Source organism: Parabacteroides sp. An277 (assembly GCF_002159645.1).
Taxonomy (GTDB): domain Bacteria; phylum Bacteroidota; class Bacteroidia; order Bacteroidales; family Tannerellaceae; genus Parabacteroides.
In genome coordinates, this window is sequence record NZ_NFJB01000019.1 from 1 (window position 1) to 57,671 (window position 57,671).

General features: G+C 42.1%; 48 protein-coding genes, 3 tRNA genes and 1 pseudogene (1 of these 52 running past the window's edge). 46 read left to right on the forward strand and 6 right to left on the reverse strand.

Features of this window, described 5'->3' with window-relative positions:
• Nucleotides 1-42: 42 nt before the first annotated feature.
• Nucleotides 43-3,219: a TonB-dependent receptor gene (locus B5F77_RS09000; protein ID WP_239446031.1), complete on the forward strand. Its 3,177-nt coding sequence runs from the start codon at nt 43-45 to the stop codon at nt 3,217-3,219.
• 21 nt (nt 3,220-3,240) lie between these two features.
• A complete protein-coding gene (locus tag B5F77_RS09005; RefSeq protein WP_087329984.1) occupies nt 3,241-4,821 on the forward strand; it encodes a RagB/SusD family nutrient uptake outer membrane protein in 1,581 nt (526 codons plus the stop codon).
• 103 nt (nt 4,822-4,924) lie between these two features.
• Here B5F77_RS09005 and B5F77_RS15585 read toward each other — a convergent pair whose 3' ends face one another.
• Nucleotides 4,925-5,155, reverse strand: a complete 231-nt coding sequence (locus B5F77_RS15585) for a hypothetical protein (RefSeq protein ID WP_140392858.1) — start codon at nt 5,153-5,155, stop codon at nt 4,925-4,927.
• 86 nt (nt 5,156-5,241) lie between these two features.
• Here B5F77_RS15585 and B5F77_RS09010 point away from each other — a divergent pair, with 86 nt between their 5' ends.
• From B5F77_RS09010 to rny, 11 genes are all read left to right on the forward strand, one after another.
• On the forward strand, nt 5,242-6,354 hold the full coding sequence (locus B5F77_RS09010) for a DUF6261 family protein (RefSeq protein WP_204244957.1): 1,113 nt from the start codon (nt 5,242-5,244) through the stop codon (nt 6,352-6,354).
• Nucleotides 6,355-6,749: 395 nt separating this feature from the next.
• Entirely contained in the window at nt 6,750-6,947 is a 198-nt protein-coding gene (locus B5F77_RS09015) for a transcriptional regulator (RefSeq protein ID WP_087329986.1), read from the forward strand.
• A gap of 471 nt (nt 6,948-7,418) precedes the next feature.
• Nucleotides 7,419-7,955 carry a phosphoribosyltransferase family protein gene (locus tag B5F77_RS09025; protein ID WP_087329988.1) on the forward strand — a complete coding sequence of 179 codons (537 nt, stop codon included), beginning with the start codon at nt 7,419-7,421 and terminating at the stop codon, nt 7,953-7,955.
• 114 nt (nt 7,956-8,069) lie between these two features.
• Nucleotides 8,070-8,642: an adenylate kinase gene (locus B5F77_RS09030; protein ID WP_087329990.1), complete on the forward strand. Its 573-nt coding sequence runs from the start codon at nt 8,070-8,072 to the stop codon at nt 8,640-8,642.
• Between the two features lie 75 nt (nt 8,643-8,717).
• Nucleotides 8,718-9,902, forward strand: coding sequence for a GTPase ObgE (gene obgE / locus B5F77_RS09035; RefSeq protein ID WP_087329992.1), 1,185 nt, complete (start codon nt 8,718-8,720; stop codon nt 9,900-9,902).
• The gene (gene pgeF, locus B5F77_RS09040; RefSeq protein ID WP_087329994.1) at nt 9,877-10,710 is read left to right on the forward strand and encodes a peptidoglycan editing factor PgeF; all 834 of its coding nucleotides are present in this window, start codon (nt 9,877-9,879) and stop codon (nt 10,708-10,710) included. Before obgE ends, pgeF begins: the two co-directional genes overlap by 26 nt.
• A gap of 103 nt (nt 10,711-10,813) precedes the next feature.
• Nucleotides 10,814-11,506: a phenylalanine--tRNA ligase beta subunit-related protein gene (locus B5F77_RS09045; RefSeq protein ID WP_087329996.1), complete on the forward strand. Its 693-nt coding sequence runs from the start codon at nt 10,814-10,816 to the stop codon at nt 11,504-11,506.
• 76 nt (nt 11,507-11,582) lie between these two features.
• Nucleotides 11,583-11,786 carry a winged helix-turn-helix domain-containing protein gene (locus B5F77_RS09050; protein ID WP_087329998.1) on the forward strand — a complete coding sequence of 68 codons (204 nt, stop codon included), beginning with the start codon at nt 11,583-11,585 and terminating at the stop codon, nt 11,784-11,786.
• A 148-nt stretch (nt 11,787-11,934) separates the two neighbouring features.
• Nucleotides 11,935-12,228 carry a hypothetical protein gene (locus B5F77_RS09055; protein WP_087329999.1) on the forward strand — a complete coding sequence of 98 codons (294 nt, stop codon included), beginning with the start codon at nt 11,935-11,937 and terminating at the stop codon, nt 12,226-12,228.
• A gap of 4 nt (nt 12,229-12,232) precedes the next feature.
• On the forward strand, nt 12,233-12,532 hold the full coding sequence (locus B5F77_RS09060) for a cell division protein ZapA (protein WP_162607977.1): 300 nt from the start codon (nt 12,233-12,235) through the stop codon (nt 12,530-12,532).
• Between the two features lie 121 nt (nt 12,533-12,653).
• Nucleotides 12,654-14,189 (forward strand): ribonuclease Y, encoded by a 1,536-nt coding sequence (gene rny / locus B5F77_RS09065; RefSeq protein WP_087330003.1) that lies wholly within the window; start codon nt 12,654-12,656, stop codon nt 14,187-14,189.
• A 72-nt stretch (nt 14,190-14,261) separates the two neighbouring features.
• Here the strand turns inward: rny and kdsB are convergent, their stop codons facing one another.
• On the reverse strand, nt 14,262-15,017 hold the full coding sequence (kdsB, locus tag B5F77_RS09070; RefSeq protein WP_087330005.1) for a 3-deoxy-manno-octulosonate cytidylyltransferase: 756 nt from the start codon (nt 15,015-15,017) through the stop codon (nt 14,262-14,264).
• Nucleotides 15,018-15,512: 495 nt separating this feature from the next.
• On the opposite strand from kdsB, the gene B5F77_RS09075 reads away from it, so the two are divergent.
• The 10 genes from B5F77_RS09075 to B5F77_RS09120 all read left to right on the forward strand — a co-directional run bounded on the left by B5F77_RS09075 (nt 15,513) and on the right by B5F77_RS09120 (nt 24,746).
• Nucleotides 15,513-17,030, forward strand: coding sequence for an NAD(P)H-hydrate dehydratase (locus tag B5F77_RS09075; protein ID WP_087330007.1), 1,518 nt, complete (start codon nt 15,513-15,515; stop codon nt 17,028-17,030).
• 235 nt (nt 17,031-17,265) lie between these two features.
• Nucleotides 17,266-17,339, forward strand: a tRNA-Thr gene (locus B5F77_RS09080).
• 81 nt (nt 17,340-17,420) lie between these two features.
• Nucleotides 17,421-18,041: a flavodoxin family protein gene (locus B5F77_RS09085; protein ID WP_087330009.1), complete on the forward strand. Its 621-nt coding sequence runs from the start codon at nt 17,421-17,423 to the stop codon at nt 18,039-18,041.
• Nucleotides 18,042-18,110: 69 nt separating this feature from the next.
• The gene (locus tag B5F77_RS09090) at nt 18,111-19,163 is read left to right on the forward strand and encodes a DUF6340 family protein (RefSeq protein ID WP_239446050.1); all 1,053 of its coding nucleotides are present in this window, start codon (nt 18,111-18,113) and stop codon (nt 19,161-19,163) included.
• Nucleotides 19,164-19,206: 43 nt separating this feature from the next.
• Nucleotides 19,207-19,668, forward strand: coding sequence for a hypothetical protein (locus B5F77_RS09095; RefSeq protein WP_087330011.1), 462 nt, complete (start codon nt 19,207-19,209; stop codon nt 19,666-19,668).
• A 37-nt stretch (nt 19,669-19,705) separates the two neighbouring features.
• A tRNA-Thr gene (locus B5F77_RS09100) sits at nt 19,706-19,778 on the forward strand.
• Nucleotides 19,779-19,881: 103 nt separating this feature from the next.
• The gene (locus B5F77_RS09105) at nt 19,882-21,081 is read left to right on the forward strand and encodes a site-specific integrase (protein WP_087330013.1); all 1,200 of its coding nucleotides are present in this window, start codon (nt 19,882-19,884) and stop codon (nt 21,079-21,081) included.
• 108 nt (nt 21,082-21,189) lie between these two features.
• Nucleotides 21,190-22,095 (forward strand): hypothetical protein, encoded by a 906-nt coding sequence (locus B5F77_RS09110; RefSeq protein WP_140392859.1) that lies wholly within the window; start codon nt 21,190-21,192, stop codon nt 22,093-22,095.
• 9 nt (nt 22,096-22,104) lie between these two features.
• Nucleotides 22,105-22,875, forward strand: a complete 771-nt coding sequence (locus B5F77_RS09115; protein ID WP_087330017.1) for a hypothetical protein — start codon at nt 22,105-22,107, stop codon at nt 22,873-22,875.
• Between the two features lie 77 nt (nt 22,876-22,952).
• Nucleotides 22,953-24,746 (forward strand): hypothetical protein, encoded by a 1,794-nt coding sequence (locus B5F77_RS09120; protein WP_087330019.1) that lies wholly within the window; start codon nt 22,953-22,955, stop codon nt 24,744-24,746.
• Between the two features lie 34 nt (nt 24,747-24,780).
• On the opposite strand, the gene B5F77_RS09125 is transcribed toward B5F77_RS09120, so the two are convergent.
• Complete coding sequence (locus tag B5F77_RS09125; protein ID WP_087330021.1) at nt 24,781-25,632, reverse strand: hypothetical protein; 852 nt, start codon at nt 25,630-25,632, stop codon at nt 24,781-24,783.
• An 876-nt stretch (nt 25,633-26,508) separates the two neighbouring features.
• Here B5F77_RS09125 and B5F77_RS09130 point away from each other — a divergent pair.
• The 13 genes and pseudogenes from B5F77_RS09130 (at nt 26,509) to B5F77_RS09185 (ending at nt 38,192) form a co-directional block, all read left to right on the forward strand.
• Nucleotides 26,509-26,967: a JAB domain-containing protein gene (locus tag B5F77_RS09130; RefSeq protein WP_087330023.1), complete on the forward strand. Its 459-nt coding sequence runs from the start codon at nt 26,509-26,511 to the stop codon at nt 26,965-26,967.
• Between the two features lie 522 nt (nt 26,968-27,489).
• Nucleotides 27,490-28,212, forward strand: coding sequence for an abortive infection system antitoxin AbiGi family protein (locus tag B5F77_RS09135; protein ID WP_087330025.1), 723 nt, complete (start codon nt 27,490-27,492; stop codon nt 28,210-28,212).
• 24 nt (nt 28,213-28,236) lie between these two features.
• A complete protein-coding gene (locus B5F77_RS09140) occupies nt 28,237-29,526 on the forward strand; it encodes a serine/threonine-protein kinase (protein WP_087330027.1) in 1,290 nt (429 codons plus the stop codon).
• A gap of 17 nt (nt 29,527-29,543) precedes the next feature.
• Entirely contained in the window at nt 29,544-30,254 is a 711-nt protein-coding gene (locus B5F77_RS09145; RefSeq protein ID WP_087330029.1) for a VWA domain-containing protein, read from the forward strand.
• The gene (locus tag B5F77_RS09150; protein WP_087330031.1) at nt 30,241-31,095 is read left to right on the forward strand and encodes a PP2C family serine/threonine-protein phosphatase; all 855 of its coding nucleotides are present in this window, start codon (nt 30,241-30,243) and stop codon (nt 31,093-31,095) included. The genes B5F77_RS09145 and B5F77_RS09150 overlap by 14 nt, the downstream gene beginning before the upstream one ends.
• Nucleotides 31,096-31,099: 4 nt before the next feature.
• Nucleotides 31,100-32,896 (forward strand): leucine-rich repeat domain-containing protein, encoded by a 1,797-nt coding sequence (locus tag B5F77_RS09155; protein WP_087330033.1) that lies wholly within the window; start codon nt 31,100-31,102, stop codon nt 32,894-32,896.
• Nucleotides 32,893-33,057 (forward strand): hypothetical protein, encoded by a 165-nt coding sequence (locus B5F77_RS15850; protein WP_204244958.1) that lies wholly within the window; start codon nt 32,893-32,895, stop codon nt 33,055-33,057. The genes B5F77_RS09155 and B5F77_RS15850 overlap by 4 nt, the downstream gene beginning before the upstream one ends.
• A gap of 21 nt (nt 33,058-33,078) precedes the next feature.
• The gene (locus B5F77_RS09160; RefSeq protein WP_087330035.1) at nt 33,079-33,906 is read left to right on the forward strand and encodes a penicillin-binding transpeptidase domain-containing protein; all 828 of its coding nucleotides are present in this window, start codon (nt 33,079-33,081) and stop codon (nt 33,904-33,906) included.
• A complete protein-coding gene (locus B5F77_RS09165; RefSeq protein ID WP_087330037.1) occupies nt 33,903-34,340 on the forward strand; it encodes a hypothetical protein in 438 nt (145 codons plus the stop codon). The genes B5F77_RS09160 and B5F77_RS09165 overlap by 4 nt, the downstream gene beginning before the upstream one ends.
• Before the next feature lie 314 nt (nt 34,341-34,654).
• Nucleotides 34,655-35,362: pseudogene (locus B5F77_RS15985) on the forward strand (Sir2 family NAD-dependent protein deacetylase); the annotation flags it as partial.
• A 630-nt stretch (nt 35,363-35,992) separates the two neighbouring features.
• Nucleotides 35,993-36,787 carry a hypothetical protein gene (locus B5F77_RS09175; protein ID WP_140392860.1) on the forward strand — a complete coding sequence of 265 codons (795 nt, stop codon included), beginning with the start codon at nt 35,993-35,995 and terminating at the stop codon, nt 36,785-36,787.
• An 11-nt stretch (nt 36,788-36,798) separates the two neighbouring features.
• On the forward strand, nt 36,799-37,872 hold the full coding sequence (locus B5F77_RS09180) for a hypothetical protein (protein ID WP_087330043.1): 1,074 nt from the start codon (nt 36,799-36,801) through the stop codon (nt 37,870-37,872).
• A 247-nt stretch (nt 37,873-38,119) separates the two neighbouring features.
• Nucleotides 38,120-38,192, forward strand: a tRNA-Thr gene (locus B5F77_RS09185).
• Nucleotides 38,193-38,492: 300 nt separating this feature from the next.
• Here the strand turns inward: B5F77_RS09185 and B5F77_RS09190 are convergent.
• On the reverse strand, nt 38,493-40,703 hold the full coding sequence (locus B5F77_RS09190; RefSeq protein ID WP_087330045.1) for a RelA/SpoT family protein: 2,211 nt from the start codon (nt 40,701-40,703) through the stop codon (nt 38,493-38,495).
• Nucleotides 40,704-40,849: 146 nt separating this feature from the next.
• Here B5F77_RS09190 and B5F77_RS09195 point away from each other — a divergent pair, with 146 nt between their 5' ends.
• Entirely contained in the window at nt 40,850-42,376 is a 1,527-nt protein-coding gene (locus B5F77_RS09195; RefSeq protein ID WP_087330047.1) for a DUF4301 family protein, read from the forward strand.
• A gap of 1,025 nt (nt 42,377-43,401) precedes the next feature.
• Here B5F77_RS09195 and B5F77_RS09205 read toward each other — a convergent pair.
• Complete coding sequence (locus tag B5F77_RS09205) at nt 43,402-44,991, reverse strand: sulfatase (protein WP_087330051.1); 1,590 nt, start codon at nt 44,989-44,991, stop codon at nt 43,402-43,404.
• A 172-nt stretch (nt 44,992-45,163) separates the two neighbouring features.
• On the opposite strand from B5F77_RS09205, the gene B5F77_RS09210 reads away from it, so the two are divergent.
• From B5F77_RS09210 to B5F77_RS09240, 8 genes are all read left to right on the forward strand, one after another.
• Nucleotides 45,164-46,885 carry an alpha-amylase family glycosyl hydrolase gene (locus B5F77_RS09210; RefSeq protein WP_239446060.1) on the forward strand — a complete coding sequence of 574 codons (1,722 nt, stop codon included), beginning with the start codon at nt 45,164-45,166 and terminating at the stop codon, nt 46,883-46,885.
• Between the two features lie 83 nt (nt 46,886-46,968).
• Nucleotides 46,969-47,910: a ribose-phosphate pyrophosphokinase gene (locus B5F77_RS09215; RefSeq protein ID WP_087330055.1), complete on the forward strand. Its 942-nt coding sequence runs from the start codon at nt 46,969-46,971 to the stop codon at nt 47,908-47,910.
• Nucleotides 47,911-48,008: 98 nt separating this feature from the next.
• Nucleotides 48,009-49,139 carry a radical SAM family heme chaperone HemW gene (hemW, locus tag B5F77_RS09220; protein WP_087330058.1) on the forward strand — a complete coding sequence of 377 codons (1,131 nt, stop codon included), beginning with the start codon at nt 48,009-48,011 and terminating at the stop codon, nt 49,137-49,139.
• A gap of 142 nt (nt 49,140-49,281) precedes the next feature.
• Nucleotides 49,282-49,857, forward strand: a complete 576-nt coding sequence (locus B5F77_RS09225) for a zeta toxin family protein (protein WP_087330060.1) — start codon at nt 49,282-49,284, stop codon at nt 49,855-49,857.
• Entirely contained in the window at nt 49,850-50,020 is a 171-nt protein-coding gene (locus B5F77_RS15855) for a hypothetical protein (protein WP_204244959.1), read from the forward strand. Before B5F77_RS09225 ends, B5F77_RS15855 begins: the two co-directional genes overlap by 8 nt.
• A 361-nt stretch (nt 50,021-50,381) precedes the next feature.
• Nucleotides 50,382-51,587 (forward strand): ROK family transcriptional regulator, encoded by a 1,206-nt coding sequence (locus tag B5F77_RS09230; protein WP_087330062.1) that lies wholly within the window; start codon nt 50,382-50,384, stop codon nt 51,585-51,587.
• A 20-nt stretch (nt 51,588-51,607) separates the two neighbouring features.
• The gene (locus tag B5F77_RS09235; RefSeq protein ID WP_087330064.1) at nt 51,608-52,786 is read left to right on the forward strand and encodes an AGE family epimerase/isomerase; all 1,179 of its coding nucleotides are present in this window, start codon (nt 51,608-51,610) and stop codon (nt 52,784-52,786) included.
• Nucleotides 52,787-52,789: 3 nt separating this feature from the next.
• Nucleotides 52,790-54,124 carry an MATE family efflux transporter gene (locus B5F77_RS09240; RefSeq protein ID WP_087330066.1) on the forward strand — a complete coding sequence of 445 codons (1,335 nt, stop codon included), beginning with the start codon at nt 52,790-52,792 and terminating at the stop codon, nt 54,122-54,124.
• Here the strand turns inward: B5F77_RS09240 and B5F77_RS09245 are convergent.
• The gene (locus tag B5F77_RS09245) at nt 54,119-55,336 is read right to left on the reverse strand and encodes an S-adenosylmethionine:tRNA ribosyltransferase-isomerase (RefSeq protein WP_204244960.1); all 1,218 of its coding nucleotides are present in this window, start codon (nt 55,334-55,336) and stop codon (nt 54,119-54,121) included. The two genes, B5F77_RS09240 and B5F77_RS09245, sit on opposite strands and share 6 nt — an antisense overlap.
• Before the next feature lie 567 nt (nt 55,337-55,903).
• Here B5F77_RS09245 and B5F77_RS09250 point away from each other — a divergent pair.
• On the forward strand, nt 55,904-57,671 hold the 5' portion of the coding sequence (locus B5F77_RS09250) for a TonB-dependent receptor (RefSeq protein ID WP_087330068.1). It continues 1,265 nt past the right edge of the window; 1,768 of the gene's 3,033 nt are visible here — the first part of the coding sequence; it begins with the start codon at nt 55,904-55,906; its stop codon lies off the right edge, out of view.

Below are 57,671 nucleotides of genomic sequence, written 5' to 3' on the forward strand. Positions count from 1 at the left end.
ACTTGAGACAGAGTATAAATGTTTACTAAATAAGTGTGTTTTATGAAGAAAAGGTTTACAATGGTAGCGGCTTGCTTGCTGATGGGAATGTCGGCAGCGTGGGCCCAGAGCACGAAAGTGACCGGTCATGTCGTTGACGAGAACGGCGAGCCGGTAATCGGTGCTTCGGTAGTCGTAAAAGGTACCACAATCGGTACGGTTACGGACTTTGACGGAAACTTCGTATTGGAAGTACCGGAGGAGCACAAGCATTTGGAAATCTCCTACGTGGGTATGGAGAAAATGGAAGTGCGCGTAGCATCGCAAATAAATGTACACATGCGTTCTGATTCACAAGCGCTGGACGAAGTGATGGTCGTAGCATACGGTACGGCAAAGCGTTCTGCCTTCACGGGTTCGGCCGCTATGATTGATAATGAAAAGATTGGACAACGTCAGGCTTCAAACGTAACCAATGCATTGGCGGGACAGGTAGCCGGTGTGCAAACTACCAGCAATACAGGTCAGCCGGGTAAGGATGCTACTGTACGTATTCGTGGTATTGGCTCTATTTCGGCAAGCAACAATCCGTTGTATGTAGTGGATGGCGTTCCGTATGATGGTGAGCTTTCAGCCATCAATACATCGGATATTGAATCCATGACGGTCTTGAAGGATGCCGCTTCGAATGCGTTGTATGGTGCACGTGGTGCGAACGGCGTTATCTTGATTACGACCAAGCGCGGTAAGAGCGGAGATGCTCGCGTGAGCTTCGATGCCAAATGGGGTGTGAATAAGCGTGGCGTGCCTTCTTACGACCGTGTTAATCCGGCCCAGTTCTATGAATTAGCCTATGCCGCTATTTATAATGGCGATTTGAATGGTATGGTAGCTGCCGGTGATTTGGCGGGTGCGAATGCGTATGCCAACCAGACGATGCTGTCAAGCTCTTATTTAGGATATCAAGTATATTCAGTTCCGAACGGTGAACAATTGGTAGGCATGGATGGTAAGTTGAATCCGAATGCTACGTTAGGTTATTCGGATGGTACTTATTTCTATACGCCGGATGATTGGTCGGATGCGTTGTTCGAAAACAATACCCGTCAGGAATACAACTTGAGCGTTTCGGGTGCAAACGATAAGATGAACTATTATATGTCTGCCGGTTATTTGGACGACCAAGGTATCGTGCCGAACTCCGGTTTCCAACGCTATACAGCTCGTCTGAAAGCAGATTACCAAGTAAAGCCTTGGTTGAAGATGGGCGGTAACGTTTCGTTCACGCACTACGATAGCCGCGAGCAAGATACAGAAGGCGGTTCTTCGAATGCCAACGCGTTCTATGCGGCTAATATCATTGGTTCTATCTATCCGATGTATATCCGTGATGCGTCGGGTAATATTATGGTTGACGAACGAGGCATGCAGCGTTACGATTACGGTTCGGATACGAACTTCTCTCGTACGAACGTCATCCCGAATGCGAACCCGTTGGCAAGCTATATGCTGGATAAGCAGAAATATTCGGGCGATGTCATCAGCGGTAAATGGTTTGCAGATATTGATATCTGGGGCGGCATCAAAGCGAAGGTCAACATCGGTGTGGATGCGAACAATGTCCGCAATACAGATATGGTGAACCCGTTCTATGGACAATATTCGGAAACTTCCGGCGTAGGTGGTATCGTCAGCGTATCTACAAGCCGTACATTCAGCGTCAACCAGCAGTATTTGTTGACTTACAACAAGACATTCAACGATGTGCATAACTTGGACGTATTGGCTGGTCACGAAAACTATAACTATAAATATTCTTACCTCTACGGTTCGCGTGAAAAGATTTACAATCCGGATATGCCTGAGTTGAATAACGGTATCTTGAACCAGACGAATAGCAGTTATTCGCAGAGTTACGCAACCGAGGGTTGGTTGTTCCGCGTACAGTATGATTATGATGGCAAGTACTTCGGTTCGGCTTCGTATCGTCGTGATGCTTCTTCGGTGTTCCATCCGGACAACCGTTGGGGTAACTTCTGGTCAATCGGTGCGGGTTGGTTGATGAACAAGGAGGCTTTCTTGTCAAATCAAGAATGGATTGACATGTTGAAGTTCAAGATCAGCTACGGTACGCAAGGTAACGATAACTTGTTGTATGCAGGTGGTCTGTATCGCAACTATTATCCGTACATGGACCAATATCAGTTGGCGAACAGCAACAATGATTTCTCTACCTCTTTATATTATAAAGGTAATCAAGATATCACGTGGGAAACTTCGCACAGCTTCAATACCGGTTTCGACTTCACCTTCTGGGGCGGCAAGTTGAGCGGTGCGGTAGAATACTTCTCGCGTAAGACAACCGACATGCTTTATTTCAAACCGGTGAACCCGTCTATCGGTTATTCTACTTTCCCGGAGAATATCGGTTCGATGGTGAACCGTGGTGTGGAATTGGATTTGCACTCGAATATCATCAATATGAAGAACTTCTCTTGGGATGTGTTCTTGAACTTGACGCACTTCAAGAATAAAGTGTTGGAATTGGCTCCTGAATTGAACGGCCAGTTGATTAGCGGTTCTCGTATCTACCGCGAAGGCGAATCCATGTATCAGCTCTATTTGCCGAAGTATGTAGGTGTAGATGCTGAGACGGGTCAGGCATTGTGGGCATTGACGGAACCGAACGATGCCGGCGAAACGGTAACGACCTCTTATTCGGAAGCCTCTTCGAACCGTTTCGCTACGGGTGATATCCTTCCGAAGGTGTATGGCGGTTTCGGTACGAGTTTGACAGCTTACGGATTCGACTTCTCGATTTCGTTCGCTTACCAGTTGGGTGGCCGTATCTTGGATTACACGTACGGCGAATTGATGAGTACGGACGCAATGGGTTCGGCTTGGCATACGGATATGCTGAACGCTTGGACTCCGGAAAACACGAATACGGACATTCCGCGCTTGAACGTACAAGACCAATACACCGGTCACTTGACGCAAGACCGCTGGTTGACCAGCTCGAATTACTTGAGCTTGCAGAACATTACGTTCGGTTATACCTTGCCGAAATCTTGGACACAGAAGTTGCAAATCGAAGGCGTACGCCTCTATTTCGTGGCAGATAATGTGGCACTCTGGTCGGCTCGCAAGGGCTTAGATCCCCGTCAGAGTTATCTGAGCGCGGATAACGTTTATTCGCCTATCCGTACTATCTCCGGCGGTATTTCTTTGAATTTCTAATTCTCTAAAATGATTTGATTTATGAAAATATCAGCAAAATATATCGTATGCGCAAGTGCTGCTTTACTTTTAGCTTCTTGCGATTTGGATAAGAATCTGGAAGGTCAGTACGTCAGTGGCGACCAGAAGGAGGATATCATCGGGAACCGCCCTAACTTGATTACGGCGGAGGTGAATGCGTTGGCATCTACATTGAATGTATTCGGTACGATTTCTGACGATGCCAATACCTATCACAACGATTTTGGTGTGGCTGCGGTAAGCTTGGCTTACGAGCAGGGCGGGCAAGACATGCCGTCTACTACTTCGGGTTACAACTGGTTCGGTACGGCGTTGAACTATTCCGACCGTCTTTATACCAGTACGTTGGATGAGCTGATTTGGAAGACGTTCTATAACCACATGAAGGCGGCTAACAACGTGTTGACGTTGACGGAAGGCTCGGAAGACCCGTCGATGTTAATCTATCGCGGTCAGGCGTTGGCTGCCCGTGCGTATGATTACCTGAACTTGGCGCAGACCTACCAGTTCACATACGCCGGACATGAATCGGCGCTCTGCGTGCCTATCGTGCTCGAAACGATGAGCGACGAGGATTTGCAGAACAACCCGCGTGCGACGGTACAGGAGGTGTACGACCAAATCATGAGCGATTTGAATCAGGCTATTGAATTGCTGGATGGTTACGACAACGGTACAAACAAAGACCAAATCGACATTTACGTGGCGTATGGTCTCCGTGCGCGTGCCAACCTGTTGATGCAGAACTGGGCGGAAGCGGCTGCCGATGCCGAACGTGCGATGGCGGGTGGTTCGCCTTATTCGCGCGACGACGTGTCGAAGCCTTCGTTCAACTCCGCTTCGGCCAACTCTTGGCTCTGGGGTGTGATGATTTCGCCGGATAACGACGTGGTAACGACCGGTATCATCAACTGGCCTTCTCACCTCTGCTCGCTGACTGGTAACGGTTATACGACTTTGACGGGTGCTTATCGTTTTATCACCAATACGTTGTACGACTGGATTCCTTCGACGGATATCCGCAAGCAATGGTTCCTCTCTCCGGAAAATACCTCTTCGCTGATTGACGGGCAGACCGTGAGCGGCGAATCGGTGGTTGATTATTTCGGTTTGACGCCGTATGTGAATGTGAAGTTCGGTCCTTACCAGGATGTATTAGGAAATACAACCAACTCGCAAGACTGGGCTTTGATGCGCGTCGAGGAGATGATTCTCATCAAGGCGGAAGGCGAAGCGATGAGCGGAAACGTAGCTGCTGCGAAGTCGACTTTGGAAGATTTCGTGAAGACGTACCGCGACCCGGAATATACTTGTACAGCCAACTCGGCACAAGAGTTGCAAGACGAAATCTGGATGCAACGCCGTGTCGAGCTCTGGGGTGAAGGCTTCTCGCTCTTCGACATCCTGCGCCTCAAGAAACCGATTGAGCGCAAAGGCACGAACTACGAGGCTATCGTCCAGTATAACCTCCCGGCTGAATCGCAAATCATGATTTACCGCATCCCGCAGTGCGAGATGGAAACGAACCAAGGTATCTCGGACGACCAGAACAACCCGGCTGCTGAGCAACCGACGGTATAAAACGGTATACATTATATAAATAAAGAGGCCCCTCCCCAACCCGGAGGGGCTTTTTTCATGCAAAAAAACTTCCGCCAAATACTTGCATAGTTCAATTTAATGCCTAATTTTGCAAACGTGAGGTGAAAGTAGTACAATCACCCGCCTGGAAGTTCAGGCAGCACATTGTACCGGTACAATCACCCGCCCGAAGGTTCAGGCAATACATTGTACCGGTACAATCATCCGCCTGGAAGTTCAGGCAGCACATTGTACTGGTACAATCACCCGCCCGAAGGTTCAGGCAGCACATTGTACCGGTACAATCACCCGCCTGGAAGTTCAGGCAGCACATTGTATCGGTACGATCACCCGCCTGGAAGTCTAGGCAGCATATTGTACCAAATAAATAGGAAGTTTAACTTTAAAATGAATGGAAGCATGTTGGAAATTCTGTTAGATTATCCACGCACGAGGGCGAAAAACGCGCGGCATGTGCAATTTATCACCGATTTGAAGAAAAGGATTTCGCAGGAAGTGGCCGCGAAATTCGGTTTTACTGTCCAGTGGACGGATTTTGATACGGCAGCGAATCATGAAATTGCTGGTTTTAAAGAGGAAAAAGGGTATTTAAAAACAACGAAGATTGAGGCTACCGACAGGGCTCGCGATTGTACTTTTAAATTGTATCGAGGCATCGCGCTGCTGTATAAGGCTTATGGAATTACAGAAGAGGAACGACAAGCGGGTGAAACCATTGCATTTGCTTTCCATGAAGCGGGCGATGTGACGGTTTCCGAATATGGTAGTGAAACGGCTGAAATTTCTGATTTGGTGGAAAAGTTCCGCACGGAACCTTATGTTTCTGCTTTGGCTACGATTGGATTGGAAGGCGCACCGGATGCACTTGAAGAGGCTAATGAGGCGTTTAATACGATTTATCTGGAACGAAACGAGGAAGAACGCGACCGCGCGTTTGCTCCAAACATGAAATCGCTCCGCGCAGCCAGCGATACGGCCATCGAAACACTGTTTAAGACCATCAACGCGCTTTACGCTGTGAACGAGTTGGTTACGAAGGACGAAGAGACTCGTACAGAATTAGGGAAGATTATCAACGACGTAAATACCTTGATTGTCCGTTTCCGTAAAACTGTCAGCGGCAGTTCTTCGTCAGGAAATGCTGAGGGCGGCGACGAACCTACCCCGACTCCCGAACCCGTCACGCCCGAAATCACCGCGGTCTACCAAAAGGAAGGCGGCGACCCGGAGAATCCGCACCGCATCGAGCGAGGCGAGCAAACTGGCGTAAACTATAAAGGCTTTACCCTGAAGGGACAGGATGGCACGCTGGAACACGTCATCGGGCTCGTCAATGATCAGGATTACATCGAATGGATTAAAGCCGCGACCATCAGCAACGTCACAGAGACCAGCTGCGAATTTACCATGGTCCCGGATTTGACGGAAGGACAATACAAAGTCCGCATCGAAACGTATGATGGAGGTAGTCCGCTGGTAGTGGAATATCCGGAACCCATCACGTTGTGGTAATGGACAATTGACAATTAATATGCTTGTAGGGGCGGACTCGTGGGTCCGCCCTTTTTTGTACTTGATTGTTTTCCATAAATAACCTATTGGAACACAGAAGGAGCTGTGTCAAAATGCTATCTGAAAAGCTCCCCTGCCCTTAGGGGAGCTGGCTCGCGTAGCGAGACTGAGGGGTTAAATCTCTCATAATAAGAAACAACCCCTCACCCCTGCGGGGAGCTCCCCTAAGGGCAGGGGAGCTTTTCAGTTACTTCCTGATAATATTTCCCTATTTTGATACACCCGCCTACGAACGGGGGAATTGTCCATTGTCAATTATCCATTGTTCATTGTCCATTGTCCATTACGCGAATTTGTTGTACTTTTGTAATCGGAATCCTTAAATAGATGAAAGTATGAAAATAGGAGATTTGGTATTAATATCGCCCGATGTGACCCTGCAAAAAGAATGGATAACGGGTCAGGTTATCCAAGTGGAAAACAATCCGTTTGTCGGCATCGTCATTTCTGCGGAAACCCCCGACCGCAATGTCTTTTTCGGCCGCGAAGAGATGTTTAAACCGGTAAAGAAGGAGAACGTATGTTTGCCATAAGTTTTGGTATGTCGATTTCGAAGCTCGAAGAACATTATGGAACACCTTATAACCGGGCTTATTACGAAATTAAAGAAAGCCTGAAGAAAAATGATTTCAATTAGATCCAAGGAAGTACATATCTTACGGTCAACGGCAATTTGAGCAATCTCTACAAAGCGATCAACGACCTTTCCAAATTTGAATGGTTTAAAAAATCGGTGCGCGATATTCGTGCCTACAAAGTAGAAGATTGGTCTGACTTTACGCCAATCATGAAGGAATCGTAAACAATGAGCCCCTCCCCATTGTCGGAATGGATTATAAAGCCCCGACCATTTAATAATTGACGATGATTGACAGGCTCGTAGGGGCGGACCCACGTGTCCGCCCTTGCGAACGGGAAAATTGTCCATTGTCCATTGTCAATTATCCATTGTCCATTACGCGAATTTGTTGTACCTTTGTGCGCTTGAAAGAAAAAGACGCATCATGGAGAAGATTCGACTGAGAGATAAAACATTCAAATTGTTCATCCCAGAGGCAGCGATAGGGGAGGCTATCGCCCGGATGGCCGCAGAAATCAAGCGGGATATAGCCGGGAAGGATGTACTGTTCGTTTGCATATTGAACGGGGCCTTTATGTTTGCCTCCGAATTGCTGGCGGAGATGGACGATGCCTATGAGGTATCGTTTGCGCGTTACTCCTCGTATGCGGGGACAAGCAGCACGCACGAGCTGAAGGAAATCATGCCTATAAAAGAGAACGTCCGAGGCCGGACGGTTGTCTTGCTCGAAGATATTATCGACACCGGCTTTACGATGCAGGGCGTTTTGGCGCGCTTAAAGGAATTAGGTGCGGCCGAGGTGAAGCTCGCCACGATGCTCTTCAAGCCCGAATCCCTGCAATGCGAACTGAAGCCCGATTATGTGGGCATCCGGATTCCGCCGGCCTTCATCGTGGGGCACGGGTTGGACTACGACGGGTTGGGTCGGGCCTATCGGGACATTTATGTAATTGACAATTGAGAATTGACAATTGACAATTCTGGTGGAAGATGAAGATATTGTATAATAAATATAATGTATAATAGAGGCAATTGTCAATTATCCATTGTCAATTGTCCATTAAAAAAGAAGTTTATGTTGAATGTAGTTATTTTCGGCGCTCCGGGTTCAGGAAAAGGGACGCAGAGCGAATTGATTATTAAGGAATATGGGTTAGATCACATCTCGACGGGCGACGTGCTCCGTTCGGAAATGAAGAACGAGACCGAGTTGGGAAAGATAGCTAAGGATTACATCGAGAAGGGACAGCTCGTGCCTGATGATTTGATCGTAAATATGCTGGCCAAGGTATTGGATAGCAAAGAGAACTCGAAGGGCGTCATCTTTGACGGTTTCCCTCGTACGATTCCGCAGGCCGAAGCTTTGAAGAAGATGCTGAACGAACGCGGCACGGATGTCTCTATCATGTTGAACTTGCAGGTGGACGAAGATGAGCTCATCAAGCGCTTGTTGGAACGCGGCAAGATTTCAGGTCGTTCAGACGACAACTTGGAGACCATCAAATCGCGCCTCGAAGTGTACCACAAGCAGACAGCTCCGCTCGCGGACTTCTACGTGAAGGAAGGCAAGCATACGGCTATCCACGGTATGGGCACGATTGAGGAAATCTTCGGTCGCATCAAGGAAGCAATCAATTCAATTCATTAATCCACAATAGACAATTGACAAGGATACAGCAAGCTGGGTAATTGTCAATTGTCCATTTTCAATTGTCCATTCTCAATGGCTGAATCAAACTTTGTAGATTACGTAAAAATCTATTGCCGCTCTGGAAAAGGTGGCAGAGGTTCTACTCACTTTCGCCGTGCCAAATATATTCCGAAAGGGGGACCCGACGGAGGGAACGGAGGAAGAGGAGGCCATATTTACCTGCGCGGCAATCGGAACTATTGGACGTTGCTCCACTTGAAGTACGAGCGTCATATCCTGGCAACCAACGGCGAGAGCGGCGGAGCGAAACGCAGCTTTGGCAAGGACGGGCAGGATCGGATTATTGAAGTCCCTTGCGGAACTGTGGTATATGATGCCGAAACGGGCGAGTTTATCTGCGACGTCACCGAAGACGGGCAGCAGGTGATGCTCCTCAAAGGCGGAAAAGGCGGATTGGGCAACTGGAATTTCCGCACGGCAACCAACCAAGCACCACGTTATGCCCAGCCGGGCGAACCGGCGCAAGAGCGACATGTGATTCTTCAACTCAAACTCTTGGCGGATGTCGGACTGGTAGGGTTCCCGAACGCGGGTAAGTCTACGTTGCTTTCGGTCGTATCGGCTGCTAAACCGAAGATTGCCAATTATCCTTTTACGACCCTCGAGCCTAACTTGGGAATCGTGAGCTATCGCGACAATCGTTCCTTTATCATGGCCGATATTCCGGGTATTATCGAAGGCGCGAGCGAAGGCAAGGGGCTGGGGCTCCGTTTCTTGCGTCATATCGAACGAAACTCGTTGCTTCTCTTTATGGTTCCGGCAGATAGCGATGACGTGAAAAAGGAATATGAGATTCTGTTGGGCGAATTGACGAAGTATAATCCCGACTTGGTCGAAAAACCGCGCGTTTTGGCCGTCACGAAATGCGATATGCTGGATGAGGAGTTGATGCGTGAGATGGAACGCGAGTTGCCCGAGGAGCTTCCGCATGTATTTATCTCAGCTGTAGCGCAAATGGGAATCAATGAGTTAAAAGACCTGCTCTGGAAGGAGCTGAACAAGGAGTCTTTCCATGAAGTCGAACGGATAGTCCATAAGAATATCGATGTGAAGTCGCTTCCTTTCGATGACGATGAGGATGATTTCGTGTTCCCCGAAGAGGAAGAGGACGAAGAGGAATTCGTCGAGTATGAGGATTGGGAGGACGACGAGGACGAGGAGGAACCATCTGATGGCAATCAATCGTCTGAACGATAAAGTGGAAGTGTGGCAATGCGCCGAATGGATGGGCGATTGCCACATTTCTCATTTTTCGACTACTCGTTTCGGAGGCGTGAGCCAAGGCGCGTTTGGCGGGATGAATGCTGGACGCTATACGGACGACGACCCGACGCATGTGCAGCAAAATGTGGAATGGCTTTGCGAAGCGTTGCATCTTTCGCCCGAACGGCTCCTGATGCCACATCAGACGCATGGAACTTGTATCCGTAAGGTGGATGCCTCTTTCTTGCAGGAAACGAAAAGAGCGCAAGAGGAAGCCTTGGAGGGAGTAGATGCACTCGCGACGGATGTGCCCGGCGTGTGCGTGGCAGTCTCGACGGCAGATTGCGTCCCAGTCCTGCTTTATGCGCCGGATAAGCAAGTCGTGGCAGCGGTTCATGCCGGTTGGCGGGGCGTGGTACAGGGCATTGTCCCGCGAACTGTCGCTTTCTGCCGAGCGGAATATGGATGCGACGCGTCACAAATGGAGGCCGTGATAGGTCCGTCTATTAGCCAGGCTGCGTTTGAAGTAGGCGAGGAGGTGGTCGAACAATTCCGCCAATCGCAGGCCTGGACAAAGGAGGATACCGAATCCCTCTTTAGAAAACATCCTGAAACGGGCAAGACGCACATCGACCTTTGGCGGGGCGTACAGCTGCAATTGTGCCAGGAAGGATTGGTCGAAAACCGGATACATCTCGCTGGGATTTGTACCTACCAGCAGGCGGACCGCTTCTTTTCGGCCCGGCGGTTAGGTATTCGGAGCGGACGTATCTTGTCTGGCATTTGGCTTCACGCCAGATAGGCGATGCCAATACAGCGGAAAGAGGATGTCGATACGGCGTATTGACACGCTCGATACGGCGGAAAGGCAATATATACCTATTTAATATGAATAGAAAGGAAAAATGATACAAATTGCATTATCGGACGAAATAAGGGAAGCGTGCCCCGATTTGCACGTATTGGCCCTCACTTGCGAAGTGAAGAATAGCGAATCGGCTGCGGGGCTTTGGGCGGAAATAGCCGAGGAAGAGGCGCGAATCCAACGAACTTTGCAACTGGAGGAAGTGAATAAATTTCCACCTATACGGGCGACTCGCCAAGCCTATAAGCGGTTGGGAAAAGACCCGAACCGGTATCGTCCGTCGGCCGAGGCGCTTCGTCGGCGTATCCTTCGCGGGTTGCCGCTCTATCGCATTGACACGGTGGTCGATTTGATTAATTTGGTTTCGATACGGAGTGGCTATTCGATTGGAGGATTTGACGTGTCGAAAATTCAAGGTACGCAATTGACGTTAGGTGTAGGACGGGAAGGGGAACCCTATCAAGGTATTGGCCGGGGCGAATTGAATATTGCCGGTTTGCCTGTTTACCGCGATACGATGGGCGGAATAGGAACGCCAACCAGTGATGAGGAACGAACAAAGATAAGTCTGGAAACCTCTTCAATACTGATGATTATCAATGGTTATTCAGGTCGGGAGGGGGTACTTGAGGCCGGTACGTATGCCGCCGGATTGCTTCGAAAATACGCTTCGGCAGTCCATTTTGAAGCATTATGGGTACATCAAACAGAGGTCATGTCTATTACAATTTAACTAAAAAAGCACTAAATGTTTGGTCTTTTAGAATAAATCTCTATATTTGTCCCCGTTTATTAAAAGCATTAAGCGTATGATAGAATTAATTGGTACAAATGCGGGCAAAGTATGGAATGCTTTGCACGAAGGCGGAAAGATGAGCCTGAAAGCATTGAAGAAAGCTACCAAAATTAAGGCGGAAAAAGATATGTACGCCGCAATGGGGTGGCTGGCAAAGGAAGGTAAGTTATCTTTCGAAAAAGTTGGGGAAGACTGGGAAGTTTCCCTGACCGAGTGAGCACATTCTCTTTAACCAAAAGAGAAACGAAAAAGGTTATCCCAATCCAGTTGGAATAGCCTTTTTTCGCATTTTCTTAGAAAGAAAGCGCCCGAAATATTGCAATATTCAAATCTAAACTCTACTTTTGTATAAAATTTGGCGGGAGATGACCGAAGATAGTAGGCAGCTATTGGTTTTATTGGAACTCCGGTTCAACGAGTTGATGGCATTATGCGATGCGCAAAAGCAGAAAATTCAAGAATTGGAGCAAGCTCTGGAGGTAAAAGAAACAGAGCTAAACCAGGCTATTGAGAAAATAGGTGTATTGAATGCTAAATGTAATAACCTGCTGACGGCGCAAGTCATTTCTGTGGAAGAAGGCGAAATGAAGAACGCCAAAATGCGGGTGTCAAAGTTAGTGCGGGAAGTTGAGAAGTGCATCGCACTGTTAAATGAATAGTACGATGGATGACAATTTCGTTATAAATATAAAAATAGCAGAACGTTCCTATCCTATTCCGATTAAAAGGCAGGAAGAGGAATATATTCGCGAAGCTGTGAAATGGGTGAACAAGATGCTAATCAATTACCAAAGTGTCTATAAAGACGAATTTGAGGTAAGGGATTATCTGGCACTGATAGCCGTAAAGGCTGCATCTTACGCGATACAATATGAACGTGAACACGATATGACGCCTTTTGACGATAAAGTCCGGGAGCTGACGGCGCGCCTGGATGCTTATTTGGCTGGAGAAGAAGGTTAGATAGAGGTGGCTTTTTTATAGTAAGCGAATGATTTCCGCACTGCTCTACAAGGCATAAGGCTTTGTATGGTAGTGTTTTTTATTTATATATCAATATTATACGAACTAAATTTTATAATAAATGGGAATGTATATTATCATATCAATAGTGACCTTCGTTTTCGGAGGGTTACTTGTATGGCTGATTATGCGCTACCTTCTGAAATCTAGACATGAAGCGATTTTGCGGGAAGCAGAGAAGGAAGCCGAAGTGATTAAGAAGAACAAGTTGCTGGAAGTGAAAGAGAAATTCATTCACTTGAAAGCGGATTTGGAAAAACAGGTTTCGCAACGGAATGCTAAAATCCAATCGGTGGAGGCTAAGTTGAAACAGCGCGAAATCAATTTGAACCAACGTCAGGAAGAGTTGCAGCGTAAAAACAATGAGGTGGAAATCGTAAAAGATAACCTCGCTGCACAACTGGATTTGGTAGAGAAGAAGCAACAGGAGCTGGATAAGTTGCACCTCAAGGAGGTTGAGCACTTGGAAAGTTTGTCTGGCTTATCGGCAGAGGAGGCAAAAGAACGCTTAATCGAATCATTGAAAGATGAAGCCAAAGCGGAAGCAGCTTCTTTCATTAATGAAATCATGGAAGAGGCTAAGATGACAGCCAATAAGGAAGCGAAAAAAATCGTTATCCAGTCTATTCAGCGGGTGGCGACGGAAACGGCCATCGAGAATTCTATTACAGTATTCCACATTGAGTCGGATGAAATCAAAGGACGTATCATTGGTCGTGAAGGACGTAATATCCGTGCATTAGAAGCGGCAACGGGTATTGAAATTGTGGTAGATGATACGCCTGAGGCTATCGTGCTCTCTGGATTTGACCCGGTTCGTCGCGAAGTAGCTCGCTTGGCATTGCATCAATTGGTACAAGACGGACGCATTCATCCGGCACGTATCGAAGAAGTAGTGAACAAGGTGCGCAAGCAAGTGGAAGATGAAGTAGTCGAGACAGGTAAACGTACGGCTATCGATTTAGGTATTCATGGCTTGCATCCAGAGTTGATTCGTCTGATTGGAAAGATGAAATATCGTTCGTCATACGGGCAGAACCTGTTGCAGCACGCCCGCGAAACAGCCAATCTTTGTGCCATCATGGCTTCCGAATTGGGTTTGAATCCGAAAAAAGCGAAACGTGCTGGCTTGTTGCACGATATTGGTAAAGTACCCGATGATGAACCTGAATTGCCGCACGCTATTCTGGGTATGAAACTTTGCGAGAAGTATAAAGAAAAACCGGATATTTGCAATGCCGTAGGTGCTCACCATGATGAAGTTGAAATGCAAACGCTGCTCGCTCCGATTGTGCAAGTCTGCGATGCGATTTCAGGAGCTCGTCCGGGTGCTCGCCGTGAGATTGTCGAGGCTTACATTAAACGTTTGAATGATTTGGAGCAATTGGCACTTTCTTATCCAGGCGTAGTCAAGACGTATGCAATCCAAGCCGGACGTGAGTTGCGTGTCATTGTGGGGGCGGATAAGATAGATGATAAAGAGACAGAAAACCTCTCGAACGAAATCGCCAAGAAGATTCAAGACGAAATGACCTATCCGGGTCAGGTGAAGATTACCGTAATTCGAGAAACGCGTGCTGTCAGCTATGCGAAATAAGTAATTCGTTTTGTTTACGATAGGAATGTGGGAAGACGGGCCAAAAGGTCAATCTTCCCATTATTTTTCTGCTTAATTGCCAACTGTCAGCCGTTTGACCGCTTTAGCTAAATCTTCCGGCGTATCGATGCCAATGGTTTCTTGCGTGGTAATGCCCACTTTTATTTTGTATCCATTTTCCAACCATCTGAGTTGCTCCAAGCTTTCGGCTAATTCGAGTGGGGATTGGGGTAAAGTGGTTATCTCGGCCAATACGTCTGCACGATAGGCATACATACCAATGTGCTTATAGAACGTTTGGTTCGCAAGCCATTCTGTGTATTGTTTGCCTCGGACATAGGGGATTATCGAGCGACTAAAATACATCGCTTCGCCTTTCCGGTTGACTACTACTTTGGGCGAATTAGGATTGAACAAATCCTGTTCGAAATCGGCATTTGGGGCGAAGGGCTTTACCAAAGTAGCGATCTGCACGGTATCGTCCGTAAAGCAAGCTTTGATTGTTTCAATCTGTTCGGGATGGATGAAAGGTTCATCGCCTTGGATATTGATTACGATATCAAAACCTTCTCCCACCTTTTGATACGCTTCGAAACAGCGGTCGGTGCCGCTCCGATGCCGGTCGGAAGTCATGACCACATTTCCGCCAAAGGCGCGGACAGCCGCCTCGATCCGTTCGTCGTCTGTTGCCACACATACTTTATCTACCGAGCCAACCACTTGTTCATAAACTCGTTGAATCATAGGTTTGCCTGCCATGTCAGCTAAAGGTTTCCCCGGAAAACGCGTTGAGGCGTAGCGAGCAGGTATAATTCCAATAAATTTCATCTTTCTTTTCATTTTAGTCTGAGGGCAAAGATAAGGATTAAAAGCGAAATAAGAGGGAGGAAAACTTTGAAATATGCCGAAGTAAACTTTCTAATCCGCCTGTCTTTTCTTCGCGTATCGTCGATGTTTTTGTATCTTTAGTCTAAAGATATATAAATATCGACGATATTTGTACAAACATCGTCGATGCGTGTAGGAATTGTCGTTATGTTCGGTAAAAGTTATGCCTATAAATTTCGTTTTCTATAGGCATGAAAGGGCGAAAGATTGGAACTAAATGCGATTTTCGCAGCGTAATCATCTAAAATAACGGGCAAGGATGGAAGATTTAGTACATAGGATCGGGTGGTTTGTTTACAAAGGCAAATGTTTGATACATCGGTTTAAGCTCAGAAGAGGTTGAAAATCTATGGTAATTCGACTTTCTTCTGCTTATTTTTTTGAAATGCTTTTTATAATCCGTAAATTTGCCCACAATATAAAAGCAAAAGAAATATGATTAAGATATTTGCAACGGAAAAGGTAAAAGAGATAGACAAGTATACTATTCAGAATCTGCCTATTGAGCCAATCGCTTTGGTGGAAGAGGCTGTGACGGCTTTTGTCAACGAGTTTAAAAGCCAATATTCGAAGGCTCGGCGGGTGATTGTTTTTGCCGGACAGGGAAACAACGGGGCCGATGCGCTGGGTATTGCGCGGCAGTTGCTGTATGAATCCTATAAGGTGGAGACCTATTTGTTTAATCCTACCGACAGCTTGAGTCCGGAATGCGCGGAAAACAAACGGCAATTGCTGAGCATTGAAAATGCCAAGTTTACGGAAATACGCGGGGGGAGCAACTTTGCGCCTCCTATTCTGACGTCGCGCGATGTGGTAATCGACGGTTTGTTTGGCTCGGGATTGAACCGCCCGTTGGAGGGAGGATTCGTGGGATTGGTGAAATACATCAATGCTTCTCCGGCCGAGGTCGTGGCGGTAGATATACCTTCGGGACTGTTTGGCGAAGACAATCGGGAGAACGACCCCACGTGTATTATCCAAGCTAAGCAGACGTATACGTTCAATTTTCCGAAGTTGTCATTTTTTATGCCCGAAAACGAGAAGTATGTGGGCGAATGGAAAATCCTTCCGCTCAATATGCATCCGCAAGCCATAGCCGATACGCCTGCGTCTTATTTCCTGTTGACAGAAGAAGACATCACGGGGGTCTTTGTACCTCGTAAGCGGTTCACGCACAAGGGGACTTATGGTCATGCGCTGTTGGTGGCAGGAAGCCGGGGAAAGATGGGGGCTGCCCAGTTGGCAGCCAAGGCTTGTTTGCGGAGCGGAGCCGGTTTGCTGACGGTTCATGTGCCGAAGTGTGGCGAAGAGATTCTTCAGATCGCGTTGCCCGAAGCTATGGTCGAGGCCGACACGCACGACGATGTCTTTACGCAAGCGCCGGATGTCACGGGGTATGCAGCGGTAGGCATCGGTCCGGGATTAGGGCAACAGATAGAGACGGCGGTGGCTTTGGATGAGTTGCTGGCTTCGATAGCCGAGCCGGTCGTGTTGGATGCGGATGCACTTAATTTGATAGCAGCCAATCCGGACTTATTGGAGAAGGTTCCCGAGCGGAGTATCTTGACGCCTCATCCGAAGGAATTCGACCGATTGGCTGGAGCAAGCTTTTCGGCGTACGAACGTTTGCAACGCGCCCGTCAATATGCCAAAGAACATAGCGTGTGTGTGGTGCTGAAAGATGCCTATACGGCCATTTGCACGATGGAAGGTAATGTATATGTAAATGTAGGCGGAAATCCGGGTATGGCTACAGCAGGGAGCGGCGATGTCTTGACGGGTATCATCCTCGGGTTGCTCGCACAAGGGTATGACCCGGAAACGGCGGCCGTGGTGGGCGTTTTCTTGCATGCGACAGCAGGTGATATTGCCGCCAAGCATTGGAGCGAGTGGGGAATGATTTCGGGAGATATCGTCGATTGCTTGGGAAGCGCGTTTAAACAAGTGATATAAAACGAACGGAACAGGAGAGAGAAGCGGCGAAAGGCATTTCGAGAAGTTTCTCTTTCTCTGAGGTTTATTGTGTTATTTGAAAAATATTTTGAAAAAGCGCTTGCAAATTTGGGAAAAATGCCTACCTTTGCACTCGGGTAAGTCCTACACGGCAAGCTCCCTCGGAATCCCCCAGGGCTTGACCGCAGCAAGGGTACTTGGTTGTAGCGGCGCGATGTAGTAAGCTTACCCACTTGCCTCTTTAGCTCAGTTGGCCAGAGCACGTGATTTGTAATCTCGGGGTCGTTGGTTCGAATCCGACAAGAGGCTCAGAAAAGAAGCGGGAAAAGGTGGTCCTTTTCTCGCTTTCGTTGTATATATAGGTCTGCTATTTTAAAAAAAGAATAGATTATGAAAGTTATCTTAGTCAATGGAAGTCCACACGCGAATGGATGCACATATACAGCTCTTCAAGAGATTGAGCATGAATTGAATGCGCAAGGTGTCGAAACGGAAATATTTTGGATTGGCATTCGCCCGATTTCGGGATGTATGGGTTGCAACCAATGCTTGGCAAGCGGGCGTTGTTGTATGAATGATTCCGTGAATCTCTTTTTGGAAAAGGTACCGGAGGCGGATGGTTTCGTGTTTGGTTCGCCGGTCCATTTTGCGTCGGCTACGGGCGCATTGACGTCGTTTATGGATCGTGCATTTTATGGTCGTGCGGCCTTGTTTGCTCATAAACCGGCGGCCGCGATTGCCAGTTGCCGAAGAGGTGGTTCGTCTACTACCTTCGACCAGTTGAACAAGTATTTTACGATTAGCAACATGCCGGTGGTTTCTTCCAACTATTGGAATACGGTGCATGGGAATACGCCCGCAGAAGTGGCGCAAGATATCGAAGGTTTGCAGACAATGCGCATCTTGGCACGCAACATGACTTGGCTTTTAAAATGTTTGGCTGCTGGAAAAGAGGCGGGTATTCAGCCTCCGGCCTTCGAAGCACGGACTAATACGAATTTTATTCGTTAAGCAAACGCGCATAAAGAGCGATTTTTTCGTATCTTTGTCCAAACACAAGACAGGAGAAAGGTAATGCAGGTGATACAGCAATTGAAGCATATAATGTGGGCGGGGTTGTCGTTGTGGCTGACAGCCTGTGGCGGCATCCAGTATATGGGTATTGAGACGCGTAACCCGGGCGAGGTCACTTTCCCGCGGGAGGTGCGTAAGGTGCTGATGGTGAATAATGCCGCGCCACAGCCGGAGAAGAGCGGATATACGTACAGACTGATGGGAGTTGTGCAGGATACGGCTCGTGTCCAGGCAGATAGCGCGTTGTTCGATGTATGTACGTCGTGCGGGTTGGCTATTTTGGATGCCGATTACTTCGACGATGTCCTACTTTTTCACGAGTCTGTCCGCGATTCCTCGTTACTTTTTGTAAAAGATTCGCGACTAACTCAGCCACAGGTCATTGCCCTTTGCGAGGCAAACGGCGCGGATGCCGTCATTTCGTTGGACAAGATGTTATTTTCTATGGACCGCGAAGTGACGGGTTTAGGGGCTGGCTTCGTGGATGGAACCATCAAGATACACATGAATGGCATCTTGCGAGCCTATTTGCCTACGCAGGAAAAACCCTTGGCCACGGTGCTGGTTAAAGATTCCGTCGAAGTGCATCAAGCGGCTGAATCACTGGAGATTTTAGACTTCTACCTTCCGAACGCCAACGATGCGTTACGCTTGGCAGGAGATTATTTAGGAAGGCAAGTGGCATCCTATTTTGTTCCGCATTGGAGTGAGGAAACCCGCTGGTATTTCAGCAGTTCCAATTCTCGCTGGAAGGAGGCGGCAGCGTATGCTTCAGCCAATCGCTGGGAGCAGGCTGCGCAACTTTGGTCTGCCCTCTATCGTTCGAATACATCGGAAAAAGCACGCGCCGAGCTGGCTTCCAATTTGGCCTTGGCGTGCGAGATGCAGAATAATCTTCCGAAAGCGCGGGAATGGGCAGAGAAAGCGCGAGATTTGTTCCGCCAAGCCGGGGGAAATGACGCGAAAGAGGTGCGCCTCCTGCAGGTTTATGCGGATGTCTTAAAGGCAAGAATCGAATCGGACCAAAAACTAAATGAGCAAATAGAGTACAAATATTGAGAATTTTTCCGTATATTTGGAGCGTTTTATAAACAAAATGAGTATGGAAACAAATGCAACACAGGTGCAGTCGGTGGTGGAATCACTTTTTTTGTCGGCTATTCAAAAGATGACCGCAGAGGGAAGCGGCCATTTTATCAGCGATATCTATGTGCAAGCAGATCCGGAAACGGGCGAACTGCTGATTTACGACGAAGAGGAAAAGTTGATAGAAAAGACCATTATTTATGATTGGGTCAACAATGCCGAGGAGGAAGAAGTCTTCAATCGTCGGGTAGCTGCCGCCTTGAAACCGGTACTTTCGACATTGGCCGCGCAAGATAAATTTGAAGATACCTTGTTTGCCAAGCCACTTTCTATTAGTTTGACGGACGAAGATTTTGTTGTCATAGAGGAACTTCTGTTTGTAGACGATGATATGCTCCGCCTGGACGACCCGCTTTTAAAAGATTTGGACAAAGATTTAGATAATTTTTTGGCGAAATTACTTTCGGATGTCGAGTAAAGTTTGTACCTTTGCAGCGTCAAAAAAGAAAGGGAATGCCGAAATGGCTCAGTTGGTAGAGCAACGCATTCGTAATGCGTAGGTCCCGGGTTCGAGTCCCGGTTTCGGCTCTGATAAAGAAGCAGTTATCTAAACGATAGCTGCTTTTTTTATTATTATAATAGTGGTTTTTGAGACTTTGTTTAAACCGATGTTTAAACCAGTGTTTAAACCATGAGTGTTACAATCAATGTTGTATGTTACAAGAGTAAAGTATTGAAAAACAATGAATCTCCTTTGATGATTCGTATTTGTAAAGACAGGAAAATGAAGTATCAAAGTCTGGGTATTTCTATTCATCCTAAGTATTGGGACTTTAAAGCCAACAAACCTACTCCCAAATGTCCTAATAAAGAGTATATAGAAAAGGTAATAGCTGAAAAGACAAAAGCTTATATGGATAAGGTTTTGGAGTTGAAAGCTATGGAGAAGGATTTCACAGCAACTACACTGGCTGAAAAGGTGCATAAGTCTTCTAAGGTGAAAACTGTGCAAGAAGTATTTCTTCAGTATATTCAAGAACTGGAAGCTACCAACCGCTTGCGTTATGCTGAGATGTATAAATGTACCATGCACTCCCTTTTGAAGTTCAACAAGCATTTGAATATCTATTTCCCTGATATAGATGTGGCTTGGCTCAGGAAGTATGAAACTTGGCTATTAAGTCAAGGTTTAGCTATCAACACTTTAGGGACAAGATTCAGGCATTTAAGAGTAATCTATAACTATGCAATTGAAGAAAAGATAGTAAAGGAAGAGTATTATCCTTTTAAATCATTCAAGGTTGCCAAATTAAGCCAAACAACAGCAAAACGCTCAATCCATAAAGATGAGATACTTGCTGTTTTAAACTATCAAGGAAAAACTCCTATGGAATGCTTTGCCATAGATTTGTTCACCTTTTCTTATTTAACTGCAGGTATCAATTTTGGGGATATAGCTCGTTTAACTAAAGACAATGTACTTGAAAATAGATTAGTCTATGTAAGAAAGAAAACTCAAAAGCAAATAAAAATTCCATTGCAAGAACAAGCTAAAAGTTTGATTCATAAATATGGAACAGCAGAAAATCCTTATCTATTTCCTATTCTTTCTAATTTCCATAGAACAGAACAGCAAAAAGTTAATCGTATTCACAAAATCATATCTAAGGTAAATAGAGCTTTAAAACAAATAGGAGAAGAATTGAATATTTCCATAGACCTTACAACCTATGTTGCACGACATAGTTTTGCAACAGTATTAAAGCGTTCAGGCGTAAGTACTTCTCTAATTAGTGAAGCCTTAGGGCATAGTTCTGAAAGAGTAACTCAAATCTATCTGGATAGCTTTGGCAGTGACCAGATGGAGGATGCTATGAAAAATCTGCTTTAATCCAGAATAATCCCCTCTCCTTTCTGGGGATGGGATTATTTTTCTTTAGAAAATCTTTTGTACCTTAGAAGAAAATGCGTAATATTGCAGAAACTAAAAACAACAATCATGGGTGAAATAGAAGAGTTTCCTGAATACAATCACTTTTTAGGCATATTAAAGAGTGGTATGTATGTAAAAAAGAGGTATTTGTCTGAGATTGTTAATATACCATCATTAGAATATATTTTAAAGGCTGAATGGCGTCATAGATTTATAGGACCACGTAATATTACGGATTGGTTTCAATATACTATAATAAATAAGGAAGGGAATCCAATGCCGTTAAAGGTCGGAAATTTTGAGGTCATATATATAGATGAAGATAATGGATGTACCAATTTCTTTGGCAGGAAGGTTCAAATACATGATATTAAAAGAGATACGTATTACACCTACAACTCTATGAAATATTGGTATGAGTTTATCAAAGAAGAATTGATTCCATTACTTGAAAAATTGAATGAATATGGAAGTTGGGAAGAATATCACTTAGCAAAGGATGATAGAATAAGTTCATTTGGAACAACAGAAGCATATAATTTGTATCAGGAAGTCATTCAGCTTCGAAAGGAACAAGATAGCTATAATGCAAAAAAAGAAAAACTTATAGAAGAAAGGGATAATCTCTTAAGTAAAAGTGAATCTTTACAGAAAGAGAAAAATGAGCTTTACTCTTATACTGAATCTCTGAATAGGAAAATAGATAAGTATCAGAATGATAATGTTTTAATCAAAAAGGAGAAAGAACAATTATTTCAAGAACAAAAAAATGTAATCAAACAATATAATGCACTTAAGGATGAAATGACATCTTTGTTGAAAGAAAACGAAAAATTGAAAACAATTCTTTCTGATGTAAGCAATGAAAAGAATGAACAAGGAAATGAATTGCAAAGATTGAAAGAAGAAAATGATAAACTAAATGTTATCATAAATTCTAAAAAGAATCTACTAAAGCAATTATTTAAATGAGATATAATTATGGCAAATTTAACAAAAGCTCAGTATATCAAAGTATTAGATAAAAATCGTACTTTGCATATTGTGGAAACAGACGAGGAAGTGGAAGCCTATTATAATAAGCAAGAGTATGCCATCAAAGTAAGTTCCCCTATCTTGAAAGAGTTGTTTCAAATGGGCAAGTTACCTGTTGATAGTCGGTATCTTATACCCAAAAAAGGTACTTACTTTATTTTAGATATACAAAGGAAGCAAATTCCATTTAAAGGACAACCCAGAATGGCTGATATTGCTTATGTCTTGTATAAAGAAAAAATGTCTCTTAGGAATCTAAGTGATTTGACAGAAGAAGAACTTCAGGAGATTTTTGATGGTAATCATAATAAAAAATTGGAAGACAATGATTTTTGGTTTAGAGTTTATCAGTTAAAAGTATGGTCGTTGTTTAATAACAATTCTAAAGAGGAATATGGAAATACAGACCTTCACCAACTGATTGGCAAACAAATTATTGTGCATCGTATTAGTCTTGATTCTGATACACATACTTATAAAGTGGAATGGTTTAATGAGGATAATTGGGATAATTTTTATAAAGAATCAGCTATAACAGAAGCTCTTATGGAAGAAGAGTTACAAAAGCAGGAGGCTGAGGCTGAATATATCGAACAATATTTGGCTGGTGAATTGCCTGATGAAGGTACATATATTTCAAATGATGAGGGATTTATGGAACTTTATCCGGAAGATTTCATTGAAGAGGATTTTAAAGAAGAGGATTTTAAAGATTGATTCACTTTTAACCTTTCGCAAAGGACAAGATTCATTTTTACAATTAATGCAGAAATGAATTTTGTCCTTGTTTTACCATGAAAGAGGAATTTATCTATATAGAGCATGAAAATAAGTATCTTACAGGCACTATTCCTGTAAATGCCATCATTTATAAGAAGGTTACAGGCATTGGTGCAACAACTTTAGAGATTAAATGCCCACGAAATTCCATCATTATTGAGCCAAATACACCTGTAATAGAAGGAAAGGTAAAAAAACATGTCAATCTTTTAGGGGTAACTGAAGGGGTAACAGCCAGTCAAATAATTAGTTATATACAAAATAAAGCTATTCCTTACAAAAAGATAATGACTACTCCCGAAAGTTATAGTAAGGTTCGGAAGGCTTTCTCCTTATGTTCGTTGGACTTGTTCGGGAGCTTTTTCCTGCTTTTTGACGAATGCCATAAACTGACAAGTGATGTAAATTACAGGGGAACTATCACTTTGCCTATAGAGGATTTCTGGAAATTCAAAGAGAGGTCGCTTATTTCAGCTACCATTACCAACTTTGCTAACTATCCTGTATTCCAGAAGTTTGGATTCAGGCATATAATAATCCAGCCGAAATGGGATTATTCCCTGAAAGTGAATCTCTATTCCAGTAACAATATCTTGCAGGATGTTAAGTCATTTTTGGATTCTCTATCTAATAAAGAAGAAAAGGTTTGCTTCTTTATCAATTCAATAGACCTGATAATGGCACTAATAAATGCGTTGGATATAAAGGAAGTTTCTCACACTTATTGTGCAGAAAGGAGCATTAATAAATTAACTAATAAAGGATTCCTAAATATAAATCCACCCATTGAACAATTGGGTCAGTACAATTTCTATACAAGCCGTTATTTTTCGGCAGTGGATATTATTACAAAAGATAAGCCTCATGTGGTGGTAATTTCAGATGCCATAAAAGCACCTCAAACACTAATAGACCCTATACTGGAATCCAGACAAATAGCAGGCCGTTTCCGGAATGGGATTTCTTCGTTTACCCATATTGCAGGACTTGACAGCAAAATCCAATATAAATCCCCTGAAGAGTTGAAAACTTGGCTACGTGAACAGCATAAGGCTTATATCCAGTTGGAAACATTCTATAATTCAGCTACGGAAGAAGGAGTGAAACAAGTCATGAAAGAGGCACTTGAAAGGGTGGAAATACATAAATATTTGGAAGAGGATAATTCATTTAATTTCTTTAAGACTGAAAACCTATTGGATGCGGAAGCAACCAAATCCAGATACCAAAACTGGGAAAACTTTGTCCTCTCTTATTCTATGGATGAGGAGTTTTTTGAAATTGAGGAACAGTACAATAACCAATATGCACCTACTAAAGAGAAGATTCAGATGCCAGTGGCTAATAATAGGATGCAAAGGAAAGAAATTGTGGATAAGTTCTTTGCTGCTAATCTGGATAAAGGCATTGAAACAGAAGAACAAAGAAACTTGTTGGAAGAATTGCAGAGGTTGGATGAGTTCATAGTGGAAGTATGTCAATATTTTGATAAAGACTTCATTATCCAGAAAAAATATAATAAACAACAGCTGACTTTGGCTCTTATCAAGAAAAAAGTAAAGGAAGAGTGCCTTAGCTTTCCTGTAATTGATGCTGTCTGTAAGCTATTTAGATGTGGATTCTCTTATTCTGAAGAAGATATAACCACAACTCTCAATAAGGTATATGCTGAATTGGGCATACAAAAGGATGCCAAAGCAACGGATATTAAGGACTATTTTGAAACATCTCCCAGAAGAACTGTCAAACAGAAAGGCTTATTCAAGAAAGGTTACAAGTTGTATGCACCTAAATTCCTTAAAAAATAGAAACAGTGGCAGTATTAAATTAGGCTATATTCAATTACATCACAAACTTATACTCCTTCTTTTCTGTATTAGAGTTGATAGGATTGATATTCAACAATTTAACAACATAACTCAACCTCTCTATCCTCTCTTCTGAAACTTTCGGAAGCCTTTGGTTTAAAGCCTTTTCCAAATCATAATCCACATAGCTACTAGTAATTAGCCTCATCAGCTCTTTATCATACTTTGGCGGATTTATATGATGCTTCAAACAACAGGATTGGATGATTTTGTATTGCTCTATATATACTCTCTCTATTGCATATTTATTATTTTCTAAATCAGGAATATTCAAACCTTTACCTGATAAAATGTTAGTATCTATAATAGTGTGCTTCTCCTTATCTGATTGAATCAATCCATAGTTGATAGCCTTTTGGTGCAATCCGTTTTTACCTTTAAGTGTGGAATAACCAATAGTTGTTTCATTGGCTATCTTCTTTAAATTATAATAGCAAACATTTGTTCCATTCAAGCATAAACATTTAAGAATCAAAACATAGCCTATCACATTAGAAGGTATATCCTTCTCCAGTAAACCTTTACATATTGTAAAGTAATTCACTTCTGGAATATGTAATTGATATATATTCTCTCTTCTTGGTTCTCCTTTTTCGGTCTTAAATTGATGAACTTTGATAGCTCTAATGAAACCAATTTCTTTAAAGACAGTAATGGCATCTTGTACTTTACTAATAGAGCAATGGCAGAATTGTGCCAATGTATTTTGATGGATATGGGATTCTCCTGTTTGAAAATCTGATTTGAAAGCCAAACAAGCTGCAATAAAAGCCTGATTTGGAGTAAGTTTTAGAAATCGATTCTTGTCTAAATTTCTGTAATTCATATTAGATATGTTCAATGAGATTTAATTACAAATAATCTGGGAAACTGAGATTTAGCAACTCTCCAGAGGAGGCTGAATCCAGAAATTAGGTTTTAGTAAAAGCCCGTATTAGGTTTTAGTAACCATGTTACTTTTAGCCTTTACCAACAGGTGAAAATTAGCCTTCTACTTTTCTGGATTTTAGTTTATCATCTTCTTTATTAATTGGAATGAGAAGCTCCAGTTCCATCAGTTTTCGATACTGGGAGTTGTTTATGTGCAATATCTTTTTGCATTCCAGCCTGTTATTGAAAAATTTGTTCAAGGGTTTATATAATACCATATTACAAGAATCGGTTTTGGAAGGACAAATCTGGTTTTCCGTATTATATATGCAACTAAAGATTGTCCCTGTAAATAGGAATAAAAATCTGAGGAATATAACAGCTTATCTTTTTGAGATATACAAAGATAGCAAAAATTTAGAAGACTAAAAAGTAAATGATGGAAGAACTGGGGATAAGGCAAAGAAGCATATTTTTAATTTTTACTTTTCCCCCCTCCCTATACATTATTATATATACATCCTCTATTATAGGATAAAGCCAGAAAAATCTTCTTTATGAAAAAATAGTGTATCTGTTGCACTCTTGAGTTCACCTATTCAAATCACCCTCCCGATAGTGATAAGAAAAAAAGGATTGTTTACACCTCTGGATAAGCCAACCAAGTTTCAACTAAGATACCTTCATTTTGCCCAAAAAGGAATATTTATAGCAGAATGAATTTTGTATCTGATGTTGAACTGGCTGGCTGTTTTTATTCACAGGAAAAACATTCTTTTCCCTCTTGTAAATCTTTAATTCATAATTTATTAACTAATAAAACAATTGCTATATGGAAGGAATGTATAAAGTATGTGAAGTCAAATTGACTTATAGCACAAAAGTAAAGAGTTCTGAAAGAGCTTGTATTGCCTCATCATTGGATGCTTATCAATTTCTAATTAAGCACATATATGATTCAGAAACCATCCAATACAGGGAATATCTGAAAATTCTACTGTTAAACAGGGGACAAAAAGTATTGGGTGTTGTACCTATTTCAGAAGGTGGAATAGATTCTACTTGCGCTGACATAAGAATCATCATGCAAGCTGCTATCTTAGGAAATGCTTCTGGAATCATCCTAACTCATAATCATCCATCTGGAAACTTACAGCCAAGCAAACTGGATGATGTTTTGACAGAAAGGTTAAGGGATGCAGCTAAGTTGTTTGATATACGGTTGTTAGACCATATCATCATAAGTGATTGCGGATATTATTCTTATTTGGATGAAGGGAGGTTGTTATGATTAATGTAATAGTCTTTATACTTATGTTTGTGTTCCTTATGTTATTAATGAAGCCTGAATTGTATCCATTTGTGGCTCTGATATTCTTCTTTTTGATTGGTTGCTTCCTCTTTATCTTATGGATAAGGGAAAAGTTGAAGGGAAGATAAAATTTTTCATTCATTTATTTGGCTGAATAAAAAACATTTTTCGTAACTTTGTATCGTAATCTCTCAAGTTCATGGCGTTGAACCACTGAGGGAGGACATTAACGAAAAACGAAAGGTGTTATTGAGATTATCTTCTAAAGTCAAATTCTCGCAAAATTTGAAACAGAGTGAAGGTAATTCAATAGCACCCACATCATTGGTATATCAAAATCTAAAGGAAAAAGATATATCCAGAGGTGTGGGATAGCTATTGTTTTATCTACTCTGTGGGCAATGCGAGAAGCCTGACTTTAAGATAAAAACAATATAGCTCTCACACCTTTTTTATTATTTAATTCTCAGGGAGAGAGCAAGGGAAGGAACTTAGAAAGATATGACATTAAGTACAAATACTTTATTTCATTTTACAGATAATATAGATGTCTTATTTAAGATATTGGAAGAGGGGTTTTGGCCTAAATATAGCAAAGAGACAGGATGGAAAGGGGAAGGAAAGCCACAATTCGCAATTCCAATGGTCAGTTTTTGTAATATTCCTCTTTCTCAAATAGGAAAGCATATTAATTATTATGGAAATTATGGAATTGGTGTATCTATGGAATGGGCTGTAACAGAAGAAAATATACAACCAGTTCTTTATGTTACAAGAAAAGTTATACCTAACATATATGATGTTGTAAAAGATGATTTAAATGAGAGCAAGAAAAATAAATCCAGATGGTTATTCTTTCTTACAAGAATTAAACCTTATAAAGGTTGGAATTGGAAACGCAAAGGATGTGAACAAATAATAGATGATTATCTCTATTATGATGAAAGAGAATGGCGTTATACTCCTGAAAGTTTATCTGAAACACAACAATGTATAGATGTCCGTAAAGGTATTGATTTGGATCATTACCACCAGAATATGAAAGAACATTCTTTAAAAGTACCATTGTCAGAGATTAAATATATTATTCTACAGTCAGAGTGTGAAAGAATAATTGCTTTAAATAAGATAGATGAGTTGTTTGAGAAGCAATGTACTCTGGAACAACTCACTTTATTGAAATCTAAAATACTTACTTGTGAACAGATAAAGAATGATTTTTAAATCAATATATTCGTATAAAATATTATGCTAAAACAAAATAGTAAAATCAAAATAGCCACAGGAGGTGAAATCACCATTCTTGAAGAATTGGGAAGTGGTGGACAAGGTACGGTTTATAAAGTGCGGTACAATAATAAAGAATACGCATTGAAATGGTATCATAAAGCGGAAAAGCCAGAGTTTTATGAGAATTTGAAGCATAATATAGAGAATGGAGCACCATCCTCAGCCTTTTTATGGCCATTATTTTTGACAGAGAAAGATGAGGATGGTTGTTTTGGCTATCTGATGGAATTGCGGAATCCTGTATATAAGGATTTTGGAGATTTCCTACTTGCCAAAGTCCACTTTAAAACGGTTGCTGCAATGATTGACGCTGCTATAAAAATTTGTGTGGGCTTCCGTAAATTGCATAACAAAGGATATAGCTACCAAGATTTGAATGATGGGAATTTCTTCATCAACCCTGAAGATGGGGATGTTTTGATATGTGATAATGACAATGTGGCTCCTTCTGGAAAAAGTACAGGAATTTTAGGAAAGTGCAGGTATATGGCTCCAGAAATTGTGAGAGGAGAAAAGTTGCCAGATGCTCAATCAGACCGTTTTTCTTTGGCTGTCATTCTTTTCTTGTTGTTTTTCAATAACCATCCTTTAGAGGGTGAACAGATTGCAAATTGTCCATGTATGACAGAGAAGCATGAGAAGAAATTTTATGGTTCAAATCCAGTCTTTATATATGACCCTCAAAATACAACTAATCGTCCTGTTGCTGGTATTCATGTAAATGTAATCAATCTATGGTCTCAATTTCCTAAATATGTTCAGGATATATTTATAGACCAGTTTAGCCAGAAAGCCTTGATGAATGCCAATTATCGTATTACGGAAAAAGAATGGTTGGAAAAGGTCTTGCTACGGATGAGGCATGAGTTGATAACTTGTCCTACTTGCAATAGTGAGATTTTTGCTGATATGGAGAATCCTTCTTTTGTTTGTGATGATTGTAAACATACTATCCAACGTCCACCTATTATACAATCCAGAAATTATAAAGTGGCTGTTTGCAAGGATACGAAAATCTATCAGTATATCACAAACCAAAACAAAGCCTTATTGGGGACTTGTACAGGAATTGTCGTGGAAAGTAAGAAAACAGCAGGCATATTTGGTTTGAGAAATCTGACAGAAGATGTATGGATGCTTACAACAAAAAGTGGAAATACACGTTCCATAGCACCTAATGAAGTTGCTCCTTTATTGGTTGGCAATAAGATTTCATTTGGTAATGGTACAGATGCTATAATAATATGATTTAAATAGTTATAGAGATGAATACAGAAAGAGTAAAGATAGCCAGAAGGACAATGGTTCTGTTTTTTGTTGTGGACACTTCTGGAAGTATGGCAGGAGACAAGATTGGTTCTGTAAATGATGCAATTAGAGAAACAGTTCCAGATTTAAGAGATTTGTCAGATGGGAATCCTGATGCTTCCATTAAAATAGCTGCATTGCAATTTGATACAGATGCCCATTGGCTTTATCCTCAACCAGTGGAATCCTCAGATTTTCAGTGGACAGATTTACAGATAGGAGGATTAACCAGTTTAGGATTGGCTTTGGATAAGTTAAATGAAAAGTTATCCAAATCACAGTTCTTGCAAGAAGCGGCAGGTTCTTTCGCTCCAGTCATTATCTTGCTTTCAGATGGAGAACCAACGGATGATTACAAAAGAGGATTGGATAATATCAAGAAAAACAATTGGTTCAAACACGCTATTAAGATAGCCATAGCCATTGGAAATGATGCAGACAAGAACGTTTTAACAGAATTTACAGGTAATAGTGAAGCAGTTATTGAGGTACATAATCGTTCCGCATTAAAAGCAATTATTAAATTTGTAAGCGTAACCTCTTCCCAAGTCAGCAGCAAAAGCAATGGTGTGGAAGATGCCAGCAAACAAGATAAGGTAATTAGCCAAGTCAAAAATTATGTGGACACACAAAATATAGAAGATACGGATTTAGATGAATTTGATTGAACAGAAAATAGCATCTTTTTCTTCTTGTCATAAAGGAGCTTCCCATAAAAAGCAAAAGAAGGTTTGTCAAGATGCTGCCTTTGCTTGCTACAAAAATAAGGGAGCTTATGCGATGGCAATTGTCAGTGATGGGCATGGAAGCAATGATTATTTTCGGAGCGACAAAGGAGCAAAGCAAGCTGTCATTGCAACAAAAAAATCCATTACCCGTTTCATGTCTATGATGAAAAATATGGATTCAAAGTCTTTTAATCCAGATAAGTACCTGCATCAATTGGAGATGAACATTGTTTATAACTGGCGTCAAGCAATCTTGAAAGATTATCAAAAGCATCCTTTCACAGAAAAAGAAAAGAACTTGATGAGTGAGAAAGGAAGGCTACGTTATGAAAACAATCCAGATTCTTATTTTGTGAAAGCCTATGGAGCTACACTTATAGCAGTTGTTGTATATCCAGAGCATTTTTGGTTTGGCTTACATATTGGAGATGGAAAATGTGTGGCACAATATCCAGATGGACACTTTGAGCAACCTATTGCATGGGATGAGAAATGTTTTCTGAACGTAACAACATCTTTGTGTGATGAGCGTCCTTTAGAGAATTTTCGTCATTGCTTCCATACGGACAACTTCCCTACTGCCCTATTTGTGGGAACTGATGGAGTGGATGATTGTTTTGCTAATGATGAGGATTTGTATGGCTTTTATAAGGAGGTTATTCGGACATTCCAAGAGAAAAGTTTTCAAGAAGCACATAAGGATTTGGATTCTTTTCTGCCTGTAATGTCTAAAAATGGAAGCCAAGATGATATTTCTGTCAGTGGAATTTTAATGCTTTGATAATATGAAATGTGAAAAATGTGGTGGGGAATGGATTCCACCAAAAAGCATATCAATTTCTTTAACTAATTGTCCCTTCTGTGGAGCACCAGTATTGAATGCAGATACAGCAAAAGGTTATACGGATATGGGAGAGTTCCTGCAATATCTGGTATCTCTTTATGGTATAGACCTGTATAATAATCAAAGAAAACTGAGTAACTTGATAGCAGACCTTTATCAGGGAGATGAACGGATGAAACGTGTTTATCGTCGTGCTATCTTGGATGATTCCCTATCAAAGCGTATTTATGATTTATCTAAGAAACCATTAGATGAACGTGAAGCCTATTACAATCAGATTATTAACCAGTTTTCAGAAGCTAATTTCTATGCTGTGGATTTTGGAAAACAGGTGATAGAAAGTTTTGTTTCTGGGTTAAAATTGGAGATTATAGATTCCACATCTACCAAAATAACAGAAAAAGACAATAAATGGTGGATAGACAACTCTAAAGTTATATATAACATAAGCAGGAAAAAGTTACTTAGAGGTGATACTTCTTTGAAGACTTACGAAATAGAAAATGGAACAGTTGTTATTTGCAATAAAGCTTTTGATGAATGTTATTTTTTATCAAGTATTACAATTCCTAATTCTGTTATATGTATTGGAGATTTAGCATTTCGTTCTTGTTATTCTTTAGCAAATATCACAATTCCAAACTCTGTAAGAAGTATTGGGGAGTATGCCTTTTGTCGTTGTGAATCATTAACAAATATTATTATTCCAAGTCAGATAAAAATTATTGGAGAGGGTGTTTTCTATGGTTGTAAATCATTAAGAAACGTAACAATATCAGATTCAGTTACAAGTATTGAAGATAAGGCCTTCTTTGGTTGTGAACAATTGAAAAATATTACAATTCCCGATTCTGTTATAAGCATTGGAAATTCAGCTTTTCGAGAATGTTCATTTTTAACAAGTGTCATAAATTCAAACACTGTAACAAGTATTGGGGATGAAGCTTTCTGGTGTTGTGGAAGATTAGAGGATGTTACAATTCCCAATACTGTAATAAATATTGGAAATTCGGCATTTTATGGATGTAGTTCATTAAAGAATATTGTAATTCCAGATTCAGTTACAAACTTTGGATGTGCTGTTTTTGACTGTTGCGCATCATTAGTAAACGTAATTCTTCCAGAAACAATGACAAGTATTGAAGGCTTTTCTTTTCATGGATGTAAATCATTGATAAATATCAAAATTCCAAGTTCAGTAATGGATATAGGGAATTGGGCTTTCTGTGGATGTAAATCATTAACAGAGATTGAAATTCCTAATTCTGTAATACGCATTCAAGAAGAAGCTTTTTCCGATTGTGAATCAATAACAACTGTTGTGATTCCAAATTCGGTGAGAATTATTGAAGAAGGCGTATTCAAGGGATGTAAATCATTAAGAAATGTTACAATTTCAAATGCTGTAACACGGATTGAAGCATTTACTTTTTATGAGTGCAAATCTTTAGAAAGTATTACTATTTCAGAATCAGTAACAAACATTGGAGATGAAGCTTTCTTCGGATGTAGTTCATTAAAGAATATTGTAATTCCAGATTCAGTTACTTGTATTGGAGGTAGAGCTTTTTGGAATTGTAAATCATTGAAAACTATTAAAATATTAAATTCAGAAATAAGTATTGGACCAGAAGCTTTTTTCTTTGGATTGAGAGAAATTCTCATTCCTAAAGATTCTACTGATAGATTCAGAAAATTACTACCTAATTATTTACACAACAAACTGATAGAAATATGACAAAATTTAAAATACCAGGTGTGACATTTTCATGGAAGCGTGCATTAGGCATTACTAAGATAAAGCAAAAGATTGCACGAGAAACTGGTATTCCTACTACTAAACATGGATTGGAGAGGAAGATAGGAGGTGAATTATTGAAGTTGTTTAAAAGAAAATAGAACAATAAAAATCAATCAATTATGAAACAGATAAATATACTCATTCTTCTATTCATTCTCTTTACAAGTTGTAATCAGCCAAACTTTTATAGAGAATCTCTATTAAAGGAATTGCAAGAAACGGAGGCGGATGCTGGCTTACTGATTCTATTAAAGGATAATGAGATAGCAGCCAAAGTAAATCTAATAAAGGAAGATAGTATATATAAAGAGGGTAATGAAGAAGTCTTTCATCAGCCCAAAAATACAGGTACGTTGCTTACGACAATTCCTTTCATGTGTATTTTGGATTCTATTTCACTCACTGATACGGTGGATGTTGGGAATGGAATCTATATAAAAGATGGAAAAGAAATAAGAGACCATAATGCAGATAGAGGAGGCTATGGAGTATTAACCACAGAACAAGTATTGGCTTTTGATTCTAAAATTGGATTCATTAAACTAATGGAGAAAAATGAGCAAACATTGGAGGCTAATTTCTATAAAATGGGATTCACAACATTAGAACTATCTCCTTTAGAAATAGCTAACTTCTATAATCGAATAGCTCATAAAGATTCTTCATTATGCTCTTCTAAAGTAATGGAAGATATTCGGAGTATGTTATCTAAAGTAATAACAGAAGGAACTGGAAAGAATATCTATATGGAAGATGTTCCAATAGCAGGGAAAACAGGAAATGCAGAAAATGAAGTCTCTTGCTGTGCTTATTTTACTTTGGATAATTCCGTATATACTTGTCTGGTTATTATCTCCAATCCAAAGAAGGGTTATCCTTCTGGCGGGATGATGGCTGGTAATGTGATTAATGGGATAGTGAATCAATTAAAAGGAATGATAGTATGAAAAAGAAGATTAATCCGTATGAAGAAGTACCTTTATTGGAAGGTTATGAATGTACGTCTTATTATTACAGAGATGGAACTTATGTGGATTGTTTCTGTGGGCCACGAGAATATGATGGAGAGAGTACAAGGTCTTTACAGTTGAGAGCCAACTATATGATTGATGTATTGGAGGCAGAATATGAAATAGATAGATGTATTGCGGAATTGGTAATTTGTAATTATGCAGAGAAAAATAGATTGGTTACAAAAAAGTTATCAGAATTATTATGCTGTGAACACAATCTTGAAACAGTAATAGAAATAATAGCCAATCGAATTAGGAATAAAGAAGAAGAATTGAAAGAAGATATTGCTACAGATTGGTTATATAAGAAAGATAACTCTATCGGTGAAGATTTTATCACTGGAGTATTTTTCCCTAAAGAAGAATAAGGGTGTACTAACTAATTTATTTCAAAAATTGGAGTGGTAAGATTTTTTTTGAGAGGGCTATATGAGTGATTTTTCTGAAAATCTTACCACTTGAAATTTTAATAACAGGAAAGGAATAAAATGGAAAAAGAAACAAGGGAAAAGCACCTTAATAAAATAGACACTATATTCATGCTTTGTGTCCATTTTCTGCAATGGTTGGCCAAGAAGTTGGGCATGACTTATAATGAAATCAATGTATGGTTGTTCTGTGTGATACTGCCCTTGATAATGTTGGCTTCCATATTGTTGAATATCTACTTATTATTACGATAATGGCTAAACAAAAATTAGTAATATTTACAGGTGCTGGAATCAGTGCAGAAAGTGGATTATCCACATTTCGAGATAAGGATGGATTGTGGAAGAAATATAATCCATTGAAATTGGCAAGTGTGGGTGGGTGGAAAGAGAATCCTGAATTGGTATTGGATTTCTATAATTACAGGAGAAAGCAACTACTGGAGGTTGAGCCCAACCATGCTCATAAGGTATTGGCTGAATTAGAAAAATGGTATGATGTTACGATTCTTACGCAGAATGTGGATAATTTGCATGAGAGGGCAGGCAGTACCCATGTGATTCATTTACATGGAGAATTGACAAAAGTAACCTCTTCCAATGATAAATTGAATCCACATTATATCAAAGAATATCCATTGGATAAGCCAATTAAAATGGGAGATAAAGCGGAGGATGGTTCACAATTGAGACCTTTTATAGTATGGTTTGGAGAGAGCGTACCTGCAATGGAAGTGGCTATTGACTATGTGAGAGAAGCAGATATATTTGTTGTGATTGGAACATCTTTGGAAGTGAATCCAGCAGCTATATTGATTAATTATGCTCATTCGGAGATACCTTGTTATATAATTGACCCTATGGATTTGTCAGATAAAATTCCAGATAAGTTCATCCATATAAAAGAGGTCGCGACAAAGGGAGTGGATAAATTGAAAGACAAATTAATGGCTATAAATAACAGCAAGTTAATGATGACAAAACAAGAATTAGCTTATAAGTTTATTCCATTTCTAATACAATCCTTTAGGGGAGAAATGGATAAGTTTCTATTTGGAGACTTTGAAGTATGGAAGAAAATGTTGGCAGATGAAGGAATAACTGAATTTGATTTTGATTGGAATGAGTTGAAGTATGAAGTGGTATTTCCATCTTCTTCTAAAGAAATGATATTATATACTTTCCCAGAAGCCAAAGAGATAGGAGATGCCAAATATGGAGCAGTTTTACTTGATTTTGAGAAGCATCGTATTTCTTATATGGTATTAAAGAAAGAAACGAATAATAGCTTTATATTAAGCACATTAACTAAAGATGGATTCAGTGATTTACGAACAGTAAAGGATATATCTAAGGATGAGTTTTATAAACTACTAAGGAAGAGATATATAGATTATTCTCTATGGGAGAAAGTTATGAATCTCTTTCTTGGAAGATAGATAATGTATTTTATAATGAATGATATAGTTAGTTTGTTTAAAGTGAGTACCTTTTTTGAATAATAATAGTTTTATAGCCCCCGTTAGAAAAAGGTACTCTCTACGAAGTTTTAGAGATTAGGATTACTTGAAGTTTAAAAATCGAGATAGAAGATGAAGTATTTATTGATTTTCTTGGGATTATGCCTATTTAGCTGTAATAACCAAACAACCAGTAATATACAACCAGAGATTAAAATAGAGAATGGTTCACTTACCAAAGGAGAGCAAGATTCTTTGATAATGGTTTTATCTCCTTATTTGGAGATAGATTCTATTGTGATGCAGAATGCAAATCAAACTTTACAAATGGTTTCAGAAGCTCTTGGAGATACAAATGGGGAAGATGATTATTATCGAAATGTGCTGCATGTGGATTCTATTATTAAACAATGTATTACTTATGCTCAAGAGAATGAGCCTAAGCAACTATTGGATTTGTTTGATAAGGAAAAAGTAAACATTTATGCTCATCCATCCAATACGATAGAGCATGAAAAAGGTTTGCATTATATGATTCTATCTTTATATGAAAAGTATTATCGTCCAGTAAGTGAAAGATTGTATGCTGAAAAGATGATAGAGTTGTATGAACTTACGCTTGCGCATATTATTGGATTAGAGACATTTGGAGGTTATCATCATCCAGATTATATACTTCTTGCAAAAGTATTAATGAACTGTTATGCTGACGGATTGAATAATTATGATAAAGCAATTGAATTACAAAAGAAAGTCTGTGAACGAATTGAGCAAGAAGAGCCAGAAGGAAAAGCAAGTGAACTTTATGGATATGAATTGATGGAATTGGCAAATCTTTATTTGACTAATGCCGATACTTTGCGCACAGATTCGTGTTTGCAAGAGTTACGGAAGAATCCATATATGGAGAAGTTGTTGGAAGAATAGGAGATTGAAAAATGAGGTATTTTATTCTATTATTAGGATTGTGTCTGATTGCTTGTAATAATCAGAAGAGTAAACAATCTGGATATGAAAAGCAGATTGAGATAACAGATGATTACGACCTTCTATTTCAAGAATTATCCTCTGAGACTTATATAAAGGCAGATACATTCTCAATGGAGCATCCAGACGAATATAAAATGGCTAATGCTGTTTTTGGGCTACAAAGATTGATTACAAATCCAGATACTCTTCATCTTATTATCGGTTCTTGGGTGAATAAATATTATAAAAAGAAGGGAATAGTTGAAAAAGAAAATACGATGGAGGAATACCATCAGAGGGATAGTATTGTCAATTCATTCATTATAGATACAGAACAAATAGATGATTTTCAAGATGTTTATTATTATGCTGATATGCAGTCTATATGGGAGGACTATCTATTCAATTACTATTTGAAGGAACTCAGTTCTGTATTGGAAGATAATGAATTGCAAAATGCTTTTAAAGAAGAAATGATTGCATGGAAGAATCTGTATAATAACCAAGTAAAGACGTTGGATGTATTCACTTCTGATATAGGTTCAAGAGATACAAGGGATTTTATATTTTCTAATTTCAAGTCTTCTTTTTATCAAAGAATGAAGACTTCCATACTTGATTTCTATTGGGTTTTGACTAATTCAGATTACTCTATAAAAGAAGAATTTCTACCATTGAAGAAAACTCTTTTTGAAGAAGAGTATGGAACTACAATTGCTTATGTTCAAGATACAACAGTGTTTACAGATGATTTTTATAGTCTGGAACAACGAACTGAAATAGTTAAGCAAGAAGAAACTTCTTGGTACGAGTTAATGGATAAGAGAGATAAGGTATCTTCTTTATTAGTTGGTCAAGTTAAAACCGCTTATGACAATTCTACTTATCATTTGCAAAAGCTGCATTTGATAGAATTAAAGAATGAGTTTGATGAATACGGCTATTCAAGTGCTGAATATTCTACTTATATATTAGATGAGGATTGTTCTTATAAAGAACTACTGAATCAGAAACGACCAAGAGAAAGATTTTCAAGCAAATAAGATACTTGTTCTTATAATTAAGTCCCCTTCCCGTAGATAATATAACATATAAGATTTAAACCAATAAGAAAAAGTTTGTTTATTGGGGAGAATCTAAGTATATTTGTGTTGATTTTGAGATAGTTAATAATAGTATTAATCAAGCATTTGTTTAAACCAGTACTTAAACCAAAAGATTATAGATATATTAAAAAGCATTTTAGCTTCAATGCTAATCTTTGATTATTAGATAATTGCAATAATAATTGCCGAAATGGCTCAGTTGGTAGAGCAACGCATTCGTAATGCGTAGGTCCCGGGTTCGAGTCCCGGTTTCGGCTCTGATAAAGAAGCAGTTATCCATCGGATAATGCTTCTTTTTTTATGCACAAAAAATCCTTGCCTCCCTAAAAAAGGTGCGAAAGAGAAATGTAATATCTGCTAACTCATTATAAACAAATTCCTAAGCGTGATTGGCTTAACTTTGTTGTCACCTCTAAAGCGCGTGTGCGTATCAAACAAGCACTTCGGGAAGAGACGGCTGCAAGGGTAGATTTCGCGAAGGAGATGTTCTCAGCGGCGGCAGGCACCTTTGTGAAAAAAAGTGCCTACCGATGGAGAGAAATTTAACGAACTATATTTTAGGTGTTCAGCCGTTCTACCTGCTTGACTCCTTTTACAGTGTTGATTTTTTTTATCAATTGGTTGAGGGAAGCGGTATCTTTCACCGAAACCGTAAAATTCCCTTGGAATAAACCATCTACTGAGTTGATATTCAGTGAGCGAAGTGAGATGCCCTCCTCCTTTCCGATGACCGAAGTGATGTTGGTTACGATGGCGATATCGTCTCTACCCACCACGCGAAGGGTGACGGTGTAGCCATTATCTCCCTTCCCGCTCCATTTAGCGCGGATGATGCGGTACCCGAAGCGGCTGAACATTTCCTGCGCGTTGGGGCAATCCATGCGGTGGATTTTGATGCCTTGCGTGGAGACGAAGCCGAACACCTCGTCGCCATAAATCGGGTTGCAACATTTGGCGAGCTTATATTCGATGCCGGTGAGGTTTTGGTCGATGACAAGTACATCCTTATTTGATGCAATCTCCTCAGCTTCTGTAGTTTTAATATACGATTCAGCACTTCGTACAGGTGCCTCACCGGGTTCATTTTCTTTGTGTACGCTTTCGAGATAAGCATCGATGACATCGTTCGGATCCAGCTTTTCCTGGGCGATATCGAGGTAGAAATCCGTCACCGTCTTATAGCCTTTCTTTTTGATATAGCGCATGAGGGGTGCCTCTTCCAGTTCGATTTTCCGATTCTTGAAACGCCGCTGGAGCATCTCCTTCGCGAAATCTACCCTCGCAGCTGCCTCTTCCCGAAGTGCTTGTTTGATGCGCACACGCGCTTTAGAGGTGACAACAAAGTTAAGCCAGTCACGCTTAGGAGTTTGTTGAGGTGAGGTGATGATAGAAACCGAATCTCCGTTGTGCAACTCTTGCTTGATGGGGGCATTCTTTCCGTTTACTTTAGCAGATATACACTTGCATCCCAGCTGAGAATGGATTGCAAAAGCGAAGTCGAGCACGGTTGCTCCCTTGGCCAGTTTGATGAGTTCGCCTGTCGGGGTAAAGACGTAGATTTCATCTTTGTAAAGATCCATGCGGAAATCCTTCATGAGGTCGAGCGGACTAGCCTCTTTGTTTTCCAAGGCAGCCCGGACAGTATTCATAAATTCATCCAATCCTTTTTCTGCCTTGATGCCTTTGTACCGCCAATGGGCAGCCAATCCTTTCTCGGCAATTTCGTCCATACGTTTGGTACGTATTTGAACTTCCACCCATTTATTATCAGGTCCCATAACGGTAATGTGCAAACTCTCGTATCCGTTCGATTTTGGGATGGAAATCCAATCTTTCAAGCGGTTGGGATTGGGTTGGTACATGTCTGTCACGATGGAATAAACTTGCCAGCAATCTGAACGTTCTTTCTCCAACGGCGTGTCAAGTACGATGCGGATAGCGAAAAGGTCGTAGATATGCTCAAAATCGACCTTTTGTTTTTTCAGTTTATTATTGATAGAATGGATAGATTTCGTACGCCCTTTGATTTCGAACTTGAATCCCGCTTGCTCGAGCTTCTCTTTGATGGGAGCGATAAAGCGGGCAATGTAGGCATCGCGTGAGCGCTTCGTCTCGTTCAGTTTTTGCTTGATGAAATCGAATTGCTTTCGGTCGAGGTATTTGAGCGAGAGATCTTCCATTTCGCTTTTGATGCCATATAATCCCAACCGGTGGGCAAGGGGGGCATAGAGGTAAGCTGCCTCGGTGGCCAGCCGTACGCGGTCGTCTTCAGACAATCGCTTGCCCAATCGCATGAGGCAAAGTCTATCGGCTATCATAAGCAAGATAACGCGTACATCCTCGGCAAACGAGAACAAGAGATGGTGGAAATTCTCCGAATTGATAGCCGTATTGCGGGCATATAAATCCGACGTGCGCAAGAGGCGTTGAATCATCACCACCACCTCTTCGCCAAACAACGCCTGCACCTGCTCTGGGGTAATGACTTGCTTGTAAACCGGGCGATATAATAAAAGCGCCAATACGGAGGTACGCTTCAACCCAATCTCGACCGAGGCGATAAGGGCAGTATCGATATTGCGCAACAATCCATTGATGCCATTTTTATCTCTTCCATAGCACTCTTTGGCTACGATTTGTTTCATGAGGGATTTCATTTTCGAAATATCCTCTTTTTCCAAACAAGAATAGAGGCTTCGTAACAAAGCCCTGTACTTCGTGAAGAATTCTTTCTTCTCTTCGGGTGTAAAAAATACTTGTGTCTCCATAAGCTATTTCTATTAAATTATCTGCTAAATGGACTCATTTTCACGAATCGGGCGTAAAAGTATCGATTTATTTTGAATTATCCGTGCGATTATTAGGAGTATTTTTTATACATTTGCGGCATATACAAACAATAAAATAAAGTACTATGTTAAACGCGAAAGACTTAGAGTTATTATCCGCAAAGGGTATTTCGGAAGAAAAGATTAACGAACAGTTGGCTTGTTTCGAGAAGGGCTTCCCATTTTTGGAAATTGTAGCTTCTGCTTCTGTCGAGAAGGGTATCCAGGTGATTCCCGCCGATGCGCAAGCTGCCTATATGGAAGAATGGGATGCTTACCTCACGAAAAACAAACGGATTCTCAAATTCGTACCTGCTTCAGGTGCAGCCAGCCGTATGTTCAAGAATCTGTACGCGTTCTTATCGGCCGATTATGATGTGCCGACTACTGATTTTGAGAAAAAGTTCTTCAACGACATCCGTAAGTTCGCTTTCTACAAGGCGTTGGACCGTCAGTGTATGGAGAATACGGGAAAAGACATTGCCGCGCTGATGGCCTTGGGCGAATATAAGCGTGTGGTGGCTACATTACTCGAAAAAGAGGGGTTGAACTATGGTTCGCTTCCCAAAGGGTTGTTGCTTTTCCATACCTATCCCGACACTTTCCGCACGGCGATGGAAGAGCATCTGGCAGAAGGAGCGATGTATGCGAAGAACAACGCGGGCGAAGTGAATATCCATTTCACCGTCTCGCCTGAGCATCAAGCTTTGTTCGAACAGCTAGTGGAGGAAAAGAAGGGTGCATACGAGGATAAATTCTCTGTGAAGTATGACATCTCCTTTAGCATCCAAAAGCCTAGTACCGACACGATTGCGGCAAATCCGGACAATACCCCGTTCCGCGATAAGAACGGCAACCTCCTCTTCCGTCCGGGTGGGCATGGGGCACTCATCGAGAACCTCAACGATGTGGATGCCGACGTTATCTTCATCAAGAACATCGACAACGTCGTGCCTGATAGCTTCAAATCCGCTACCATTATCTACAAAAAGCTCATTGCCGGCGTGCTTGTCTCCTTGCAAAAACGGATTTTCAACTATCTGAACCTCATCGATACGGGCAAATACACGAAAGCGCAGGTCGAAGAGATGATTCATTTCCTCCAAGACGAGCTTTGCATCCGTAAGCCGGACATCAAGCAGCTGGAGGATGCCGATTTGATTCTTTATATCAAGAACAAGCTCAACCGCCCTATCCGCGTCTGTGGCATGGTGAAGAATGTGGGCGAACCGGGCGGTGGTCCGTTCCTCGCGGTCAATCCGGATGGGTCTATCTCACCGCAAATCCTGGAAAGTTCGCAAATCGACATGAACAACCCGCAAAAGAAGGCGCTTTTTGAGCAGGGTACGCACTTCAACCCCGTCGACCTCGTTTGCGCGGTCAAGAATTACAAGGGCGAGAAGTTCGACCTCCCGAAGTATGTCGACAAGAATACGGGGTTTATCTCGTCGAAGAGCAAAGACGGGCGTGAACTCAAAGCCTTGGAACTTCCGGGGTTATGGAATGGCGCCATGAGCGACTGGGTGACGGTGTTCGTCGAAGTACCTATCGAAACTTTCAACCCGGTGAAGACGGTGAACGACCTCCTTCGCCGCGAACATCAGCAAGGATGATTTTTTATATGCGTTCATGAGGTGAAGGTGAGTGGCAGCCAATGCCGCTCCCTTCTTTTTTTATGGGTATTTCACTATGTTTTATTTACGTTTATCGCTATAAACGAAAGGATTGACGCCTGCGTTTGCGCGCGGATGCAGGCGTAACTCTATGATGTAAAGATACAAAATGTTTTTCTATCTACTGAATTTTAGGGGAGGTTAAGGAGTGAAATTTTGTTAAATTTGTCTGTTCTTTTTCCTTGATGAAAAAGAACCAAAAAATCAAGGCTGCGTCTGCTTCGCTACTCTCTCCCTACACTCCGCTGTTCGCGTTGCCAACTCGCTTCGCTCAAACAGCAACGCTCTCGGCCGCTTCGTTCCGCTCGCTCGCTTTACGCTCACCAGACAGAGGCCGGTGCTCTTTTCCTTCCCCTCCCTTCCTACGAACAAAGGGAAAATCGTCCATTCTCCAGGATGAATTTGCCTATTAAGACCGGCCTAACGGAAGCGGCGTAAAGCAAATGGGGGCATGGAGCGTAAAGAAATCTCGGTGTTTGAGCGCAAAGCGCGAGTTTTCCGAGATTTCAGCGGAATGCCTCCATTTGTAGCTGCTGGAGTGTAAGCCTTGAACTTTTGGTTCTTTTCTTTCAAGAGAAAAGAACGGAAAAAGAACGCCACAATGACAATGAACAATGAAATTAAAAATTTCGCTTCCGGTGCGCGGCGGGGAGAGAGATTTATTCATATAGTAGATATAATAGTATATATATAATATTATATTATTAATATATATATATTATATTATATTATATATTATTTTACTTCTCTACTGCCCCGCTCGGTACGGAAGGCATTTTTCTTATTTTCATTGTTCATTGTCATTCGGGAGAGAAAGAGTGTATACGGCTTAATGGTTGGTTTAAAGGGTATTAAGGATTTGAGCTGCCCTGAAAGAAAGATGAAATAAGAGGAATATTTAACGGAATTTTACATATTAACCCCGCCCAGATTTGGGAAACTGAGCGGGAATGTGTATATTTGTATCAGAATTCGTCCACTTTTAAATCTGAGCGGAAGCGGTCGAGCTGTTGTTGCAGACGGTCTTGCACCTCTTGGTAGTCGGGGTTTCCATAGAGGTTGTGAAGTTCGCCTGGATCAGCTTTTAGGTCGTATAGTTCGTTGCAATTCACGGCATTGCGTGTATCGTCTTTCTCGCCATAGAAATGGATGAGCTTGTATTGCGCGTCGCGTACGCCATCGTGGCGGCGCACCATATGGATAGCGGGGTAATCATAATAATGGTAGTAAAGATACTGACGCCAATCGGGAGGCGTTGTGCCGCAGAGGAGCGGTACGAGCGAAGAACCGCTCATTTCGTTGGGTTTCTGGATGCCGGCAATGTCGAGGTAAGTTGGGGCATAATCGATGTTTTGCACCAAATCCCAGTTTTCGACACCCTGCTTTCCGCCCGGATAGCGGATGATGAGCGGCGTACGGAAACTCTCTTCATACATGAAGCGTTTGTCGAACCAGCCATGCTCGCCCATGTAGAAGCCCTGGTCGGAAGTGTAGACGATGACGGTGTTGTCCATCAAATCGTGCGCTTCGAGGTAATCGAGGAGTCGACCCACTTCGTCGTCGATGGTTTTAATACAACGCAGGTAGTCTTTGATATATTGTTGATATTTCCAGCGTGTGAGCGCTTCGCCCGAGAGGTTTTGCTTCTTAAAGTCCTCGAGGCGTGCAGCGTAGGCGGTTTCCCAGGCGGTGCGCTGGGCGGAGTCCATGCGGTCGAGGGAAGCTTGGAGTCCGTTCGCACTCCATTCGTCTTTGTAGGGGGACTGGTTGCGCAGGTCGTTGAGCTTGAGGTCGTAGACGAGCGTCATGTGGTCAGCGATGCGCATTTCCTGCGTATGGGCAGGTTCGCATCGGGTAGCGTAGTCATCGTCGAAAGTATCCGGATAAGGGAACTCTACGTCGTCGTACAGGTGGAGGTATTTCTCTTCGGGCATCCAATTACGGTGTGGCGCTTTGTGGTGGACGAGGAGGCAGAAGGGTTTCTCCGGGTTGCGATGTTCGAGGAAGTCGATAGCATAATCCGTGGTGAGCTTCGTGGCATAGCCTTTACGCTTCACGTACTGTCCGTTTGTTTCCGGACTTTTGAACTCGGGGTTGTAGTATTCGCCCTGATCCCAAAGCACTTGGTAATAATCGAAACCCTTCGGTTCGCATTGCATATGCCATTTGCCCACGACGGCAGTCTGATACCCCTCCGCGCGAAGGAGTTCGGAGAAGAACGTCTTGGTGGTATCGATACCAGCACCTAATTGACGTTGCCCGTTTTGGTGGCTGTAAAGACCTGTCATGAGGCAAGCACGGCTGGGTGTTGAGAGTGAATTTTCGACAAACGCCTGCCGGAAAAGCATTCCTTCGGCCGCTAGCCGGTCGAGGTTAGGCGTGGGGGCGAGTTTACCTAAGGCATGTCCATAGGCGCTTAGGGTTTGATACGAATGGTCGTCTGTCATGATGTGGATAATGTTGAGCGGTTTTTCTTTTGTTTTTTGCCCGCCTGCGCACGAAGCGAGGAAGATAGAGGTCAGTAAACCGCCCGTCCAAATGAAGTTCCTTTTCATATTTCTGTCTTGTTTAAAATTATTTTTGAAGGCAAAGGTAAGGAAATAATCCGGTGAGTTAAATTTCGGATACGCAAAAACGCAAAAAAAGCGGCGAAAAGTTTTGTGCTGTAAAAAAAAAGTTTCATATTTGGGGGTTCTTAGGTGATTGATGCAACAAAAAGAAAACGATATGGAAAAAAGCAAGCAAGACAAGATGATTATCTACCAAGTCTTTCCGCGTTGGTTTGGGAATGGAAATGCTTCGTTGGTGAAGAATGGAAGCATCATGGAAAATGGTGTGGGAAAATTCTCCGCCTTTACCTCCTTAGCTTTACATAAGATAAAGGAATTAGGCGTGACGCACGTGTGGTATACAGGCGTGATTGAACATGCTACGCAAACAGATTATACGGCCTATCAAATACAAAAAGACCATGCAGCCGTGGTGAAAGGTAAAGCTGGTTCGCCCTATGCTATCAAGGATTATTATGATGTGGATCCTGATTTGGCCGACCAAGTACCCAACCGCATGGCCGAGTTCGAAGCACTCGTCGAGCGTACGCATCAAGCCGGGTTAGGAGTGATTCTTGATTTCGTACCTAACCATGTAGCTCGTGAATACAAATCCGACGCACATTATAATTATATATCCGATTTAGGAGAACACGACAATACCTCGAAAGCGTTCGATCCGAACAATAACTTTTATTATATACCCGGACAACCCCTTACGCTCCCCTTCACCGCCGAAGAGAGCGATGGCGATATGGAGTATATCGAATATGCCGAGTTTCCCGCTAAAGCTACGGGCAATGATCATTTTGATGCTTACCCAGGCAAAAACGATTGGTATGAGACGGTAAAACTCAATTACGGTGTGGATTATTTGAATGGACATCGGTGTTATTTTTCACCCATACCCAATACGTGGTTTAAGATGCTCGATATTCTGCTCTTCTGGGCAAGAAAGGGTATTGAAGGATTCCGTTGCGATATGGCGGAAATGGTACCGGTCGAATTCTGGGAGTGGGCTATACCTCGCGTGAAAGAGCAATATCCGAAAATACTGTTTATTGCGGAAATATACAACCCGAATGCCTACCGAGCTTATCTTGCGCAAGGGCATTTTGATTATTTGTATGATAAGGTAGGATTGTATGATACGCTTCGAGCTGTTACTTGTGGCCAAGCACCGGCCGATCGTATATCGGGCTGCTGGAAATCTGTTGAAGGTATTCAAGGGCAGATGCTCAACTTCTTGGAAAACCATGACGAACAACGCTTGGCTTCTGATTTCTATGCAAAAGACGGACGTGTAGGCATTGCCCCGATGATGGTAGCTGCCTGGATGAATACGAACCCTGTCATGATTTATAGCGGTCAAGAGCTGGGTGAACGTGGCATGGATGAAGAAGGATTTAGTGGACGAGACGGGCGAACAACCATCTTCGATTATTGGAGTGTGGAAAGTATCCGTAATTGGCGTAACGGCGGTTCGTTTGATGGAGCTAAACTTACTCCAGCACAACGCTCTTTACGCGAAATGTATATCCGGATACTCACCATCGCCCGCGATGAACCCGCTATTGCCCGCGGAGGCTTCTACGATTTGATGTATGCCAACGAGAAGAATCGTTTTTTTAATAGCCGTAATCAGTATGCTTTTCTACGGTATTTGGGAAAGGATATAGTTATAATTGTCGTGAACTTCAGCCATTCGGAGCAGAAGGTGTGGGTGCACGTCCCGCAAGAGGCTATGGCAAAAATCGGCATAAAAGATAATGCCCCTGCCCGCCAAATCAATCTTTTGACGGGAGATGAAACCATCTCGACGCTCACGACCGTATGGCCTTTCAAAGTAACGCTTCCACCTTGTTCGGGGCAAATCTTGAAGTTTGTGTACGATTTGTAGTGCGCAGTTCGTAATGTTTTTGTAATTTTGCAGCAAGAAAATATATAGACAACAGTTTTAAAAAGACAGAATAAATGAGTGTAATGAGCGCGCATACTCCATTCTTGGTGTTTTCGGGTACAAACTCCCGTTATCTGGCAGAGAAAATCTGCAATAGTTTGGGTTGTCCTCTGGGGCAAATGAATATTCAACACTTTGCGGACGGGGAGTTCTCCGTGTCATACGAAGAATCCATCCGCGGACGTGATGTCTTCTTAGTACAGTCTACGTTTCCGAATGCGGACAATTTAATGGAACTCCTCCTGATGATAGATGCGGCCAAACGAGCTTCTGCACATTCGATTATTGCCGTTATCCCTTACTTCGGGTGGGCACGTCAGGATAGAAAAGATAAACCACGCGTAGCGATTGGAGCAAAGTTGATAGCGGATATGCTGAGTGCAGCAGGTATTAACCGATTGATTACAATGGATTTGCATGCCGATCAAATACAGGGGTTCTTCAATGTGCCGGTCGACCATTTGTATGCGTCGAGCGTTTTCTTGGAATATATCAAGAATGAATTGCCATTGGATAATTTATGTATTGCCACACCGGATGTGGGAGGTACAAAACGTGCAAGCAGCTATTCGAAATACTTGGGCGTGCCGATGGTAATTTGCCATAAATCCCGTTTGCGCGCGAACGAAGTAGCCGAGATGCGTATCATCGGAGATGTAAAAGGTTTGGATGTTTTATTGGTAGATGATATGGTAGATACGGCAGGTACCATTACGAAGGCAGCCAACTTGATGATGGAAAACGGAGCAAAATCCGTACGGGCTATTGCCAGCCATGCGGTGATGTCCGACCCTGCCTCTACGCGAGTTGACCAATCTGCCCTTTCCGAGATGATATTTACCGATTCGATTCCTTATGCAAAGAAATGCGAGAAGGTAAAAATCCTTTCTATAGCGGATATGTTTGCTGAGGCTATCCGACGTGTATGTAGTGGCGAGTCGATTAGCTCGTTGTATGTAGTGTAAACGTTTTTTCATATTATATCTTTTAAAATGGACATGGATAACGTGATGTTCACGGGATCCATGTTTTTTTATGTATCTAAATAAGAAGGGAAAATACGATGGCAGGTCTTTATATCCATGTTCCTTTTTGTAAGAAAAGATGTTTGTATTGTGATTTTTATTCGAATACGGACATTACCATCAAAGGGGCATACGTGCGTGCGTTAGTACGCGAAATGGAACTTCGTAAGGTGTATCTAAAAGAGGAAGTATTAGAGACGATTTATATCGGAGGTGGCACCCCTTCCTTGCTTTCGCCTTCTGAGTTGTCTGTTATATTTGATGCCATTCATCGGCATTTTCGATTAGCTGACAATATGGAAATTACTCTCGAAGCTAATCCGGATGATATAAATAAGGAATATATTCATGCATTGTGTTCGTTGGGCATCAACCGGTTAAGTATGGGAGTACAAAGCTTCGACGAGGAAGATTTATTATTTCTGAATCGGCGGCATACGCGTACACAAGCTATCCAAGCAGTCAGGCGTTGCCAAGAATCCTACCTATATAATATAAATATAGATTTGATATATGGCCTCCCCGGACAAACGGTTGAGAAATGGGAAAACAATCTGGCGGAGGCAATTCGTTTGGATATTCCTCACCTCTCTGCCTATCATTTGATTTACGAAGAAGGTACTCCTCTTTACCGTCTGATGGAAGCTGGACGCGTTATGCCAGTAAGCGAGGAGACAAGCCTTCTTCTTTTTCGTACCCTTATCGATACGCTTACTACGGAGGGATATGAACATTATGAGATTTCCAACTTTGCCCGCCAAGGGCATTATGCTCGTCATAATAGTGCTTATTGGCAAGGTGGCCACTATTTAGGGTTAGGACCGGCTGCCCATTCTTATAATGGTGTAGAAAGAGAATGGAATGCCTCCTCTCTTTCGGCTTGGGAGGAGGGTATCCGTGCGGATAAATTGGCCATTGAGCAAGAGCCTCTCGACATGAACACGCGCTACAATGATTATATCGTTACCCGCCTTCGTACGAAATGGGGCGTTCGTTTGCCTGAAATAACCTCTTTTTTTGGTGAAGAGCGTACCGCTTATTGCTTGCGGATGGCTCAAAAATACCTCGCGCAAGGGAAACTTATTCTTCGTTCGGGTGATACGCTTGTACTATCGCGTGAAGGCATCTTCGTATCGGATGGCATCATGAGCGACCTTCTTTTTGTGTAGTTTTGGACGAAAATAGGGGTTTAGACAACAAACCCTGTGTTAAAACGTACATTTTTTGCACACAAATGCGATTTTTGTGTCGTTTTTCTTGCGTAGATAAAAAACTATTCCCTATATTTGCACCGTAAAAATACAGAAGTAAGTGCCATATTTGTACATCATAGCGGGTTGTAATGGAGCTGGAAAGACGACTGCGTCTTTTACGATACTGCCGGAAATGCTAAAATGTAAGGAGTTCGTTAATTCCGATGAGATAGCAAAAGGCTTATCTCCTTTTAATAGCGATAGCATAGCCGTAGCCGTGGAAGCAAGCCGTATTATGTATAAACGCATTAAAGAACTAATCGCAGCGCGCGAAACGTTCGCAATGGAGACGACACTGGCCACGCGATCAGTTGCAAATCTGATCAAAGAGGCTCAAAGGGAAGGTTATTACGTGACGTTGCTTTATTTTTGGCTGAATACGCCAGAATTGGCAATCGAGCGTGTCAAACAACGTGTGGCGGCAGGAGGGCATAATATCCCCGAGAAGACCATTCGTAGGCGATATGAAGCTGGCATCCACAATTTGTTCGAACTATATCTTCCGATTTGTGACTACTGGATGATTACAGACAATTCCATGTCGCCGATGGAGGTGATTGCCAAAGGCTTCAAGGATGAGAGAAAAGAAATATTCAATCAGACTATTTATAAAAAACTTGAAAGTCATGAGTGAGCAAGAACTAAGAGAATTTGAAGAAAATATTGTGAAGGGTGCGCATGTCGCTTTCCAACGGTTAGTAACACAGAAAAAGAAAGAAGACGGCGAGCTGATATTTTCTCGGAATGGACATATCTTTCGGGTGAAGGCTTCCGAACTCGACAAGGTGATGTTTTAAAATCCATTCCAGATTCTCAATACATCAAAGAAACACTTCAATGCAAAAGAGGCTATCCACGCTCGGGTAGCCTCTTTTTCTGTTCGCCCGAAATACCTTTGAATCTTTTTCGAATATAGGCATAAACGCGGACGATTCTCGTTATAAACGAAAACGATTCTCGTTGTTATTTTCTTTGCAATATTTTGCAAAACCTTTTTCTTGTACGAGGGAATATTCCTAAAAAATAGTATTAACTTTGTGAAGCTATTTGGATAAATGTTGGTTATGTGTATGTCCTTATCAAATGTTCTTCAAAATGGCTGCCCCAGAAAAGGCGGGGTGTTTATAGGTATTGTCAGCATAAAAACAAGAAAAGAAGATGGCTACGAGATTTCCATTTCAAGATGGTAGCGGAAAGAACGCTACTTTTAAAAAACGTTTGATGCAACGCCTGATTAAGTCGGGCAGTGCTTCTATTGCCGACATGGCTAAAGAGCTGGAATTGAGTATCCCAACGGTCACGAAGTTGGTAGGGGAATTGATTCGTGAGGGGTATGTGAAAGACTTAGGTAAGCAGAATACGAGCGGAGGAAGAAAACCGAATATTTATGGTTTGAATCCGAAATCAGGGTATTTCGTGGGGATGGATGTGCAGCATAAAAAGATATTGTTGGCGACTATTGATTTTAATGGCCATATTGTATCGAATGATGAACCTTACCCATACGAGTTAGCAGATACGCCAGAGGCTTTGGAGCAATTGATTCAAATCTTGAAAAATTACATTAGCCGTTTGGAAATCGATCCACGCCGGATATTGCAAGTGGGGATGAATATTGGCGGAAGAGTCAATCCGAAGACAGGTTTTTCGTATTCCTATTTCAATTTTAGCGAGAAGCCTCTGACGAAAGTATTGGAAGAGCGGATAGGAATTCCGGTTAGTATAGAAAACGATTCGCGCGCGATGATGTATGGCGAGTTCATGTCGGGATGCGTGAAGAAGGAAAAAGATGTGTTGTTTATCAACATCAATTGGGGATTAGGGGCAGGTATTATTATCGATGGTAAACCCTATTATGGGAAATCGGGTTTCTCGGGAGAGATCGGTCATATTTGTGCGCTTGATAATGAGATTATTTGCAATTGTGGCAAGAAAGGATGCTTGGAGACGGAAGCCTCTGGTTATGCCATCGAGCGGATGCTTCGCGAACGGATTGCGCAAGGATGCACGACTATTATGAGCGAGAAACTGGAAGAGCATGGCGAGTTTTTGTTGAACGATTTCGTGGAGGCTGTGCAAAAAGAAGATGTGTTATCCATTGAGATAGTAGAGCATATTGGTTTTGTGTTAGGACGTTGGATAGCCGGTTTGATTAACATCTTGAATCCGGAGATGGTCATTTTGGGAGGTCCTCTTTCGGAAACGCATGAATATTTGCGTTTGCCTATTCAGAGTGCCATTCGCAAGTATTCCTTGAATTTGGTAAATCATGATACGCGTTTGGTGGTTTCCCAATTGGGTGAACGTGGTGGATTGATAGGAGCATGTTTGCTTTCACGGAGTCGTTTGTTGGATATGATTTAAATACAAAAGGAGGATAAAATATGGATTTTAAGACATTGGCCGAAAAATATAAAACGGAGTTACTTGATAATGTAGTCCCGTTTTGGTTGAACCATTCACAAGATAAAGAATATGGAGGATACTTTACTTGTTTGCTTCGTGATGGTTCGGTGTTTGATACCGACAAATTTGTTTGGTTGCAAGGACGTGAAGTATGGTTCTTTTCCTATTTATATAATAAGGTAGAAAAGCGGCAAGAGTGGCTGGATTGTGCGATTCAGGGAGGTGAGTTTCTGAAACGATTCGGGCATGATGGTGATTATAATTGGTACTTTTCGTTGACACGAGAAGGGCGTCCGCTTGTAGCGCCTTATAATATTTTCTCGTATACATTTGCCGCTATGGCATTTGGACAATTAGCTTTGGCGACTGGAAGTAAAGAATACGAAGAGATTGCGCAAAAGACATACGCTCGCATCCTTGAGAAGAAAGATAATCCGAAGGGTGTGTGGAATAAACTCGTGCCGGGTACTCGCGATTTGAAAAATTTTGCCCTGCCGATGATTCTTTGTAATCTTTCGTTGGAGATAGAACATCTTTTAGAAGAGGATGTCTTGAAACACACCATCGAACATTGTATCCATGAAGTTATGGATGTATTCTATCGTCCGGAGTTGGGTTTGGTCGTTGAGAATGTGACAAATGATAACCAGCTATCCGATTCTTTCGAGGGACGCCAACTTAATCCGGGACATTCGATTGAGGCGATGTGGTTTATTATGGATTTAGGTGTCCGCCTTGGTCGACAAGATTTGATAGATCAAGCTGTCGATATTGCATTGAAAATGGTAAATGTTGGGTGGGATGACACATTCGGAGGTATCTTCTATTTTATGGATCGGTTAGGGTATCCGACCCAACAACTCGAGTGGGATCAAAAGCTTTGGTGGGTACATATCGAGACGATGATCTGCATGGCGAAGGGCTATCTTCTCACCGGTAGACCAGAATGCTGGGCATGGTTTGAAAAAGTGCAGGATTACGCCTGGAGTCACTTTAAAGATCCTGTTTATCCGGAATGGTATGGTTATCTCAATCGGCAGGGAGAAGTACTTCTTCCGTTGAAAGGGGGCAAGTGGAAAGGTTGTTTCCATGTCCCACGTGGACTTTATCAATGTTGGCAAACGCTTCAAAAATGTGCGATTAAACAAGGTGAATAAGGAATGCAGAAGATAAAAAACTTGACAGAAGGCCCCATTACGCGTCAGCTTTTTCATTTGGCTATCCCGATAATGGGGACTTCTTTTATACAGATGGCGTATAGCCTGACGGATATGGCTTGGGTTGGGCGATTGGGGAGTGAGGCTGTAGCGGCTATTGGGGCGGTAGGTATCTTGACATGGCTTACGCAATCAATCTCCCTAATGAGTAAAGTTGGTGCGGAAGTAACAGTAGCTCATGCGATTGGAGCGCAGAATACTTCTGAAGCACAAGCGTATGCTTCCCATAACTTGACGATAGGTCTTCTTGTATCGCTCGTATGGGGGACATTGCTTTTTGCATTTGCACATCCGTTAGTAGGTCTTTATAAATTGGATGCGGAAATTTCAGCCATGGCGGTGGAATATCTTCGGATTGTGGCTGCGGGTTTTCCGTTCATATTCCTTGCTTCTGCTTTTACGGGCATTCATAATGCTGCGGGACAAAGTAAGATTCCTTTTTTTGTGAGTGGAAGCGGCCTTGTGTTGAACATGATTCTCGATCCGCTTTTTATCCTTGGATTTGGATGGGGAACGGCAGGTGCAGCGTACGCTACGTGGTTGTCACAATTGGCTGTCGTCCTTCTTTTCGTTTATCAAGTGAAGGTACGGAAACAATTATGGTCTGATTTTCACTTTTTTGTCCGGTTAAAACGTTCCTATACGTTTCATATCGTCCGATTGGGACTTCCTGTCGCTTTGTTAAACAGCTTCTTTGCGGTGATTAATCTTTTGATGGGGCGGACAGCTTCTACGTATGGAGGTCACATTGGTTTGATGGCATTAACGGCTGGTGGACAAGTTGAGGCCATTGCCTGGAATACTTCGCAGGGATTTAGTACGGCACTCAGCACGTTCACGGCTCAGAATTTTGCCGCGCGTCGTCGAGAGCGTATTGAGAGTGCATACCATACTACGTTGAAGATGACCTCCGTCTTTGGTCTTTTTTGTACAGTTCTTTTTGTTTTCTGGGGTACAGAAGTTTTTCGTATCATTGTGCCAGAAACAACCGCTGCAGCGGCCGGAGGTGAATACCTGCAAATCGATGGCTATTCTATGATGTTTATGATGTTGGAAATCACCATGCAGGGACTGTTCTACGGGACAGGACGTACGGTTCCTCCGGCTATCATTAGCATATCGTTCAATACGTTGCGTATACCATTGGCTATTTATCTCGGTGCAGCTGGATTGGGCGTTGCCGGTGTTTGGTGGGCAATCAGCATCTCCAGCATCCTGAAGGGAATTGTCGCTTTCGTTTGGTTCCGCATACTCGAAAAACGGTTATGGCGGTCATAAGAGCAATGAACTATCTCCATAACTCAGAAACCGAAATTCGTGGCCGAGCGCATAGTCGTATATCGGCCGCCAGTTTCCTTTTACAAAGGCGGATATCAAAAGCAACAAGGTGCTTTTCGGTTGGTGGAAGTTGGTGACGATGCCGCGCACGACCTTAAACGTGTAGCCTGGGGCAATGATGATTTGCGTGGCCGTCACGAGCTGTTCCGCTCCGTGCCGCTCCAAGTAATCCAGGATGCGGCTTAATGCATCATCGGCCGAAAGCCGGTTGTTCGTTTCCTCGTAGGGCATCCATTGGGGTACTACTAACTCTTCAGAAGTCGCATTCGGGTTCTTATCCAACAACACACCGATATAATAGAGGCTTTCCAGCGTCCGCACAGAAGTGGTTCCTACGGCAATGACGTGCCCTAACTTCCGTCGGATATGTTCAATTGTGCTTTTGCGGACGGAAATAAACTCCGTATGCATCTCGTGCCCTTCTATCGTCTCGCTCTTTACGGGTTTGAAAGTTCCTGCCCCTACATGGAGCGTCACCTCTTCGCGTTCGATGCCTCGCGTGTCGATATCGGTCAGCACCTCTGGCGTGAAGTGAAGTCCAGCCGTCGGGGCAGCTACCGATCCTTTAATCTTCGAATAAACGGTCTGGTAAGTTTGCAAGTCGCTCTTTTCCGTCTCGCGGTGCAAATAGGGCGGAATGGGCAATACGCCTGCGGCATCCAACACCTCGGCAAAGGTCAGCGAGGCATCGTCCCAAGCCAATTCAACTACATGGCTATCGCCCCGGCTGGAAATCCGTTCGGCAGTCAGCTTCACCTCCTTCCCTTTGATCGGGATCATGCGCTCCAGTTTCCCTTCTTTCCATTTCTTCAGGTTTCCGATGAGGCATGTCCACCGGCAGCGTTCCGTCTGCTGGAAGATAAGTGCATAGTCGTGCGGCGTATGGGGTTCGAGGCAAAATACTTCGATTCGCGCTCCCGTCTGCTTTTGAAACAGAAGCCGGGCTTGGATCACCCGTGTATTATTGAAGACCATCAAGGCCTCTTGCGGCAAATAGTCCGGCAGGTGTTTGAAAACCGTCTCGCCTATTTCCCCTTCCTTATATAATAAAAGCTTCGATTCATCGCGCTTCGCCAACGGGAATTTGGCGATCCGTTCGTCCGGCAGCGCGTAATCATACTCTTCGATACGTATCTCTTTTGGGTTCATCATCTTTTCTTTTTTCGAGGTGCAAAAGTAGTGAGAATATGGCGAAGAACAAAATCTGGGTTATATAACGTGAGTTTGATACAAGAAAAAAGAGAAAAAGAGGGAGAAAAACTTCGGAACATCCTATGGAAAGTTCGAGATGTGCCGTTCAATTCTCTATCTTTAGCCTAAAGATACATATCTGCAGGTTAAAGATACATATCTTCAAGCTAAAGATATCTATCTTCAGCCTAAAGATAGACCTTTCTTAGGAAGCTCTCTGTTTTTTCCTGCCGACTTCCCCATTTTGCTCTCTGGCTATCGAAGGTTTCTCCCTCTTTCCGCTTGGTGTAGTCTTACTCATACTACGGCTTTGGATGCGTTTTAGGTGTTAAATTTAACCGTTGCAGAAAAAAATTGCCTTTTCAGCGATAAAATCTGCCCTAAATTCTATGACATAAAATAAAAAATACTACTTTTGCAATGATAAAATTTACGAAAGATGTAGTGCAGGCAGCTAAAATGCCATAGTATGAGTAAGACTACGTCGGACGTAGATAAAACTTAAATCAGTATCAAAATTTAATAATTATGTATCCAAACAAAGTAACAACGAAAGGTAGATGCGTGCTTTTGGCGAGTTTGTTGTGTTGCGGACTCCCGGCATTAGCCATCTCAGAGAATGCCCCAGCGTATTCTCTTTCTCCTGTAATCCAGCAGGATGCCACCATTAAAGGGCAAGTGTTGGATCACAAGACCGGCGACCCGGTTATTGGTGCGAACGTAGTCGTAAAAGGAACTACCAACGGTACTATTACCGATATGGATGGTAAGTACGAATTGAATGCTCCCGTCGGCTCAACGTTGCAAATTTCTTATATTGGTTATCAGACGGTGGAAATCCAAGCTACCGCGGGCGATCAGACCATCCAATTGCGCGAAGATGCTGAAGCATTGGACGAGTTGGTAGTCGTAGGTTATGGTGTCCAGAAGAAGGAAAGTTTGACCGGTGCGTTGCAGACGTTGAAAGACGAGAAGCTGAAAGACATCACGACTCCGAGCGTCGAGAATATGTTGAACGGTAAGGTTTCCGGTGTATATGTAGCTCCGGGTTCCGGTCAGCCGGGTGCAAGTGGTTCGGTAGTTGTACGTGGTCAAGCTACATTGAGTGGTTCTACGGCTCCGCTGTGGGTAATTGATGGTGTAACTGTTGGTACCGATGCCGGTTTGTTGAATCCGAACGATATAGAAACAATGACCGTATTAAAAGATGCGGCTTCTACGGCTATTTATGGTTCAGAAGGTGCGAATGGTGTAATCCTTATTACGACTAAAAACGGAAAAAGCGGGAAGATGTCTGTCAATGCTTCAGTAAAGATGGGTGTCAGCACGTTGAATAATGGTAATTTGGAGGTAATGGATGGTGCCGAATTGTATGATTACTACGCATCTTTCAATAACCAAGAAATGATTACGTTCTCTCGTTGGAATCCGGAATTACGCAATAGTAATTTTGATTGGTGGGATTTGGCGACTCAGTCCGGTTTTACGCAAGATTACAACCTCTCTTTCTCTGGTGGTAGCGATACTTACAATTCTTATTTCTCATTAGGTTATTACGATGAAGAAGGTGCGGTAAAAGGATACGACTATTCTCGTTACAACTTCTTATACCGTTCTACGTATAAACCGTTTAAATGGTTGACTATCCGTCCGTCGGTACAAGGTGCTTTGCGTGATGTAACGGATGCGCAATATTCGGTAACAGCCATGTATTCTATGTTACCTTGGGATAGCCCATACGATGAAAACGGCGAATTGGTTCCAGACCGTTACCAAGGATGGGTAAATAGCCAATCTACTAACTACTTGAATGATTTGGCCTATGGGAACCACACTGATTATAAGACGTATGAGTTCTTAGGTAGTTTCAACTTTGATATTAAGTTTACCGATTGGTTGACATTGTCTTCTATCAATAGTTATAAATACCAAGGTTACTACTATCATTCCTATACAGATCCGCGTAGTAATAGTGGTTTAGGTGTAAATGGGCGTATTGATGAATACCAAAGCAATACAACCCGTCTTTTGACAAACTCTTATCTTACATTCAACAAGACATTTGATAAGCATTCGGTTAATGCCGTATTAGGATACGAGTATAAGACTTACTCAGCAAAAGTTATCCAGGCAATTGGTACTGGATTTGCATCAGGTTTTGAAGTGTTGGATGTAGCCGCTTTGCCTGAATCTGTCGGTGGCAGTTTAAATGAAGAGGCGGTACAATCTGTATTTTTCCGTGGCAATTATTCGTATGATAACCGTTATGTAGCAGAACTCTCTTTCCGCCGAGATG

What these genes read in the sequence shown, in the direction of transcription:
- B5F77_RS09000 (WP_239446031.1), top strand. Translation starts at nt 43, where the DNA reads ATGAAGAAAAGGTTTACAATGGTAGCGGCTTGCTTGCTGATGGGAATG.
- B5F77_RS09005 (WP_087329984.1), top strand. Translation starts at nt 3,241, where the DNA reads ATGAAAATATCAGCAAAATATATCGTATGCGCAAGTGCTGCTTTACTT.
- B5F77_RS15585 (WP_140392858.1), bottom strand. Translation starts at nt 5,155, where the DNA reads ATGTGCTGCCTGAACTTCCAGGCGGGTGATTGTACCGGTACAATGTGC.
- B5F77_RS09010 (WP_204244957.1), top strand. Translation starts at nt 5,242, where the DNA reads ATGTTGGAAATTCTGTTAGATTATCCACGCACGAGGGCGAAAAACGCG.
- B5F77_RS09015 (WP_087329986.1), top strand. Translation starts at nt 6,750, where the DNA reads ATGAAAATAGGAGATTTGGTATTAATATCGCCCGATGTGACCCTGCAA.
- B5F77_RS09025 (WP_087329988.1), top strand. Translation starts at nt 7,419, where the DNA reads ATGGAGAAGATTCGACTGAGAGATAAAACATTCAAATTGTTCATCCCA.
- B5F77_RS09030 (WP_087329990.1), top strand. Translation starts at nt 8,070, where the DNA reads ATGTTGAATGTAGTTATTTTCGGCGCTCCGGGTTCAGGAAAAGGGACG.
- obgE (WP_087329992.1), top strand. Translation starts at nt 8,718, where the DNA reads ATGGCTGAATCAAACTTTGTAGATTACGTAAAAATCTATTGCCGCTCT.
- pgeF (WP_087329994.1), top strand. Translation starts at nt 9,877, where the DNA reads ATGGCAATCAATCGTCTGAACGATAAAGTGGAAGTGTGGCAATGCGCC.
- B5F77_RS09045 (WP_087329996.1), top strand. Translation starts at nt 10,814, where the DNA reads ATGATACAAATTGCATTATCGGACGAAATAAGGGAAGCGTGCCCCGAT.
- B5F77_RS09050 (WP_087329998.1), top strand. Translation starts at nt 11,583, where the DNA reads ATGATAGAATTAATTGGTACAAATGCGGGCAAAGTATGGAATGCTTTG.
- B5F77_RS09055 (WP_087329999.1), top strand. Translation starts at nt 11,935, where the DNA reads ATGACCGAAGATAGTAGGCAGCTATTGGTTTTATTGGAACTCCGGTTC.
- B5F77_RS09060 (WP_162607977.1), top strand. Translation starts at nt 12,233, where the DNA reads ATGGATGACAATTTCGTTATAAATATAAAAATAGCAGAACGTTCCTAT.
- rny (WP_087330003.1), top strand. Translation starts at nt 12,654, where the DNA reads ATGGGAATGTATATTATCATATCAATAGTGACCTTCGTTTTCGGAGGG.
- kdsB (WP_087330005.1), bottom strand. Translation starts at nt 15,017, where the DNA reads ATGAAATTTATTGGAATTATACCTGCTCGCTACGCCTCAACGCGTTTT.
- B5F77_RS09075 (WP_087330007.1), top strand. Translation starts at nt 15,513, where the DNA reads ATGATTAAGATATTTGCAACGGAAAAGGTAAAAGAGATAGACAAGTAT.
- B5F77_RS09085 (WP_087330009.1), top strand. Translation starts at nt 17,421, where the DNA reads ATGAAAGTTATCTTAGTCAATGGAAGTCCACACGCGAATGGATGCACA.
- B5F77_RS09095 (WP_087330011.1), top strand. Translation starts at nt 19,207, where the DNA reads ATGGAAACAAATGCAACACAGGTGCAGTCGGTGGTGGAATCACTTTTT.
- B5F77_RS09105 (WP_087330013.1), top strand. Translation starts at nt 19,882, where the DNA reads ATGAGTGTTACAATCAATGTTGTATGTTACAAGAGTAAAGTATTGAAA.
- B5F77_RS09110 (WP_140392859.1), top strand. Translation starts at nt 21,190, where the DNA reads ATGGGTGAAATAGAAGAGTTTCCTGAATACAATCACTTTTTAGGCATA.
- B5F77_RS09115 (WP_087330017.1), top strand. Translation starts at nt 22,105, where the DNA reads ATGGCAAATTTAACAAAAGCTCAGTATATCAAAGTATTAGATAAAAAT.
- B5F77_RS09120 (WP_087330019.1), top strand. Translation starts at nt 22,953, where the DNA reads ATGAAAGAGGAATTTATCTATATAGAGCATGAAAATAAGTATCTTACA.
- B5F77_RS09125 (WP_087330021.1), bottom strand. Translation starts at nt 25,632, where the DNA reads ATGAATTACAGAAATTTAGACAAGAATCGATTTCTAAAACTTACTCCA.
- B5F77_RS09130 (WP_087330023.1), top strand. Translation starts at nt 26,509, where the DNA reads ATGGAAGGAATGTATAAAGTATGTGAAGTCAAATTGACTTATAGCACA.
- B5F77_RS09135 (WP_087330025.1), top strand. Translation starts at nt 27,490, where the DNA reads ATGACATTAAGTACAAATACTTTATTTCATTTTACAGATAATATAGAT.
- B5F77_RS09140 (WP_087330027.1), top strand. Translation starts at nt 28,237, where the DNA reads ATGCTAAAACAAAATAGTAAAATCAAAATAGCCACAGGAGGTGAAATC.
- B5F77_RS09145 (WP_087330029.1), top strand. Translation starts at nt 29,544, where the DNA reads ATGAATACAGAAAGAGTAAAGATAGCCAGAAGGACAATGGTTCTGTTT.
- B5F77_RS09150 (WP_087330031.1), top strand. Translation starts at nt 30,241, where the DNA reads ATGAATTTGATTGAACAGAAAATAGCATCTTTTTCTTCTTGTCATAAA.
- B5F77_RS09155 (WP_087330033.1), top strand. Translation starts at nt 31,100, where the DNA reads ATGAAATGTGAAAAATGTGGTGGGGAATGGATTCCACCAAAAAGCATA.
- B5F77_RS15850 (WP_204244958.1), top strand. Translation starts at nt 32,893, where the DNA reads ATGACAAAATTTAAAATACCAGGTGTGACATTTTCATGGAAGCGTGCA.
- B5F77_RS09160 (WP_087330035.1), top strand. Translation starts at nt 33,079, where the DNA reads ATGAAACAGATAAATATACTCATTCTTCTATTCATTCTCTTTACAAGT.
- B5F77_RS09165 (WP_087330037.1), top strand. Translation starts at nt 33,903, where the DNA reads ATGAAAAAGAAGATTAATCCGTATGAAGAAGTACCTTTATTGGAAGGT.
- B5F77_RS09175 (WP_140392860.1), top strand. Translation starts at nt 35,993, where the DNA reads ATGAAGTATTTATTGATTTTCTTGGGATTATGCCTATTTAGCTGTAAT.
- B5F77_RS09180 (WP_087330043.1), top strand. Translation starts at nt 36,799, where the DNA reads ATGAGGTATTTTATTCTATTATTAGGATTGTGTCTGATTGCTTGTAAT.
- B5F77_RS09190 (WP_087330045.1), bottom strand. Translation starts at nt 40,703, where the DNA reads ATGGAGACACAAGTATTTTTTACACCCGAAGAGAAGAAAGAATTCTTC.
- B5F77_RS09195 (WP_087330047.1), top strand. Translation starts at nt 40,850, where the DNA reads ATGTTAAACGCGAAAGACTTAGAGTTATTATCCGCAAAGGGTATTTCG.
- B5F77_RS09205 (WP_087330051.1), bottom strand. Translation starts at nt 44,991, where the DNA reads ATGAAAAGGAACTTCATTTGGACGGGCGGTTTACTGACCTCTATCTTC.
- B5F77_RS09210 (WP_239446060.1), top strand. Translation starts at nt 45,164, where the DNA reads ATGGAAAAAAGCAAGCAAGACAAGATGATTATCTACCAAGTCTTTCCG.
- B5F77_RS09215 (WP_087330055.1), top strand. Translation starts at nt 46,969, where the DNA reads ATGAGCGCGCATACTCCATTCTTGGTGTTTTCGGGTACAAACTCCCGT.
- hemW (WP_087330058.1), top strand. Translation starts at nt 48,009, where the DNA reads ATGGCAGGTCTTTATATCCATGTTCCTTTTTGTAAGAAAAGATGTTTG.
- B5F77_RS15855 (WP_204244959.1), top strand. Translation starts at nt 49,850, where the DNA reads ATGAGTGAGCAAGAACTAAGAGAATTTGAAGAAAATATTGTGAAGGGT.
- B5F77_RS09230 (WP_087330062.1), top strand. Translation starts at nt 50,382, where the DNA reads ATGGCTACGAGATTTCCATTTCAAGATGGTAGCGGAAAGAACGCTACT.
- B5F77_RS09235 (WP_087330064.1), top strand. Translation starts at nt 51,608, where the DNA reads ATGGATTTTAAGACATTGGCCGAAAAATATAAAACGGAGTTACTTGAT.
- B5F77_RS09240 (WP_087330066.1), top strand. Translation starts at nt 52,790, where the DNA reads ATGCAGAAGATAAAAAACTTGACAGAAGGCCCCATTACGCGTCAGCTT.
- B5F77_RS09245 (WP_204244960.1), bottom strand. Translation starts at nt 55,336, where the DNA reads ATGATGAACCCAAAAGAGATACGTATCGAAGAGTATGATTACGCGCTG.